We start from the raw sequence: 56,815 nt of genomic DNA, 5'->3' as shown, positions 1-56,815 counted from the left end.
TGTACGGCCGGCTCACCCGGCCCGACGGGGAGCGCTTCGCGCCGCCCGAGGGTCGGCGTCAGGGCTACGACCGGGACGACGTCGACGACCTGTGCGACCGCTTGATCGCGTACTTCGACCGTGGGGTCCCCCTCACCGCCCAGGAGGTGCGTGCGGCGACGTTCGCGCGCGCCAAGGGGCGGGCGGCGTACGCCGAGGCGCCCGTCGACGCGTTCTTCGCGCGCGCTGTCGACGTGCTGCTCGGCGCCGAGTGAGCGGTGGCGCGGCCTGACCCACCAGGGCCGGCGTCGGCTGCGCCCTGCGACCGCGAGATGATGTGGGCATGAGCCAGCGCACCGTCCTCCTGCTCGGGTCCACCGGGTCGATCGGGACCCAGGCCGTCGACGTCATCACCCGCAACCCGGAGCGCTTCCGGGTCACGGGTCTGAGCGCGGGGGGCTCGGACCCGGCCGCGCTCGCCCGCCAGGCCGTCGCGCTCGGCGTCGAGGCCGTCGCCGTGGCCGACGCGGACGCGGCCGGCCCGCTGCTCGCCGAGCTGACGCGCGCGAGCGCGGAGGCCGGGCTGGGTCAGATGGGCATCGAGGTGCTCACGGGCCCCGATGCCGCGACCCGGCTCGCGGAGCGGGGCGCCGACGTGGTGCTCAACGGCATCACGGGCTCGGTCGGGCTCGGCCCCACGCTCGCGGCGCTGCGCTCGGGCAGCACCCTCGCGCTCGCCAACAAGGAGTCGCTGGTCGTGGGCGGTCCGCTCGTCGCGGCCGCCAAGCAGCGCCCCGGGCAGGTCGTGCCGGTCGACTCCGAGCACTCCGCGATCGCCCAGGCGCTGCGCGGCGGGACGCGCGCCGAGGTGCGCCGGATCATCCTGACGGCCTCGGGTGGGCCGTTCCGCGGCCGCGGGCGCGACGAGCTCAAGGCGGTGACTCCCGAGCAGGCGCTCGCGCACCCCACGTGGTCGATGGGTCCCGTCGTGACCGTCAACTCCGCGACGCTCATGAACAAGGGCCTCGAGCTCATCGAGGCGCACCTGCTGTTCGGCGTCCCGGTCGAGGACATCACCGTGGTGGTGCACCCGCAGTCGGTCGTGCACTCGATGGTCGAGTTCGCGGACGGTTCGACGCTGGCGCAGGCCTCCCCGCCGGACATGCGCCTGCCCATCGCCCTGGGCCTGGCGTGGCCCGAACGGGTGGCCGGTGCCGTGCCGCCGTGCGACTGGTCGAGCGCCACGTCGTGGACGTTCGAGCCGCTCGACGAGGAGGCCTTCGGCGCGGTGCGGCTCGCCCGCGAGGCGGTCGCGGCCTCGGCGACGCACCCTGCGGTCCTCAACGCGGCCAACGAGGAGTGCGTCGCGGAGTTCCTCGCCGGGCGGCTCGGCTTCCTGGACATCGTCGACACCGTCGCCCGGGTGCTCGACGAGCACGTGGGGACCTCGGGCGACGACCTGATGCTGGACGACGTGCTCGGCGCCGAGGAGTGGGCCCGGGCCCGCACCCACGAGCTGCTGCGCGCACGCTGACCTGGGGGTGCCCACGCGGCACCCCGGCGGCCCGCGCGCCGTTCAGCCGGTTCCCAGCCGCACGGGGGATGATCTGGCGGTGCTGCGCGGGTAGCGTCGTGCCCCGGACCTGCGAACGGAGTGATGATGGCGTATCTGGTCGGCGTGCTCGTCCTGGTGCTGGGTGTGCTCGTCTCGATCGCGCTGCACGAGGTCGGGCACATGGTGCCCGCCAAGCGCTTCGGGGTCCGGGTCAGCCAGTACATGGTCGGGTTCGGCCCCACGCTGTGGTCGCGCACGCGCGGCGAGACCGAGTACGGCGTCAAGGCGATCCCGCTGGGCGGCTACGTGCGCCTGGTCGGCATGTACCCGCCGGCGTCCGCGGTCGGCGACCCGCAGTCGGGCAGCCTGCTCGGTCGCATCGCGGCCGAGGCCCGCGCGGTGAGCGCCGAGGAGATCCTGCCCGGCCAGGACCACCGGGCGTTCTACCGGCTCTCGACGCCCAAGAAGCTCGTCGTGATGCTCGGCGGCCCGGTCATGAACCTCGCCATCGCGTTCGTGCTCCTCGCGGCCGTGGTCAGCGGCTTCGGGCTGCCCACGAGCAGCACCACGCTCGCGAGCGTGCACCAGTGCGTGGTCCCGGCCGACGACGACGCCACGCGGGGGTGCCGCCCGGGCGACGAGCAGGCGCCCGCCGCGGCGGCCGGCATCGAGCCGGGTGACACGGTCGTGCAGTACGACGGTGTCGACGTCACCTCGTGGGATCAGCTCTCGGGCCTCATCCGGGCCTCGGGCACGAGCGAGGTCGCAGTCGTGCTCGAGCGCGACGGCAAGGAGATCACCACGACGGTGACGCCCGTCGTGGCCGACCGCCAGGTGTACGACGACGAGGGCGTGGCCCTTACGAACGCCGACGGCACCCCGGTCACCGAGGCCGTCGGGTTCCTCGGCATCGGTCCGTCGACGATGCTCGAGCGTCAGCCGATCACCGAGGTGCCCGCGGTCGTGGGTGACGCGGTGTGGCAGACGGCGGCGATCGTGGTCGACCTCCCGGCGCGTGTCGCAGACGTGGCGAGCTCGACGTTCGGCTCGGGCGAGCGTGACGAGACGGGCATCATCGGGCTCGTGGGGGTGGGTCGCTTCGCGGGGGAGATCGCGTCGACCGACGCCGACGGCTACGGCATGGCCGAGCGCGTCGCGAGCATGCTCAGCCTGATCGCCTCGCTCAACATCGCCCTGTTCGTGTTCAACCTCATCCCGCTGCTGCCGCTCGACGGCGGCCACGTCGCCGGTGCGCTGTGGGAGGGCGCGAAGCGCCAGGTCGCCCGACTGCGTGGCCTCCCGCGGCCGAACCCCTTCGACACCGCCCGGCTGGTCCCGCTCGCCTACGGCGTCTTCGTGCTGCTCGCAGGCGTCGGGGTGCTGCTCGTCGTCGCCGACCTGGTCAAACCCATCACGCTGGGATGAGCCACGCCGGGACGGGTGGAGCGCTGACGAGAGAGCTGTGCACATCCGGTGCGCACACGGACACCCGTCCGGTACGTGCCGTCAGGAGAGGAATAATGGGCACGTGAGCATCCCGATCAGTCTTGGCATGCCGGCGGCACCTGCCCCGGTGCTGGCCCCCCGCCGTGCGACCCGCAAGATCAAGGTCGGCAAGGTCGAGGTCGGTGGCGACGCCCCCGTGAGCGTGCAGTCGATGTGCACGACCCCGACGACCGACATCAACGCCACGCTCCAGCAGATCGCCGCGCTGACCGCCGCAGGCTGCGACATCGTGCGTGTCGCGGTGCCCAGCCAGGACGACGCCGAGGCGCTGCCGGCCATCGCGCGCAAGTCGCAGATCCCGGTGATCGCCGACATCCACTTCCAGCCCAAGTACGTGTTCGCGGCGATCGACGCCGGCTGCGCGGCCGTCCGGGTCAACCCGGGCAACATCCGCAAGTTCGACGACCAGATCAAGGAGATCGCGCGCGCGGCGACCGACGCGGGCGTCTCGATCCGGATCGGCGTCAACGCGGGCTCGCTCGACCCCCGCCTGCTCGCGAAGTACGGCAAGGCCACGCCCGAGGCGCTCGTCGAGTCGGCCGTGTGGGAGGCGTCGCTGTTCGAGGAGCACGGCTTCCACGACTTCAAGATCTCGGTCAAGCACAACGACCCGGTCGTCATGGTGCGCGCCTACGAGCTGCTGTCCGAGCGCGGGGACTGGCCGCTGCACCTCGGCGTGACCGAGGCGGGCCCGGCGTTCCAGGGCACGATCAAGTCCGCGACGGCGTTCGGCGCGCTGCTCAGCAAGGGCATCGGCGACACGATCCGCGTCTCGCTCTCGGCCCCTCCCGTCGAGGAGGTCAAGGTCGGCATCCAGATCCTGCAGTCGCTGAACCTGCGGCCACGGAAGCTCGAGATCGTCTCGTGCCCCTCGTGCGGACGCGCCCAGGTGGACGTGTACACGCTCGCGGAGAAGGTCACAGCGGGGCTCGAGGGCCTCGAGGTGCCGCTGCGCGTCGCCGTCATGGGCTGCGTCGTCAACGGCCCCGGTGAGGCGCGCGAGGCCGACCTCGGCGTCGCCTCGGGCAACGGCAAGGGTCAGATCTTCGTGCGGGGCGAGGTCATCAAGACCGTCCCCGAGGCGATGATCGTCGAGACCCTGATCGAGGAGGCCATGCGCCTGGCCGAGCAGATGGACCCGGTCGACGGCTCGGGCGCCCCGGTCGTGACGGTCGGCTGACCCGGCCTGCGACCCGGGAGCGGCCCGCGGGGGCTCAGTGCCCCAGGAACCGCCCGAGCACCTCGGCCGTCCGGCTCGGGCGCCCGGTGCGCTGCTCGGTGCGGTCGGCGAACGAGGCGATTCGCCGGCCGGCCGTGATGCCGGCCCAGCGCAGCGGCTCGGGCTCCCACGCCGGCGACCTGTGCCCGACCCACGGCAGGTGCACGAGCGGGCTGTCGGTGCCCGTCACGAGGTCCGCGAGCGTGCGGCCGGCGAGGTTGGTCGTGGCGACGCCGTCGCCGACGTAGCCGCCGGCCCAGCCCACGCCCGTGCGCGGGTCGAGGCCGACCGACGGGTGCCAGTCTCGCGGCACCGCGAGCGGGCCGCCCCACGCGTGCGTGAACCGCGTGCCGTCGAGCGCCGGGAACAGGGCGAGGAGCGCGCGCTGCAGGTGCGCGGTCACGGCGGGCGAGCGGTCGAGCTCGGGCCGGACCGCTGATCCGAGGTGGTACGGCGCGCCGCGTCCGCCGAACGCGAGGCGGCCGTCGGTGGTGCGCTGCCCGTAGACGATGAGGTGACGCGCGTCGGTGAACGTCTGCCCCGCGGCGAGCCCGATCCGGTCCCACACCTCGGCCGGCAGCGGCTCGGTCGCGACCATGAGCGAGTACACGGGGGCGACGTCGCGGCGGCTCCCGGGCAGCTGCGGGGTCCAGGCCTCGGTGGCGCGCAGCACCCAGCGGGCGCGCACCGTGCCGTGGTCGGTCACGACGGCGCGCGGCGAGACCCGCAGCGCACGGGTGCCCTCGTGGATGCGGGCACCGCGGGCCTCGACCACCGTGGCCAGCCCGCGCACGAGCCGTGCGGGCTGGACGCGGGCGCAGTCGGGCGTCCAGGCGCCCCCGAGCACACCCGCCGCGCGCACGTGCTCGGACGTGCCACGAGCATCGAGCAGGTACGTCTCGTCGCCCCACACCGCGTCGGCGGCGGCCTCGGCCGTCAGCCGCTCGAGCTGCGCGGGGTTGCGGGCGAGCGTCACGGTCCCGCCGTAGGCGAAGCCGCACGCGATCTCCTCGACCGCCGCGACCGCGCCGACCTCGACGACGGTGTCCCGCATCGCCGCCCGCATCGCGAGAGCCGCTCCGGTCCCGTGGCGGCGGGCGAGGGCGGCCCCCGTCACCGGGAACAGCGCCGAGCACCAGCCCCCGTTGCGGCCGCTCGCGCCGAAGCCGACGACCTCCTGCTCGACGACAACGACCCGTAGGCCGGGATCGGCCTCGAGCAGGTAGTACGCGGCCCACAGCCCCGTCAGCCCTCCGCCGACGATCGCGACGTCGGCCTCGGTGTCGCCGTCGGGCGGGGTGCGTGCGGGGTGCGGTGCGAGCACTGCCGGGTCGTCGTGGGCGACCTGGTCCCACCACAGCGACAGTGCCCGCACGTCGGTCACAGCCGCGACCACGCCTCGCTGAGCACGCCCCGCAGGATCTGCTCGATCTCGTCGAACTCGGCCGGGCCGCACGTCAGCGGCGGGGCGAGCTGGATCACGGGGTCGCCGCGGTCGTCGGCCCGGCAGTACAGGCCGGCCTCGTACAGCGCGCCCGACAGGAAGCCGCGCAGCAGGCGCTCGCTCTCGGCGTCGTCGAACGTCTCGCGCGTGGCCTTGTCCTTGACGAGCTCGATCCCGTAGAAGTACCCCTCGCCGCGCACGTCGCCGACGATCGGCAGGTCGAGCAGCTTCTCGAGCGTGCTGCGGAACACCGGAGCCTGGGTGTGCACGTGCTCCGTGATGTGCTCGCGCTCGAAGATGTCGAGGTTCGCCATGGCGACCGCGGCGGAGACGGGATGACCGCCGAACGTGTAGCCGTGGGCGAACGACGTGGTGCCCTTCGCGAACGGCTCGTAGAGTCGCGACGAGGCGACCACGGCGCCGATGGGGGAGTAGCCGGACGTCAGCCCCTTGGCGCACGTGATCATGTCGGGCACGTAGCCCATCTCGGTGCACGCGAAGATGTCGCCGATGCGCCCGAACGCGCAGATGACCTCGTCCGAGACGAGCAGCACGTCGTACTGGTCGCAGATCTCGCGCACCCGCTCGAAGTACCCGGGCGGGGGCGGGAAGCAGCCGCCGGCGTTCTGCACGGGCTCGAGGAAGACGGCAGCGACGGTCTCGGGCCCCTCGAACTCGATGGCCTCGGCGATCCGGTCGGCGGCCCAGCGGCCGAACGCCTTGGGGTCGTCACGCAGCCCCTCGGGCGCCCGGTAGCTGTTGGTGTTGGGCACCTTGTGGGCGCCGGGCACGAGCGGCTCGAACGGCGCCTTCAGGCTCGGCAGCCCGGTGATCGACAGGGCGCCGTGCGTCGTGCCGTGGTACGCGACGGCCCGCGAGATCACCTTGTGCTTGCCGGGATGCCCCATGAGCTTCCAGTACTGCTTCGCGAGCTTCCACGCGGTCTCGACGGCCTCGCCGCCGCCCGTGGTGAAGAAGACGCGGTCGAGGTCGCCCGGCGCGTGCGACGCGAGCCGCTCGGCCAGGTCGATCGCCTGGGGGTGCGCGTAGGACCACAGCGGGAAGAACGCGAGCTCTTCGGCCTGGCGGCGTGCCGCCTCGGCGAGCTCGGTCCGGCCGTGCCCCACCTGGACCACGAACAGGCCCGAGAGCCCGTCGATGAGGCGGTGGCCCTCGTCGTCCCAGATGTGGTGGCCCGAGCCGCGCACGATGGTCGGCACGCCGTCGTCCCACGAGCTCTGCCGGGTGAAGTGGCCCCACAGGTGGGCGCGGGCGGCGTCGTCGCGTGCGGTGCCGCGGGGTGTGGTCGCCTGGCTCATCTGGTCCCCCAGTTGTAGTGCTGCTTGCGCAGCCGCAGGTAGACGAAGGTCTCGGTCGCGCGGACGTCGGGTATCGCGCGGATCTTGCGGTTGAGCACCTCGAGGAGGTGGTCGTCGTCCTCGCACACGACCTCGGCGAGCACGTCGAAGCCGCCGGCGGTGATGACGACGTAGTCGACCTCCGGGAGGCCCGCGACCACGTCGGCCACCGCCTCGAGATCGCCGTCGACCTTGATGCCGATCATGGCCTGACGGGCGAAGCCGACCTGGAGCGGGTCGGTCACGGCGACGATCTGCACCATGCCCGAGTCCACGAGACGCTGGACGCGCTGCCGCACGGCCGCCTCCGAGAGGCCGACGGCCTTGCCGATCGTGGCGTACGGACGCCTGCCGTCCTCCTGGAGCTGCTCGATGATCGCCTTGGACAGCTCGTCGAGCGGGGGCCGGGTCGTGGGGGGGTTACGGGTGTTCACAGCGTCGATGATCCCCCGATGGAGGGGGCGATTGCAAGTGAATCCGTCGTCTGTGGGTCCGCCAACTGTCGATTTCGGTGTGCGACTCGTTCCTGTGCAGGGAAATCGTCAGTAGGACTCCCTCAGGTGCGGGTATCGGCGTAGCGTGCCGAGCACTGCACCAGCAGAGCCCTGAAGGAGACCATCGTGACCACGTCCTCCGCCCCTGCCACGACCGCCGCGGGGACCATCGCCCCGGTCGAGCTGCTCAACGTCGTCGACGGCGAGCAGCGTCCCGCCCGCGACGGACGCACGACGCCTGTCGTCGACCCCTCGACCGGGGCCACGTACGCCCTCGCGCCCCTCAGCGACGCCGACGACGTCGACGACGCCTGCGCCGCGGCTGCGGCCGCCTTCACGACCTGGGGGCGGACGACCCCTGCCGAGCGCCAGCTCGCGCTGCTGCGGCTCGCTGACGCGATCGAGGCGCGGGCCGAGGAGTTCGTCGCGGTCGAGTCCCGCGACACGGGCAAGCCGCTGCACCTGACCGCGACCGACGAGGTCCCGCCGTGCGTCGACCAGCTGCGCTTCTTCGCGGGAGCAGCCCGCCTGCTCGACGGGATCAGCGCGGGGGAGTACATGGCCGGGCACACGTCGTGGGTGCGGCGCGAGCCGATCGGCGTCGTCGGTCAGGTCACGCCCTGGAACTACCCGCTCATGATGGCGATCTGGAAGGTCGCTCCCGCGCTCGCGGCCGGGAACACCGTCGTGCTCAAGCCCTCGGACACGACGCCCGCCTCGAGCCTGCTGCTGGCCCGGGTCGCTGCCGACGTGCTCGGGCCCGGGGTGCTCAACGTGGTGTGCGGCGACCGCAGCACGGGTCGCGCGCTGGTTGCGCACCCGCGCCCCGACATGGTCGCGATCACCGGCTCGGTGCGGGCCGGGTCGCAGGTCGCGCAGACCGCGGCCGCGGACCTCAAGCGCGTTCACCTCGAGCTCGGCGGCAAGGCGCCGGTGATCGTCTTCGCGGACGCCGACGTCGAGGCCGCAGCCGCCGGGATCGCCGGGGCGGGCTACTACAACGCAGGGCAGGACTGCACAGCGGCCACGCGGGTGCTCGTGCACGCGTCGGTGCACCAGGACTTCGTCGCGGCGCTCGCGGAGCGGGCGGGTGCGCAGCGCACGGGGATGCCCGACGACCCGGGGGTCGACTTCGGTCCGGTCAACAGCGCCGACCAGCTCGCCCGCGTGACCGGGTTCCTCGACCGGCTGCCCGCGCACGCGCGCGTGCTGGCGGGCGGCAACCGCGTCGGCGACCGGGGCTACTTCCTCGAGGCGACGGTCGTGGACGGGCTGCGCCAGGACGACGAGGTCGTCCAGGAGGAGATCTTCGGTCCCGTGGTCACGGTGCAGACGTTCGCCGACGAGGCCGAGGCGCTCGCGCTCGCGAACGGGGTGCGCTACGGGCTCGCGAGCTCGGTGTGGACCCGCGACCACGGCACCGCGATGCGCATGTCCCGTGCGCTCGACTTCGGGGTGGTGTGGATCAACACGCACATCCCGTTCGTCGCCGAGATGCCGCACGGCGGCTTCAAGCAGTCGGGCTACGGCAAGGACCTGTCGGTCTACGGCTTCGAGGACTACACCCGGATCAAGCACGTGATGTCGGCGATCGACGCCTGACGAGGTCCGCAGGTGCATCGAGGAGCACATCGGACACGGCGGGCACAAGGCCTGGAAGTGACGATCTGGCCTCGCAATGTTCCGAACAGGAAACTTTTTCGTTGCAGGGGTGGGATTGTGCGACGAATTCCTTGTGCGCGGGACCGCGCTTTGCGACGATCCACCCGGTGCCTCACGCGCCGCCCGCCCGTGCACCACCGACCGGTCCCCGGACCGGTCGGGCCGAGAGGAGCCCGATGACCACCCACCGTCGTCCACCGATCACCGATCCCCGCGTCCGCGCGCTCGTGAGAGCCGCCGCCTCGACGCGCGGACGAGGCCTGGACCGTCGTGCGTTCCTCGGCGCGCTGGGCGCCGTGGGCGCAGGCGCCGCGCTCGCGGCGTGCGGCACGGGTGGGTCGCCCGGCACCGGGGCCTCCGGCGGGGTCGTCACCGACAGGTCGGGCGCCGACAAGCTCGTGCGGTGGGCGAACTGGACGCTCTACATCGACCAGGACGACAGCGGCTCCTCGCCGACGCTCGAGGAGTTCCAGACACGCACGGGGATCACGGTCGAGTACTCGGAGGACATCGAGGACAACGACGCGTTCTACGGCAAGGTCTCGGGCCAGCTCGCCAACGGCCAGGACATCGGCTACGACCTGGTGACCCTCACCGACTGGATGGCCGCCCGGCTGATCCGGCTCGGCTACACCCAGGAGCTCGACCGAGCCGCGATACCCAATGCGGCCAACATCCTGCCGAACCTCGCCGACGTCGACTTCGACCCCGGCCGCGCGCACTCGCTCACCTGGCAGTCGGGGTTCGCGGGCATGGCCTGGGACCGCAACAAGCTCCCGAACGGCCTGCACACGGTCTCCGACCTGTGGGCCCCGGAGCTCGCCGGGCGCGTCGAGGTGCTCTCCGAGATGCGGGACACGATCGGCCTGGTCATGTTCGACCAGGGTGTGGACCCCGGCGGCGACTGGGGCGACGACGAGTTCGCGGCGGCGCTCGCTGTGCTCGACGAGAAGATCTCCTCGGGCCACATCCGCCAGGTGCGCGGCAACTCGTACACCCAGGACCTCGTCTCGGGCGACGCGGTCGCGGTCATCGGCTGGTCGGGGGACATCACAGCCCTCAACTACGAGAACGACGACCGGTTCCAGTTCGCGATACCGGAGGCCGGCGGCATGCTGTTCAGCGACAACCTGATGGTGCCCGTCGGGTCGCCGCACAGGTCCGACGCCGAGAAGCTCATCGACTACTACTACGACCCGGAGGTCGCCGCCCAGGTGGCCGCGTGGGTCAACTACATCACCCCGGTGCAGGGCGCGCAGGAGGCGATGACCACGATCGACCCCGAGCTCGCCGAGAACCAGCTGATCTTCCCGGACGCCGACACGCTCGGCCAGGTCAGCCAGTTCCGCAGCCTCACACCGGACGAGGAGGAGCGCTACAACGGCGACTTCCTCGACGTGATCGGTGCCTGAGCCCGCGATGACCACCACGGTGCCCACCGAGCCTGCCACCCCGGCCCGCCGCGGCGGGGCGGCCCTCGAGATCGAGCGTGTGACCAAGCAGTTCGGCGACTTCGTCGCGGTCGACGACCTCACGCTCACCGTCCCGTCGGGCGCGTTCTTCGCGCTGCTCGGCCCCTCGGGGTGCGGCAAGACGACGACGCTGCGCATGGTCGCGGGGCTCGAGCAGCCGACGGCGGGAACCGTCTCGATCGGCGGCCGCGACGTCACCGGCACGCGCGCCCACCAGCGGCCCGTCAACACCGTCTTCCAGAGCTACGCGCTGTTCCCGCACCTGACTGTCGCCGAGAACGTGGGCTTCGGCCTGCGGCGGACCCGCACCCCCGACGTCGCCCGGCGGGTCGCCGAGGGGCTCGAGCTCGTCGAGCTCGGTCACCTGGCCCAGAGCCGGCCCGCGATGCTCTCGGGCGGTCAGCAGCAGCGCGTCGCACTCGCGCGCGCCCTGGTGAACCGGCCCGCGCTGCTCCTGCTCGACGAGCCGCTCGGCGCGCTCGACCTCAAGCTGCGCCGCCAGATGCAGCTCGAGCTCAAGCGGATCCAGACCGAGGTGGGCCTGACGTTCGTGCACGTCACGCACGACCAGGAGGAGGCCATGACCATGGCGGACACCGTGGCCGTGATGAACAAGGGGCGCATCGAGCAGATGGGTGCGCCGGCCGAGCTCTACGAGCATCCCCGCACCACGTTCGTCGCCAACTTCCTCGGGCGCTCGAACCTCGCCGCGGGGACCGTCGTCGAGCAGCTCGACGGAGGCGCCGTGCTGGGGGTCGACGTCGCGGGCACGCGGGTGCTCGTGCCCGCCGCGCGCGCTGTGCGCACCGAGGGCGAGGTGCTCGTCGGGATCCGCCCGGAGAAGATCCGGCTGCACATCGACGGTCAGGAGCCGGCCGCGACCGACAACGTCGTGGGGCCCGGCACCGTCACCGACGTCTCGTTCACGGGGGTCAGCACGCAGTACGAGGTGCTCGTCCCGGGGCTCGGCACGTTCGGGGTGTTCGCGCAGAACCTCACGGGCGGCGCAACGGTGGGGCTGGGCACGCAGGTGCGCCTGTCCTGGTCCCCGGCCTTCACGTTCGGGCTCGACGGCCGCGAGGACCGCGCCGAGGGGCTCGCCGACCTGGACGACGAGCCGTGAGCATCGCTGCCGTCCTGGGCGAGAGCGGGACGCCCACCCCGCACGCCGCGCCGCGCCGCACCCGGTCGCGCGGATACATGCCGCTCCTGCTGCCCGGGCTCGGCTACCTCGTGCTGTTCTTCGTGGTGCCCGTCGGGGCGCTGCTCGCGACGTCGCTCTACGTGCCGGTGCCCGGGGGCGACCTGGGGCAGTACCAGCCCGCGCTGCACTGGCAGAACTACGCCGAGGCGCTGGCCAAGTTCTGGCCGCAGATCGTGCGCTCGTTCTCGTTCGCGCTCCTCGCCACGCTCGCGGCCCTCCTGATCGGCTACCCGGTCGCGTACGCGATCGGCGTGCGGGCCCGTGGGCGCCGGGGGCTGCAGGGGCTCATGCTCGTGCTGGTCGTCGCGCCGTTCTTCACCAGCTTCATCCTGCGCACGATCGCCTGGAAGCAGATCCTCGCCGACGACGCGTTCGTCGTGAGCGCGCTGCACTGGCTGCACCTGCTGCCACCCGACGGACGCCTGACCGCGACGCCGTTCGCTGTCGTCTGCGGCCTGACGTACAACTTCCTGCCGTTCATGATCCTGCCGATCTACGCGAGCCTCGAACGCCTCGACATGCGGCTGCTCGAGGCGGGCTCGGACCTCTACGCCTCGGCGTTCACCACGTTCCGCACCGTCACGCTCCCGCTGTCGATGCCGGGGGTGGTGGGTGGCACGCTGCTCACGTTCATCCCGGCCTCGGGCGACTTCGTCAACTCGTCGCTGCTGGGCAACAACACGAACACCTCGATGATCGGGCAGGTGATCGACGCCCGGTTCTTCAAGGTGCTCGACTACCCCACGGCCGCGGCGCTCTCGGTCGTGCTGATGGTCGTGATCCTCGTGCTGGTGGGCGTGTACGTGCGCCGCGCCGGGACGGACGAGCTCCTGTGAGCGCGACCGTCGAGGCCCGCGCCGACGTCGACCGTCCACCGCGGCGCCGCACCGGGCCCGCACCGCGACGACGGGTCTGGCGCCTGGGCGACGCGCTCGTGCCGCTCGTCGCCGTCCTCGCGTTCCTGTACCTGCTGGTGCCCGTCGCCTACACCGTCGCGTTCTCGTTCAACGACGCGGGCAAGACCAACCTGGTCTGGCGCGGCTTCACGCTCGACGCGTGGCGCAACCCCTGCGGTGCTCCCCAGGTGTGCGAGGCGTTCGTGAGCTCGCTCGAGGTCGGCGTCGTCTCGACGCTCGTCGCGACCGTGCTCGGCACGCTCCTGGCGATCGCGCTCGTCCGGTTCCGGTTCCGCGGGCGACCGCTGGTCAACCTGCTCATCTTCCTGCCGATGTCGACGCCCGAGGTCGTGCTCGGCGCCGCGCTGCTCGCCCAGCTCCTGTCGCTGCGCGTCCCGCTCGGGTTCACCACCGTGGTGATCGCGCACGTGATGTTCTGCATCAGCTTCGTCGTGGTGACGGTCAAGGCGCGCGTCGCGAGCCTCGACCCTGCGCTCGAGGAGGCGGCGGCCGACCTGTACGCCACGCCCTGGCACGCGTTCTGGCGCGTGACGTTCCCGCTCCTGGTCCCCGGGATCGCGGCTGCTGCGCTGCTGGCCTTCAGCCTGAGCTTCGACGACTTCATCGTCACGAACTTCACCTCGGGCTCGTTCACCACGTTCCCGAAGTTCGTGTACGTCTCGGCGACACGGGGCATCCCGCCGCAGGCCAACGTCATCAGCTCGTTCATGTTCGTGCTGGCGATCGTGGTGGTCGTGGTGGTCCAGGTGGTCGGGCACGTCCGGAGCGGCAGGCGGCGGCGTGCCTGAACCCCGGCAGGAGCTGTGTGGACACGGCATGACCAACGACAGAGAGGTGGGACCGTGCGGATCCTGGTGATCGGCAGCGGCGGGGTGGGTGACGCGGTCGCCCGGATCGCGGCACGCCGAGAGTTCTTCGAGGCGATGGTGGTCGCCGACGTCGACCCCGAGCGCGCGCAGCGCACCGTCGAGGCCGCGCGCAAGCACGACGTCGGCACCGACCGGTTCGTCGCGGCCACCGTCGACGCCTCGGACCCCGCATCGGTCGAGGCGCTCGCGCGCGAGCACCGGGCGACCCACGTGCTCAACGCCGTCGACCCGCGCTTCGTCATGCCTGTCTTCACCGGCACCCTCGCGGCCGGCGCCGACTACCTCGACATGGCCATGTCCCTCTCGCACGCGCACCCCGAGGCACCCCACGAGCTGCCCGGGGTCAAGCTCGGCGACGAGCAGTTCGCGCTCGCCGACACCTGGGAGCAGGCCGGGCGGCTCGCGCTGGTCGGGATCGGTGTCGAGCCCGGGCTCTCGGACGTGTTCGCGCGGTACGCGGCCGACCACCTGTTCTCGCGGATCGACGAGCTCGGCGTGCGGGACGGCGCGAACCTCGTGGTGCGCGGCGCCGACGGCGAGCCGGTCTTCGCCCCGTCGTTCTCGATCTGGACCACGATCGAGGAGTGCCTCAACCCGCCCGTGCTGTGGTCCGCCGAACGGGCTGCCGCGGGCGGCGGGGTCGAGGACGGCTGGTACACCGTGCCCCCGTTCCACGAGCCCGAGGTCTTCGACTTCCCCGAGCCCGTGGGCCCGGTCGAGTGCGTGCACGTCGAGCACGAGGAGGTCCTCCTCATGCCGCGGTGGGTCGACGCGCAGCGGGTCACGTTCAAGTACGGACTCGGCGAGGAGTTCATCGGGGTGCTGCGCACGCTGCACCGGCTGGGCCTCGACTCGACCGAGCCCGTGCAGGTGCGAGGTGCGTCGGTGAGCCCGCGTGACGTGGTCGCGGCCGTGCTGCCCGATCCCGCGACCATCGGGCCGCACATGACGGGTGCGACGTGCGCGGGGCTGCTCGTGACCGGCACGGGCACCGACGGTGCGCCGCGCGAGGTCTACCTGCACCACATCGTCGACAACGCGTGGTCGATGGCCGAGTACGGCGCGCAGTGCGTCGTCTGGCAGACCGCCGTGAACCCGGTGGTCGCCCTCGAGCTGCTCGCGGCGGGCACGTGGGCCGGTGCGGGCGTGCAGGGACCGGAGGCCTTCGACGCGGTGCCGTTCCTCGAGCTGCTCGCGGCGCCCGCACCGCTCGGCTACGGCTCCCCGTGGGCCCTGCAGGAGCGGGTGCCCGCCGGCGCCGCCGACTGAGCCGGTGCGGCGTGCGGGCCCCCCTCCCGCACGCCGCACCTTCGCCCGACCGGCGGTACCCGGTCACGTGCCGCATCGTGTTCGGTCGTGGTGGTCGTGCGTGACCGTCCTTGCCAGGAACCACCCGGCGCTCCCCGCGCCGCCCGCGCGTCTGCCACCGACCCGGTCATGGGACCCGGTGGACCGAGAGGAACCTCATGACCCCGCACCGCCGCCCGCCGATCAGCGACCCCCGGGTGCTCGCGCTCGTCCGCGCTGCCCGCACGGCCCGCGGCGCGGGCATGTCGCGGCGCGCGTTCCTCGGAGCCGTCGGCGCGGCCGGCGCGGGAGCGCTCCTGTCGGCCTGCGGGGACGGGGACGAGGGCGCGCAGCCCGTCGGGTCGGGCTCGTCGTCGGCCGAGGAGCTCGTGCGCTGGGCCAACTGGACGCTGTACGTCGACCGGGACGACACCGGTGCCTCCCCGTCGATCAGCGCGTTCGAGCAGCAGACCGGCATCCGGGTCGAGTACTCGGAGGTCATCGAGGACAACGAGTCGTTCTACGCCGGGGTGTCGGCTCAGTTCGAGGCCGGTCGTGACATCGGGTACGACCTCGTGACGGTGACCGACTTCATGGCGGCGCGGCTGATCCGCCTCGGGTACGCCCAGGAGCTGGACAAGTCGCGCATCCCGAACGCCGAGAACCTGCTCCCGAGCCTCGTCCTGCCCGACTTCGACATGGGCCGGGCACGGTCGCTCACGTGGCAGTCGGGCTTCGCGGGCATCGCGTGGGACAAGAACCAGCTGCCGGGAGGCCTGCGGACGGTGTCGGACCTGTGGAACCCCGACCTCGCCGGCCGGGTGGAGGTGCTCGCGGAGATGCGCGACACGATGGGTCTGCTCCTGTTCGAGCAGGGCATCGACCCCGCGTCGGGGTGGAGCGACGCCGACTTCTACGACGCGCTCGAGATCCTGCGCGGCAAGCTCGAGTCCGGGCACATCCGCAAGATCAGCGGCAACTCCTACACCGACAACCTCGTCTCGGGCGACGCCGCCGCTGTGTTCGCGTGGTCGGGCGACATCACCGCGCTCAACTACGAGCACGACGACCGGTTCGCGTTCGCGATCCCCGAGGCCGGCGGCATGCTCTTCAGCGACAACCTGCTGGTGCCCGTGGGCTCACCGCACCGGGCCGAGGCGGAGTCGCTCATGGACTTCTACTACGACCCGGAGATCGCGGCTCAGGTCGCCGCGTGGGTGAACTACATCACCCCGGTCGAGGGTGCCCGCGAGGCCATGCTGGCGATCGACCCCAGCCTCGCCGAGAACCCGTCGATCTTCCCGGACGCCGAGATGCTCGCGAACGTGACAGTGTTCCGGACCCTCGACGCGGCCGAGGACGAGCGCTACACCAACGAGTTCCTCGCGGTGCAGGAGGCCTGACGCGCGGGGTCAGCGGGGGAGCGCGCGCAGCGCGTCCTCGAGCACCCCGAGCGCGTCGTCCAGCAGGGCGTGGTCGATCACGAGCGGGGGCAGCAGCCGCAGCACGTTGCCCCACGTCCCGCACGTGAGCACGAGCACCCCGGACGACAGGCATGCCGCGGCGACCTGGGCGGCCGCGGCCCGGTCGGGCTCGAGCGTGCCCGGTCGGGTCAGCTCGACCGCGAGCATCGCGCCGCGCCCGCGCACCTCGGCGACCGCCGGGACCTCGGCGGCCAGGGCGCGCAGCCGGGGGACCACCGTCGCCTCGATCGCCCGCGCCGCCGCGGGCAGGTCGTCGCGCCGGTAGATCTCGAACGAGGCGAGCGCCGCGGCGCACGCGACGGGGTTGCCGCCGAAGGTGCCGCCGAGCCCGCCCGGGTGCACGGCGTCCATGAGCTCGGCCCGGCCGGTGACCGCACCGAGCGGCAGGCCGCCCGCGATGCCCTTGGCGAGCGTGAGCAGATCGGGGACGACGCCCTCGTGCTCGCTGGCGAACATGTCGCCGGTCCGGGCGAAGCCGGTCTGCACCTCGTCGGCCACGAGCACGATGCCGTGCGCCCGGGCCCACCGCGCGAGCCCGGGGAGGAAGCCGGGCGCGGGGACCACGAACCCGCCCTCGCCCTGGACCGGTTCGACCACGAGCGCGGCCACCTGGTCGGCACCCACGGTGCGCTCGGCGACGTCGATCGCGCGCGCCGCGGCCTCCTCGCCGGTCATGCCGGCCGGGTCGCGCAGCGGGTAGGAGGTCGGGAGGCGGTAGACCTCGCCCGCGAACGGCCCGAACCCCGTCTTGTACGGCATCGCGCGCGCAGTCATGGCCATCGTGAGGTTCGTGCGCCCGTGGTAGGCGTGGTCGAGCACGAGGACGGCGTCGCGCCCGGTCGCGCGTCGGGCGATCTTCACCGCGTTCTCGACGGCCTCGGCCCCCGAGCTCACGAGCATCGAGCGCTTGGCGTGGCTCCCCGGTGTGAGCCTGCCGAGCTCCTCGCAGACCGCGACGTACTCCTCGTAGGGGCTCACCATGAAGCAGGTGTGGGTGAAGTCGGCGCTCTGGCGGGCGACCGCCGCGACGACCTCGGGTGCGCTCGCCCCGACCGAGGTCACGGCGATGCCCGAGCCGAGGTCGATGAGTCGGTTGCCGTCCACGTCCTCGATGACGCCCCCGGACGCCCGTGCGACATAGACGGGTGACGACGAGGACACGCCGCCCGCGACCGCGGACGTGCGGCGGGCGGCGAGCGCGAGCGACTGCGGGCCGGGGACGGCGGTACGCAGCTCACGGCTCTGCTCGAGCGGGGGCACGGTCGCGGAAAACGTTGTCATGGATGGACCGTAATAGGCATCTCGTCAGTACGGAAGCAGTTCACAGACGATTTTCGTCGCGACTCGCGGGGGGTCCGAGCGCGCCGTCTGTCCGTGCCGCGCGCTCGAGGTGGCGAGGTGGGCGCGTGGTGCGCGCGGCCTGGGGCGTCCCGGTGGGGCAGAATCCCCCCATGGGACGCTGGCGCGGGGCCACCGTGGACGGCGGCCGTGCCGGTGGTCGGGTGCTCGACGACGCCGACGTGGCCGCCGCGCTCGCCGTGTGCGCGGTCGATCCGGTGGCCTCGATCCTCGCGACGACGCGCCTCGAGGCGGCCGCCCAGCTCGGCATCGGGGCGGCGGGTGGCCAGCTCTGGGGCTACGAGCCCGAGGGCCGTCTCGAGGCCGTCTGCTGGGCCGGGGCCAACCTGGTGCCCGTCGTGCCGAACCGCGACCCGGCTGCGCTGGACGCGTTCGCGGCGCTCGGCAGGGCTCAGGGACGGCGCGCGTCGTCGGTCGTGGGCGAGGCGGGTGCTGTGCTCGGGCTCTGGGACCGGCTGTCGGCGTACTGGCCGCGGGCGCGTGAGGTGCGCGCCGACCAGCCGTCGTTCGTGATCGACCGGGACCCGGACGTCGAGCCCGATCCGCAGGTGCGGCGCACGGTCGCCGAGGACTACGACGTCATCCTCCCGGCGTGCGTGCGGATGTTCGTCGAGGAGGTCGGCTACTCGCCCGTCTCGGGGGCCGGAGGGCCGTACGAGAGCCGGGTGCGCATGCTCATCGCGGAGGGGCGCTCGTTCGCCCGGTTCGAGCAGGCGCACGGGGTCGGGCCGCGCAGCGCCGGCGTCGTCTTCAAGGCCGAGCTCGGCGCGGTGGCCGGTGGGGTCGCCCAGGTGCAGGGCGTGTGGGTCACCCCCGCGCACCGCGGCGAGGGACTCTCCAAGGCCGGGATGGCTGCCGTGGTGGTGGCCGCCCGCCGCGACGTGGCCCCCGTGGTGTCGCTGTACGCGAACCACTACAACGACCGGGCGCTCGCTGCCTACCGCGCGGTCGGGTTCGAGCAGGTCGGCACGTACGCGACCGTGCTGTTCTGACGCTCAGCGCAGCAGGCGTGACATGCGCCGGTCGGCGAGCAGGTGACCGCCCGTCTGGCACGTCGGGCAGTATTGGAGCGACGAGTCCGCGAAGGCGACCTCCCGCACCGTGTCCCCGCACGGCACGCCGTCCCAGCCCGGGCACGGCTCGCCCGTGCGCCCGTGCACGCGCATGCCGCGGCGCTTGGTGTCCTTGAGCTCGGCCGCGGGCCGGCCCGACGCCGTCGCGACCGCCTCGCCCAGCACGTCCACGACCGCGCGGTGCAGCCCGGCGGTGCGCTCCGCGTCGAACGACCGCGTCGGGGCGAACGGGCTCAGCCGTGCGGCGTGCAGGATCTCGTCCGAGTAGGCGTTGCCGATGCCCGCGATCGTGCCCTGGTCGCGCAGCAGCCCCTTGACCTGCTGGTTGCGCGCCGCGAGGAGCTCCGCGAGCCGCTCGGTCGTGAACTCGGGCGCGAGGGGCTCGACGCCGAGCGTCGCGACCGCCGGCACGTGCGTCGGGTCCGTGACCACGTGCACAGCGAGCCGTTTGCGGGTGCCCGCCTCGGTCAGGTCGAAGCCCGACCCGTCGTCGAGGCGCACGCGCAGCGCGATCGGTGAGCGCCCCGGGCGGATCGTGGTGCTCGGCACCCGCTCGTACCACCGCAGCCAGCCCGCGCGTGCGAGGTGCACCAGCAGGTGCAGGGGGTGCGCGGGTGCCGGGTCGCCGGACGCGTCGGCGTCGCGCGGGCTGTCGTCAGTCGTCGTGACGTCGAGCCACTTGCCGCGGCGGCGCACGCCCGTCACCACGCGCCCGACCAGCGCGTCCGGAGCGGGGGAGTAGGTCTTGAGCGCGTTGACCGCACCCACCTCGACCGCGCCGACGGTGCGCCCGACCGTCCGCTCGCGCAGGAACCGCGCGAGCGCCTCGACCTCGGGGAGCTCCGGCACGGGCCCATCGTCGCGCACGGGACCCCCGTCTCGCACGGTGTGCGGGACGGGTCCGCAGCCCGGGACCCGGCACCAGCAGTCCCGTGGGCGGCACTAGGCTCGGGCGCATGCTGCTTCGCCTGTCCCACCTGTTCGTCCGCACCCTGCGCGAGGACCCCGCCGACGCCGAGGTCGCGAGCCACCGGCTGCTCGTGCGCGCCGGCTACATCCGCCGCGCCGCCCCCGGGATCTACACCTGGCTGCCGCTGGGCCTGCGCGTCCTCGCGAAGGTCGAGCAGGTCGTGCGCGAGGAGATGGACGCCGCCGGCGCCCAGGAGGTGCACTTCCCGGCGCTGCTGCCCAAGGAGCCCTACGAGGCCACGGGTCGCTGGTCCGAGTACGGCCCCAACATCTTCCGGCTCAAGGACCGCAAGGGCGGCGACTACCTGCTGGCCCCCACGCACGAGGAGATGTTCACGCTCCTCGTCAAGGACCTGTACTCCTCGTACAAGGACCTGCCGCTCGCGCTCTACCAGATCCAGACCAAGTACCGCGACGAGGCGCGTCCGCGCGCCGGGCTCATCCGTGGGCGCGAGTTCATCATGAAGGACGCGTACTCGTTCGACCTCGACGACGAGGGCCTCGAGGCCTCGTACCAGCGTCAGCGCGACGCCTACCGGCGCATCTTCGACCGCCTGGGCCTCGAGCACGTCATCGTCGCGGCGACCTCCGGGGCCATGGGCGGCTCGCGCAGCGAGGAGTTCCTGCACCCGACCGCGATCGGCGAGGACACGTTCGTGCGCTCGCCCGGCGGCTACGCGGCCAACGTCGAGGCCGTCACGACCGTGGTGCCCGACGCGCTGCCGTACGACGGCGCCCCGGCCGCGCACGTCGAGGACACGCCCGACACCCCGACGATCGACTCGCTCGTCGCGATCGCCAACGAGCGGTTCCCGCGCCCCGAGGGCCCGTGGACGGCCGCCGACACGCTCAAGAACGTGGTGCTCGCGCTCGTGCAGCCCACCGGCGAGCGCGAGCTCGTGGTGGTCGGCCTGCCCGGTGACCGTGAGGTCGACCTCAAGCGGCTCGAGGCCTCGGTGGCCCCCGCCGAGGTCGAGCCCGCGGTCGACGCGGACTTCGCGGCGCACCCCGAGCTCGTGAAGGGCTACATCGGCCCGCAGGCGCTCGGCCCGAACGTCGGCACCGACGAGGACGGACGCTCGCTGGGCGTGCGCTACCTCCTCGACCCGCGCGTGGTGCCCGGCACCCGGTGGATCACCGGTGCGAACGAGCCCGGCCGGCACGTCTTCGACCTGGTCGCGGGGCGTGACTTCACGGCCGACGGCACCGCCGAGGCCGCCGAGGTGCGTGCGGGTGACCCGGCCCCCGACGGCTCGGGCCCGCTCGAGCTCGCGCGGGGGATCGAGATCGGCCACATCTTCGCCCTCGGTCGCAAGTACGCCCAGGCCCTCGGGCTCACCGTGCTCGACCAGAACGGCAAGGCGCAGGTCGTCACGATGGGCTCGTACGGCATCGGCGTGACGCGGGTGCTCGCGGCTCTGGCCGAGGCGAACCACGACGAGCGCGGCCTGGCATGGCCCGCGGGGGTCGCTCCCGCGCACGTGCACGTCGTGGCGACCGGCAAGGACGCGGCAGTGTTCGCCGCGGCCGAGGAGCTCGCCACGACGCTCTCCGCGCGTGGCGTCGAGGTGCTCTACGACGACCGCCCCAAGGTCTCGCCCGGCGTGAAGTTCGCCGACGCCGAGCTGTTCGGCGTGCCGCTCGTCGTGGTCGTGGGCCGAGGGCTGGCCGAGGGCGTGGTCGAGGTGCGTCCCCGCGTGGCCCGAGCGGACGGCACGGGGGCCGAGCAGGTGCCCGTCGAGCAGGCCGCGGACCGCGTGGTCGAGCTGGTCGACGCCCTGCTGGGCCGCTGACGACCCGCTGACCGCCTCCCGGTCGGACCGGGCTCCACGGGGTCGTCGGTCGCAGCGTCAGGCTGCGTCGGCGGCCCCGTCGGCCTGCTCGGGCAGCCCGGGGAACGCGACGGGCTCGGCACCCCACACGAGCGACTCGTCGGCGGCGGCCTGCAGCCCGCGGACGGCGGCGGCGCGGGTCCCCGCGGCACCCGCCGCGACGAGGCTCGCGTAGCTCGTCGCGAGCCCGGTCTGGACGGTGCGGGCGAGCCCGACCGCGACCGCCGGGTCGTCCAGACCGGACGGGAGCGCGTAGGCGGCCCGGCGCGGGTCTGCGGAGGTCCCGTCGAGACCCACGGCCACGGCCCACCCCTGCGCGCTGGCGCGGTGCCCCGCTGCGGCGTCGAGGGCCGCAGCCCGCTGCGCGTCGGCGAGCTTCGCGGCGATCACCTCGAACGCGTAGCCCGCCTCGTCCTCGGCGACCACGAGGGCCGCGAGGGCCGACGGGTCCACGGCGCCGATCTCCGGCGCTGCGGTCGCGGTGGCCGGCTCGGTGGGGTCCTCGACCCCGAGCGCCCCGGCGAGCACGCCCGCGAGGGTGGCGCGCGAGGTCGCGACCGACGCCAGCAGCCGCGCCATCTCGCCCGTCTCGACGGTGTCGGCGTCACCGCGCGCGGTGAGCGCCGTGACCGAGAGCAGGGTCAGCACGTCGGACGGGCTCGCCGTCACCGCCGTCGTCGCCTGCGTGGGGGTCGCGGTGGGCTCGAGCCCCGAGTCGTAGGTGCCGCCCAGCTGGTCGGCGTGGCGGGCCGAGAACGTCATGACCTGCCCGAGCGTGCGCGTGAGCGTGGCGTCCGCCGCGACGTCGGGGTCGGCCGCCGCGGCCTGCGCCGCCGCGGCGAGCGCCACCGCGTCCTCGACAGCGCGCCGTCGCACGATCTCGATCGCGTCGGGAGCGGGCTCCTCGGGCGCCGGGGTCTCGAGGCGCAGGTCGCACCCTGTGAGGAGCAGCACACCTGCGAGCACCCCCACGACGAGGCGCAGCACGGTTCCGCGCGCGCGGAACGAGCGGTGGGGGCGGGGCACGGGGCGCGTGGCGGTCATCGCGGGTGATCCTGCCACGTCGGCCGGCCGGAGCCGCGCGGTCCGGCGCGTGCACGCGGACTCGTTAGGCTGGTCCCCTCACAACATCACAGGGTCGACACCATGCAGGGTGACCCGCTGGAGCCGACAGGAGGCGATCATGCCCGCGCCAGCAACAGCCCACCGGGTCCGGGACGTCGTAGCGCCGCTCGTGGAGGCCGCAGGTCTCGTCCTCGAGGACGTCGAGGTGACCCGTGCGGGTGCACGCTCGGTCGTGCGCGTCGTGGTCGACCTCGACGAGGACGCCACCGGGGGCCTCGACCTCGAGCAGGTCGCCGAGATCTCGCAGAGCATCTCGGACGCGATCGACGGCGTGGACGTCCCCGGCACCGAGTACACGCTCGAGATCTCGAGCCCCGGCATCGGCCGCCCGCTGACCGAGCGTCGGCACTTCACGCGGTCGCGCGGACGGATCGTCACGCTGCGGCTCACGGACGGCTCGACGCTGCGCGGCAGGATCGACGACGTGGACCGGACCGTGCCCGACGCTGTGCTGGTGGTGACCCCGCAGATCCCGGGGGAGAAGGGCCGTCCGCCCGTGATCGGGGACCCGGTGCGGGTCCCGCTCGCGTCGGTGCGCGACGGCAGGGTCGAGGTAGAGATGGGACGGCTCGCCGAGGTGTCCGACGACGAGGACGACGACGCGCAGGACGCGACGTCGGCAGGACAGGAGAGCTGACGTGGACATCGACATGCAGGCGTTGCGGATGCTGGAGCGCGAACGCGACATCAGCCTGGACGTGCTGTGCTCGGCGATCGAGCAGGCGCTGCTCTCGGCGTACCACCGCACGCCGGGCGCCCAGGCGACCGCACGCGTCGAGCTGGACCGCCGCACGGGGCACGTGACCGTGTGGGCGCGCGAGCTCGTGGACCAGCCGGTGCCGGAGCCGGTCGACGGCGAGGAGCCGGCGCCCGCGCCGCCCGCCGTGCCGGGACCCGAGTTCGACGACACCCCGGCCGGGTTCGGCCGGATCGCCACCGCGACCGCGCGCCAGGTGATCGTGCAGCGCCTGCGCGACGCCGAGGACGACCAGGTGCTGGGTGTCTTCCGCGGCAAGGAGGGCGAGGTGCTCGGCGGCGTCATCCAGCAGGGCCGCGACCCTCGGGTGGTGCTGGTCGACGTCGGCGGCACCGAGGCCGTGCTGCCCGCGCACGAGCAGGTGCCCACCGAGCAGTACGTGCACGGCGAGCGGCTGCGCGCGCTCGTGCTCGAGGTCGCCCGTGGCGCCCGTGGCCCGCAGATCACGCTCTCGCGCACGCACCCCAACCTGGTGCGGCAGCTGTTCGCGCTCGAGGTCCCCGAGGTGGCCGACGGGTCGGTCGAGATCACCGCGATCGCCCGTGAGGCCGGGCACCGCACCAAGATGGCGGTGTACTCGCGGGTTCCCGGTCTCAACGCGAAGGGCGCCTGCATCGGCCCGATGGGCGCGCGCGTGCGTGCCGTCATGGCCGAGCTGCACGGCGAGAAGATCGACATCGTCGACCACTCGGACGACCCGGCCGAGATGGTCGCGCACGCGCTGTCGCCCGCCCGGGTCCTCTCGGTCACGGTGGTCGACCCGGTCGCCCGCGCGGCCCGCGTCGTGGTGCCCGACTACCAGCTGTCTCTCGCGATCGGCAAGGAGGGCCAGAACGCCCGCCTCGCGGCGAAGCTCACGGGCTGGCGCATCGACATCCGGTCCGACGCGGCCGAGGCCGCTGCCGACGACGTGAGCGGGCACGGACAGGATGCCGCCTCCGGTCACACCCGGTGACCCGGCGCGGTAGACTCTCCGAGGCTGGGCCGGACGCCCGGTTCTCCTCTGCGAGCAGACAGACCTTCGACACCCTGGGTGCTGAAGGTCCGGTACGCACGTGCGTGGGGTGCCGGTCGGCCGACCTGAGGTCGGTCCTGCTGAGGACGGTCGTCCGGACGGACGGCACGGGAGATCCCGTGCTGGTCGTCGACGAAGGCCGGAACCTGCCGGGCCGGGGGGCGTGGCTGCACCCCGATCTCCGTTGTCTCGAGCTTGCCGAACGCCGTCGGGCGTTCCCGCGGGCCCTGCGTACCGCAGGGCCGCTGGACGTCACGGCGGTCCAGGCTCACCTCGAGGCCGCAGAGCATCACCAGCGTCCGGGTCCGAACCCGGAAGCGTAGAACCGTCGACATGGGAAGCGGGTTTGAGAAGCCGATGGCTGCCCGATGAGCACGCACCGATGAGTACCCAGCGATGAGTACCCAGCACTAACGACGGTCCGACCCTGTCTTGGGCGGACCGAGACAGGAGAGATGTGGCTAAGGTCCGCGTCTACGAGCTCGCCAAAGAGCTCGGAGTGGAAAGCAAGACGATCATGAACAAGCTGGGCGAGCTCGGGGAGTTCGTCCGCTCGGCGTCCTCGACGATCGAGCCGCCGGTCGTGCGCAAGCTGCGCGACATGTACCCCGTGGGTGGTTCCGCCAACGGCGGTGCGGCTGCTGCGAAGGCAGCAGCCCCCAAGCCCGCTCCGGCGGCCCCAGCGGCTCCCGCCGCTCCCGTGCAGGCGACGCCGGCTCCCGCCGCTGCGTCCGCTCCGGCCGCCCCGTCGGCGCCCGCGCCGACGGCACCTGCCGCTGAGGCTCCCGCCGCGCCGGCTCCGGCCCCCGCGGCCCGTCCGGATGCTGCCGCTCCGGCGGCTCCGGCTGCTCCGGCCCGTCAGCAGGCTGCTCCCGGTGCACGTCCCGGCCCGCGTCCGGCGCCTGCGCCGGCCGCCGCCGCGCCGTCGCGCTCGGGTGGTCCGCGTCCGGGCAACAACCCGTTCGCGCCGTCGCAGGGCATGCCCCGCGGCGGCCAGGGTGGCCAGGGCGGTTCGCGCCCCGGTGGCCCGCGTCCGGGCAACAACCCCTTCGCCCCCTCGCAGGGCATGCCCCGTCCGGGCGAGCGTCGCACCGACGCCGCGGCTCCGGCTGCCGGCGCTCCCGCGGCGTCGAGCGAGCGCTCGGGCGGTCCCCGTCCGGGTGGTCCGCGTCCGAACCCGGGCATGATGCCCGGTCGCAGCGCGAGCGGCGTCGGTCGTCCCGGCGAGCGTCCGAGCCCGGGCGGTCGTCCCGGTGGCGGTGGCGGTCGTCCCGGCGGCGGTGGCGGCGGCGGTTTCGCCGGTCGTCCCGGTGGCGCCGGTGGCGGTGCTCCCGCGGGTGGCGGCGGCGGTTTCGCCGGTCGTCCCGGTGGTGGCGGCGGTCGTCCCGGTGGTGCCGGTCGTGGCAGCACGCAGGGTGCGTTCGGCCGGGCCGGAGGGCGCCCCGTGCGTGGACGCAAGTCCAAGCGCGCGAAGCGTCAGGAGTTCGAGCAGATGCAGGCCCCCTCGCTGGGTGGCGTGCAGGTCCCGCGCGGCAACGGCAAGACCGTCGTCCGCCTGCGTCACGGCTCCTCGCTCAACGACTTCGCGGACAAGATCGACGCCAACCCCGCCAGCCTGGTCACTGTGCTGTTCCACCTCGGTGAGATGGCGACCGCGACGCAGTCGCTCGACGAGGACACGTTCGGCACCCTCGCCCAGGAGCTCGGCTACCGGATCGAGATGGTCTCGGCCGAGGAGGAGGACCGCGAGCTGCTCGGGGCCTTCGACATCGACCTGGACGCGGAGCTCGCCGAAGAGGGCGACGACGACCTGGAGGCACGTCCGCCGGTCGTCACGGTCATGGGTCACGTCGACCACGGCAAGACCAAGCTCCTCGACGCGATCCGCAAGACGGACGTCGTCGCGGGCGAGGCCGGCGGCATCACCCAGCACATCGGCGCCTACCAGGTGCGGACCGTGCACGAGGGCGTCGACCGTCCGATCACGTTCATCGACACCCCGGGCCACGAGGCGTTCACCGCCATGCGTGCCCGTGGTGCGCAGGTCACCGACATCGCGATCCTCGTGGTGGCGGCCGACGACGGCGTGATGCCTCAGACCATCGAGGCGCTCAACCACGCCCAGGCGGCCGGTGTGCCGATCGTCGTGGCCGTGAACAAGGTGGACAAGGAGGGGGCCAACCCCTCGAAGATCCGCCAGCAGCTCACGGAGTACAACCTCGTGGCCGAGGAGTACGGCGGCGACACGATGTTCGTCGACGTCTCCGCCAAGGAGCGCATGGGCATCGACCAGCTGCTCGAGGCCGTGCTGCTCACGGCCGACGCCTCGCTCGACCTGCGGGCCAACCCCGACAAGGACGCGCGTGGTGTCGCGATCGAGGCCAACCTCGACAAGGGCCGCGGTGCCGTCGCGACGGTGCTGGTCCAGTCGGGGACGCTGCACGTCGGCGACGCGATCGTCGCCGGCACGGCGCACGGTCGTGTGCGGGCGATGTTCGACGAGCACGGCAACCCGCTGACCGAGGCGGGCCCGGCCCGTCCGGTCATGGTTCTCGGCCTCGCGTCGGTGCCGAGCGCCGGCGACACGTTCCTCGTGGCTCCGGACGAGCGCACCGCTCGTCAGATCGCCGAGAAGCGCGAGGCCGCAGAGCGGGCCGCGCTGCTCGCGAAGCGTCGCAAGCGCATCAGCCTCGAGGACTTCACGCAGGCGCTCCAGCAGGGCAAGGTCGAGACCCTCAACCTGGTCCTCAAGGGCGACGTCTCGGGTGCCGTCGAGGCCCTCGAGGACGCACTGCTCAAGATCGACGTGGGCGAAGAGGTCGACCTGCGTGTCATCCACCGCGGTGTCGGTGCGATCACGCAGAACGACGTCAACCTCGCGACGGTCGACAACGCGATCATCATCGGGTTCAACGTCAAGTACGCCGAGCGCGTCGAGGAGCTCGCCGACCGCGAGGGGGTGGACGTCCGGTTCTACTCGGTCATCTACCAGGCGATCGACGACGTCGAGGCAGCACTCAAGGGCATGCTCAAGCCCGAGTACGAGGAGGCGCAGCTCGGTACCGCCGAGGTGCGCGAGGTGTTCCGCTCCTCCAAGTTCGGCAACATCGCCGGTTCGCTGGTGCGCTCCGGAGAGATCCGGCGTAACACCAAGGCGCGTGTGCTGCGCAACGGCAAGGTCGTGGGCGACAACCTCACGATCGAGTCGCTCAAGCGGTTCAAGGACGACGCGACCGAGGTCCGCGAGGGTTACGAGTGCGGTATCGGGCTCGGCTCCTTCAACGACGTCGAGATCGGTGACGTCATCGAGACGTGGGAGCTGCGCGAGAAGCCTCGCAAGTAGCTGACGGACGCCAGGTGGCCCGTGCCCTCGGGTGCGGGCCACCTGGCGTCTGCGGACAACCTGCCCTCCGCGGAGGGCGCTCGACGAAGAAGGGCTGGGCATCATGGCTGATCAGGGTCGTGCGAGGAAGCTCGCCGAACGGATCCAGCAGATCGTCGCGCAGATGGTCGACACGCGGATCAAGGACCCCCGCCTGGGCTTCGTGACCATCACGGACGTCCGGGTCACGGGTGACCTGCAGAACGCGAGCGTGTTCTACACGGTCTACGGCGACGACGAGGCGCGGGCCGGTTCGGCCGCGGCGCTCGAGAGCGCCAAGGGGCTCATCCGCTCCGAGGTCGGCAAGCAGACGGGCGTGCGGCTCACGCCCACGCTCGAGTTCCACCTCGACGCGGTGCCCGAGACGGCCGCGCACCTCGACGCCGCGCTGCACGAGGCGGCACGTCGGGACGCCGAGGTCGCGGCGCTGGCCGCGGCCGCGCAGTACGCCGGTGACGCCGACCCCTACCGCAAGCCGGTCGAGGACGACGAGGAGAACGCGCGGGACGGGGATTGTCTTCCGCACTGAGCCCCCCCCCTGCGCTGACGTGCGCGGGGGCGGGCCTCGGTACGTGCGGCTCGGCGTGGTCCGCCTCAGGCGGCGGCCACCGGGAGCCGGCGGCCGCTCCAGCCCGGCATCGCGAGCGAGGCGATCGCTCCTGCGCCGACGATCGCCGCGCCGACGAGGAGCGCGACCTGCAGCCCGGCGTCGAAGCCCGTGGGGCTGATCGCGCCGCCCGCTCCCTGGAAGACCGCGACGATCACGGCGACGCCCAGGGCGACGCCGATCTCCCGGACCGTCGCGTTCGTCGAGCTGGCGGTGCCGTGGTCGTGCTCGGGCATCTCCGCGAGCACAGCGGTCGAGATCGGCGCGAACGTCAGGCCCATGCCGGTCCCGGCCAGGACGAGTCCAGGGATGAGCGTGGAGTAGCTCACGCTCGGGTCTGAGGCGAAGGCGAGCCACACGAGGCCGGCGACCTGGAGCACCAGCCCCGAGGTGAGCAGGACCCGCACGCCGACGCGGCTCGCGAGAAGGCCGGCGATCGGCGCGACGATCATCGGGGCGCCGGTCCACGGCAGCGTCCGCAGACCCGCCTCGAGCGGCGAGTACCCGAGCACCACCTGCATGTACTGCGCGAGGAGGAAGACGGCGCCGAACACCCCGATCGCGAACGCGAGCGAGACGATGTTCGCGACCGAGAAGCTGCGGATGCGGAACAGGCGCAGCGGCACGAGGGGGTGTGCGACGCGTGACTCGTGCGCGACGAACGCGGCGAGCAGCAGGCCCGACAGGACCAACGGTCCGACCACGCCGAACGAGCCCCACCCGTCGTCGTTGCCGTGCACGACGCCCCACACGAGCGCGAAGACGGCCGCTCCCACGAGGGCGAGCCCGCGGACGTCGAGGAGCTCGCGTCGACCGTAGGACTCCGGCAGGGCGCGCAGGACCAGCGGGATCGAGACGACCGCGATCGGGACGTTGATCCAGAAGATGGCCTGCCAGGAGATGCCGTCGACGACCGCGCCACCGATGACAGGGCCGAGCGCGACCCCGAGCCCTGAGATGCCGCCCCAGATGCCGATGGCCATGGCGCGCCGGGCAGGTGGCACGGCGGAGGCGAGCAGCGTGAGCGACAGAGGCATGATCGCGGCCGCGCCGACCCCTTGCACGGTGCGGGCGGCGATGAGCGCCCCGGCGGTCGTCGCGAGCGCCGAGGCGATCGAGGCGAGCGCGAACACGACGATGCCGGCGAGGAAGATCCGGCGGCGTCCCCACCTGTCGCCGAGCGTGGCCGCAGCGATCATCCCCGTGGCGAACGTCAGCGTGAAGGAATTGACCATCCACTGGAGCTGGTCGAGGGACGCGCCCAGCTCGACCCGGAGCACCGGCAGCGCCATCGTCATCACGAGGTTGTCGAGCGAGGCCATGAACATCGGGATCGAGGCGGCGGCGACGGCGAGGACGAGCCCCGTCGTCGACCCCCGGGGGCGGCGGGCAGGGCGGGGCGGTGCGGCGGTCGAGCTCGGGGACGTGACGGTCATCGAGGGCCTCCATGGCGATCGGTAAGCATTGACTGATTACTAACCCGACGATAGATATCGGCTGATAACCTGTCAACATGGCACCGTCCGCACCACGCATGACCGGCGAGGCCCGACGTGAGCAGATCCTCGACGCGGCCCTGGCGGTCTTCGCCGAGGGCGGCTACGACGGGACCACGACCGACCAGGTCGCACGCGCGGCCGGGGTCTCCCAGCCGTACGTCGTCCGGCTGTTCGGGTCCAAGCAGGAGCTCTTCCGCGAGCTGTACGCCACCTCGTGCGAGAGCATCCTCGACACGTTCACGGCCGTGCCGGCGGGACCGGACGCCGACCAGCGGATGGCGGGGGCCTACGTCGAGCTGCTGTCCGACCGCAACCTTCAGCGTCTGGTGATGCACGGCTTCACCAGCACCGACCCCGAGGTGTCGCGCCTCGCCCGGCACACGCTGGCCCAGGTGTTCCGGCTCTACCGGGAGCGGACCGGCGCGGACGAGGACGCGGCCCGCGACTTCCTCGCGCAGGGCATGCTCATCAACATCCTGCTCTCGACCGACGCGCCCGCGCACAGCGGTGAGGATCCCGTGATGGACCTGCTCGTGCGGTGCGCCGTGACCGACGAGCTGGCCTACGTCCTGGGCACCCAGGACGCCCCCGCACCGACCTCCGCCGCAGACAGGACCACCCTCGCGTGACCCGCACCGATCCCGCCACCCGCCCGCCCCGTCGTCCCACCGCCTCCGACGGGCTGCTCGTCGTCGACAAGCCTGCTGGCTGGACCAGCCACGACGTCGTCGCCCGGGTGCGCCACCTGGCCGGGACGCGCAAGGTCGGGCATGCCGGGACCCTCGACCCGATGGCCACCGGCGTCCTGGTGCTCGGTGTCGGACGTGCCACCCGGCTGCTCACCTACGTCGTGGGTGCTGACAAGGAGTACGTCGCGACGATCCGGCTGGGCGAGAGCACCACGACCGACGACGCCGAGGGCGAGAGCCTGGCCCGCGCAGACGCGTCAGGCGTGTCGCGCACGGAGATCGAGGTCGGCATCACGGCCCTCACCGGCGAGATCCTGCAGGTCCCCAGCTCGGTGAGCGCGATCAAGATCGACGGCGAACGGGCCTACGCTCGCGTCCGGGCGGGGGAGACGGTCGAGCTCGCGGCCCGCCCGGTCACGGTGAGCAGGTTCACGCTCGACGCGGTCCGGCCCGTCCCCGCAGGCACCGACGGGCCTGCGGCTCTCGACCTCGACGTGACGGTGGTCTGCTCGTCGGGCACCTACATCCGGGCGCTGGCGCGGGACCTGGGCGCGCGGCTCGGCGTCGGCGGGCACCTCACCGCGCTGCGCCGCACCCGCGTGGGCGGGTACCCGATCGCGATCGCACGCACGCTCGACGAGCTCGCCGAGTGGCCGGCGGACACCCCGCTGGACGTCCTCCCGCTCGCCGACGCCGCCCGGGCCACGTTCCCGGTCCGCGACCTGACCCCGGCCGAGGCGACCGCGCTGTCGTTCGGCAAGCGCATCGACGCGGACACCGTGCGGTCCGAGCCAGGACCCGTCGCCGCCCTCGCGCCGGACGGCGAGCTCGTCGCCCTGCTCGAGACCCGCGGCGCGCACGCGTGCCCGACGCTCGTGTTCGCGCCCGCGTGAGGTGACCCGTCACACGACCGGGACGCCCGGCTCCTCCGGGCCCCCCGGGTCGAGCAGGTAGCGCAGCACGGCGGTGAGCGACAGGCCGTCGCCCAGGGCCCCCTCGAGCACCATCCGGCGCACCTGGTCCAGCGGGACCCACTCGACGCGCTCGGCCTCGCTCGGGTCCGACGGCGGCCCCTCGTGCGTGGCGCCGTCGGCGACGAACACGTGGAACGTCTGGTCGCTCGACCCGTTCGACGGGTGGTACGTGAGCAGGTGGCGCAGGGGACCGGGCCGCCAGCCCGTCTCCTCGAGCACCTCGCGCGCCGCGGCCTGCGCCGGTGTCTCGCCCGGGTCGATCCGGCCCGCCGGGACCTCCCAGCCCCACGTGTCGGTGATGAAGCGGTGCCGCCACAGCAGCAGCAGCCCGCGCCGCGGGTCGTGCACGAGCGTGCCCGAGGCCCCCGTGGGCATCCGCACGACGTGGTGCTCGATCCGGCCCTGCCCGGGCACGTCCACGTCCACGAGCGCGAGGCGCACCCACGGGCTGTCGTAGAGGGTCCGCTCGCCGAACGTCTGCCACCGCATGGGCTGACCCTACGGCGCGCGCCGCTCCGCGTGCAGGGTCCGGCGCCGGGCGTGGCAGGCTTTGTCCCGGCGTCCATGACGTCACGCCCGAGAACCCCTGAGGAGAGCACGTGCACCGCTGGACCGACCTTGCCGACGTCCCGGACGGCTTCGGGCCGTCGGTGGTCACGCTCGGCAACTTCGACGGGGTGCACCGGGGGCACGTGGGCGTCCTGACGCGCATGGTGGCCGACGCCCGCGCCGTGGGCGCACAGGCCGTCGCCGTGACGTTCTCGCCGCACCCGCAGCAGGTGCACCGGCCCGCCGAGGCCCCGCCGCTGCTGACCGGCGACGCCGACCGGCTCGAGCTGCTCGCCGAGACCGGGCTCGACGCCGTGCTGATGCTCGAGTACACCCTCGACTTCGCCCGCCAGTCGCCCGAGCAGTTCGTCGAGCGGTACCTGGTCCGTGCGCTCGGCGCCCGCACCGTCGTGGTCGGGCGGGACGTGCGCTTCGGGTGGGGCAACGAGGGGGACCTGTCCACGATGGTCGCGCTCGGCGAGCGGTACGGCTTCGGCGTCGAGGTCATCGAGGACGTCACGCCCGGTGACGCCGCGGGGGAGCCGCCTGCGGGCACCGCACCCGCGCACCTCGCCGACCCGTTGCGTCGACGCTGGTCCTCGACCTGGGTGCGCGAGCTGCTCGAGGTGGGCGACGTGCGCCAGGCGGCACGTGTGCTCGGACGGCCGCACCGGGTGCGGGGCGTCGTGGTGCACGGCGACGCGCGCGGACGCGAGCTGGGGTTCCCCACGGCCAACCTCTCGCCCGACGCCGCGGGCATGGTCCCCGCCGACGGCGTGTACGCGGGCTGGCTGCGCCGGACCGCGCTGCCCGCGGGCGCGGCCGACCGGGTGCTGCCCGCAGCGATCTCGATCGGCACCAACCCCACGTTCGAGGGGCTGAACCGCCGCGTCGAGGCCTACGTGCTCGACCGCACCGACCTCGACCTGTACGGCGAGGAGGTCGTGCTCGAGATCGTCGAGCGGCTGCGCCCGACGCTGCGCTTCGACGGGGTCGACGCGCTCGTGGCGCAGATGCACGACGACGTGGCGCGCGTGCGCGAGGTCCTGGTCGGCGTCACCGACGCACCCTGACCTCGGTCGGGTGCCGCTCAGGGCGTCCCGCCTGGTAGCATCACAGGGCCGTCAGAACGGCCGCGGACCGAGAGCGCCCGGGTGGACATGCCCCGGAGCACCGCGCAACGAGTACATCTGGAGAACCGTGCCCCTCGACAGTGCCATCAAGCAGTCCATCATGACCGAGTACGCCACCCACGAGGGTGACACCGGCTCCCCCGAGGTCCAGATCGCGATGCTGACGCAGCGCATCAAGGACCTCACCGAGCACCTCAAGACGCACAAGCACGACCACCACAGCCGGCGTGGCCTGCTGCTGCTGGTCGGCCAGCGTCGTCGCCTTCTCGGCTACCTGCAGAAGGTCGACATCAACCGCTACCGCAGCCTGATCGAGCGGCTCGGCCTGCGCCGCTGACGCTCGTGACCAGCCCGGACCCAGGAGGGTCCGGGCTGGTCCCGCGTCGGGCCCGGTAGCACGCCCGACGCCGCACGTGACACCCACTGCGCCGCCCGGCTCGTCCGGTCCTCGGTAGTGGCCTCCGGAAGCAGGTGTCTCCGGGAGCCTCGATCGAAGACCGCCGTGATCCCGGCAGGCGCTCGTTCGAGACGAAGGAGGGCACCCGTGGAGGGTCCCGAGATCCAGTTCGCCGAGGCAGTGATCGACAACGGTCGCTTCGGCACCCGCACCATCCGCTTCGAGACCGGCCGCATCGCGCGCCAGGCGGCCGGCGCAGCCGTCGCCTACCTCGACGGCGAGACCACGCTGCTGTCGGCCACCACGGCCGGCAAGCACCCGAAGGAGCAGTTCGACTTCTTCCCGCTGACGATCGACGTCGAGGAGCGGCAGTACGCCGCGGGCAAGATCCCCGGCTCGTTCTTCCGCCGTGAGGGTCGTCCCTCGACCGAGGCGATCCTCGCCTGCCGCCTGGTGGACCGCCCGCTGCGCCCCCTGTTCATCAAGGGTCTGCGCAACGAGGTCCAGGTCGTCATCACCGTCCTGTCGATCCACCCGGACGACGCGTACGACGTGCTCGCGATCAACGCGGCGTCGATGTCGACGCAGATCTCGGGGCTGCCGTTCTCGGGTCCCGTCGGTGCCGTGCGCATCGCGCTCGTCGACGGCCAGTGGATCGCGTTCCCGCGCTACTCCGAGCGCTCGCGCGCCACGTTCGACATGGTCGTCGCCGGCCGTGTCGTCGGTGACGACGTCGCGATCGCGATGATCGAGGCCGAGGCGCCCGAGAACTCCTGGAACATCATCAAGAACGAGGGCGGCACCGCCCCGACCGAAGAGGTCGTCGCCGAGGGCCTCGAGGCCTCGAAGCCGTTCATCAAGGTGCTCGTCGAGGCGCAGACCGCCCTCGCCGCGAAGGCCGCCAAGGAGACCCAGGTCTTCCCGGTCTTCCCCGAGTACCTCCCGGACGCCTACGAGGCCGTCGCCGCGATCGCCGAGGCCCCGCTGGGCGCGGCGCTGACCATCGCGGACAAGCACGACCGCGAGGAGCGCCTCGACGAGGTCAAGGCCGACGCGATCGAGCGCCTGTCGGGCGACTTCGCCGGTCGCGAGAAGGAGCTGTCCGCGGCGATCCGCGCGATCACCAAGAAGCTCATCCGCCAGCGCATCCTCACGGACGGCTTCCGCATCGACGGCCGCGGCCTGCGCGACATCCGCACGCTCTCGGCCGAGGTCGAGGTCCTGCCCCGCGTGCACGGCTCCGCGATCTTCGAGCGCGGCGAGACGCAGATCCTCGGCGTCACGACGCTCAACATGCTCCGCATGGAGCAGCAGCTCGACACGCTCTCCCCGGAGACGCGCAAGCGCTACATGCACAACTACAACTTCCCGCCCTACTCGACGGGTGAGACGGGTCGCGTCGGTTCGCCGAAGCGTCGCGAGATCGGCCACGGCGCCCTCGCTGAGCGCGCGATCATGCCCGTCCTGCCGAGCCGCGAGGAGTTCCCCTACGCGATCCGCCAGGTCTCCGAGGCGCTGAGCTCCAACGGCTCGACGTCCATGGGCTCGGTCTGCGCCTCGACCCTCTCGCTGCTCAACGCCGGTGTGCCGCTGCGCGCCCCCGTTGCGGGCATCGCGATGGGCCTCGTCTCCGACACGGTCGACGGCGAGACCCGCTACGCGGCGCTGACCGACATCCTGGGTGCCGAGGACGCGTTCGGCGACATGGACTTCAAGGTCGCCGGCACGCGCGAGTTCGTCACCGCGATCCAGCTCGACACCAAGCTCGACGGCATCCCCGCCTCGGTGCTCGGTGGCGCGCTGACGCAGGCGAAGGAGGCTCGCCTGGCGATCCTCGACGTCATCAACGAGGCGATCGACGTCCCCGACGAGATGTCGCCGTTCGCACCGCGCGTCATCTCGGTGCAGGTCCCGGTCGACAAGATCGGCGAGGTCATCGGGCCGAAGGGCAAGATGATCAACCAGATCCAGGCCGAGACCGGTGCCGACATCTCGATCGAGGACGACGGCACGGTCTACATCGGCGCCACCGACGGTCCGTCGGCGGAGGCCGCGCGTGCGGCGATCAACGCGATCGCCAACCCGCACATGCCCGAGATCGGCGAGCGCTTCGTGGGCACCGTGGTCAAGACCACGACCTTCGGCGCGTTCATCTCGCTCTCGCCGGGCAAGGACGGTCTGCTGCACATCTCGCAGATCCGCAAGCTCGTCGGCGGCAAGCGTGTCGAGAACGTCGAGGACGTCCTCGGGGTGGGTCAGAAGGTCCAGGTCGAGATCGGCGAGATCGACCCGCGCGGCAAGCTGTCGCTGCACGCGGTGATCGACGAGTCCGCCGAGGGCTCCGAGGCAGCGGCCGACTCCAGCGCGGCCGACGCCTGACGTGCCTCTGGACCTCCCGCTCGTCGGCCCGGGTGAACCGGGCAGCGAGCTGACCGCCGGGCAGGACGGCGGCGCACTCGTGCGTCGCTCGGTCCTGCCCGGCGGGGTCCGCGTGCTCACCGAGCACATGCCGGGCCTGCGCTCGGCGACGGTGGGCGCCTGGGTCGGGGTGGGATCGCGCGACGAGCGCGACGGCCACCACGGCTCGACGCACTTCCTCGAGCACCTGCTCTTCAAGGGCACCGCGCGCCGCAGCGCGATGGACATCGCCGAGGCGTTCGACGAGGTGGGCGGCGAGGCCAACGCCTCGACCGGCAAGGAGCACACCTGCTACTACGCCCGGGTCCTGGACTCGGACCTGCCGATGGCCGTCGACGTCATCGCCGACATGGTCACCTCGGCGCGCCTGGACACGGGCGAGCTCGAGACCGAGCGCGGGGTCATCCTCGAAGAGCTCGCGATGAACGACGACGACCCGAGCGACGTCGTCCACGAGCTGTTCTCGACAGCCGTGCTCGGCACGCACCCTCTCGGGCGTCCGATCGGCGGCACCCCCGACACGATCCGTGCCGTCCCGCGTGACGCCGTGTGGGAGCACTACCGCGAGCACTACCGTCCGTCGACGCTCGTCGTGACGGCAGCCGGGGGAGTCGACCACGACGACCTGTGCGCGCAGGTCGAGAAGGCCTTGATCGACGGTGGCTGGGACCTGACCGCGCAGCGGCCCGGGGCTCGTCGCGACGTCGGCGGCACACCCGACGGGGTGCCGCACGAGGGTGTCGAGACCACCGTCCACCGCGCGACCGAGCAGGCCAACGTCATCATCGGCGGCACCGGCCTGACAGCGACGGACCCGCGGCGTTTCACGCTGTCGGTGCTCAACGCCGTGCTCGGCGGCGGCATGTCCTCGCGGCTCTTCCAGGAGATCCGCGAGAAGCGTGGGCTGGCCTACTCGACCTACTCGTTCGCCTCGGGTCACGCCGACACCGGCATCTTCGGGTTGTACGCGGGCTGCACGCCCGCCAAGGTCGACCAGGTCGTCGAGCTGCTCATCTCCGAGTGGGAGCGCCTGGCCGACGGCGGCATCTCGCAGGCGGAGCTGGAGCGGTCGATCGGGCAGCTGTCAGGCAGCCTCGTGCTCGGCATGGAGGACACCGGGTCGCGCATGAGCCGGCTCGGCAAGTCTGAGCTGGTGCACGGCGAGCTGCTGTCGCTCGACGACACGCTCGACCGTATCCGGGCCGTCACCGCGACCGACGTGCAGGAGCTCGCGGCCGAGCTCGCGGCGCGTCCGCGCTCGATGGTGCGCATCGGCCCCTTCGGCGGCTGAGCCCCTGGGGGCCGAGCCCGCCAGACGAACGAACGACCGCAGGGCCGTCCTCCTTTGGGGGGCGGCCCTGCGGTCGTTCGTACCGATCGGTGACACCGCCGAGCGCACCGACGATGATGGGGGGATGAGCCCCAGCGTGCTCGAGTACCGACGGTTCGCGCCGCCCGCCGCCGCAGCCTGGTTCGTCGAGCACCTGTGGGTCGTGCGCACCCCGGGCGACGCGCCCCGGGTGCTCGAGGTCTTCCTCCCGAACGGTCGCCCCTCCGTCCTCGTGCGCCTGGGCGCCCTCGGCACCCGGATCGATCCGGTCACGGGCGCCCGGACGGCCGACGACAGCGGGGTCGTCGGGATCGCCGTCGACCCGCACGTGGTCGAGCTGGCCCCGGGGTCGGCGTTCGTCGGCGCCCAGCTCGCCCCCTACGGCCTGGCCGCGCTGAGCCCCGACCGGCTGCTGGTCGACGAGTCGGCCCCGCTTACGCACGTGCTCCCGCCGGCGGTCGCGGCGCGGCTCGCGGGACGGCTCGCGGGGCTCGACGACGCGCAGGCCGTCGCGGTGCTGGGTGGCGAGCTCGCCGCGGGCGTGCGCCGCCGCACGCCGCCCGAGCGGCTCGACCTGCTCGAGACGCTCATGGCGGTCATCGACTCCCAGCGGGGCCTGGTGCGCGCGATCGACCTGGCCCGGGCCGGGGGCGTGTCGATCGCGGCGCTGCACCGGTGCTGCGTCGAGGAGATGGGGGTGCAGCCGGTCACGTTCCTGCGGGCCACCCGGTTCTTCTACTTCGTCGGTGAGCTCGCCGGCGCACCCCCGTGGCCCGCGGCGACCGTGCTGTCCGCGATGCGCACCTACGTCGCGACCGAGCCCGCGCCCCGTGAGCTCGAGCGGTTCACGGGGCTCAGTCCCGCGCAGCACCGGCTCGCGCTGCACGGCATCGAGGAGCTGCTCGCGTCGGCGACCCGCTGACCGGTCTTGCGCCGGGCGCCCGCTACGCTCGGGGAGTGAGCGAGCGGATCAAGGTGGCAGTCCTCGGCGCGGCCGGACGGATGGGGTCGACCGTCGTGGAGGCCGTCGAGGCAGCCCCGGACCTCGAGCTCGTGGCGGCGCTCGACGCGCACCACGACGTCGCGGAGCTGGTGGGCAGCGGGGCCCAGGTCGCTGTCGACTTCACCGTCCCGTCGGCCACCGAGGCGAACGTGCTGGCCCTGGTCGACGCGGGGATCCACGCCGTGGTCGGCACCACCGGGTGGAGCGAGGAGTCGCTCGGGCGGGTGCGCGACCGCCTCACCGACCAACCGGGCGTCGGCGTGCTCATCGCCCCCAACTTCGCGCTCGGCGCGGTGCTGGCCATGACCTTCGCGGCCCGGGCCGCCCGCTACTTCGAGTCGGTCGAGGTCGTCGAGCTGCACCACCCCGAGAAGGTCGATGCGCCGTCGGGCACCGCACGGCACACAGCCGAGGCGATCGCCCGGTCGCGGGCCGCCGCGGGGCTCGGCGTGAGCCCGGATGCCACGACCACCGCCCTCGACGGTGCGCGGGGAGCGGACGTCGAGGGTGTGCGGGTGCACGCGGTGCGGCTGCGCGGACTGGTGGCCCACGAGGAGATCCTGCTGGGCAACCCGGGGGAGATGCTCACGATCCGCCACGACTCGTTCGACCGCGTGAGCTTCATGCCGGGTGTGCTGCTCGGGGTGCGTGAGGTCGGCCGGCGTCCCGGACTGACCGTCGGCCTCGAGCACGTGCTGGACCTGGGGTGAGCGGCGTGGCCCGTCCCGCCGGTGCTCGGACCCGGCGCAGGTCCCTCGTCGCGGCGGTGGCCCTGACGGCTCTGCTCGCGCTGTACCTGTGGGTCGTCACCGCCCGCGCGCTGGCGCTGCTGCGCACCGGCGAGCCCGTCGCGATCGGTCTGGGTGCCGCGATCCTCGTGCTGCCGGTCCTGGCGGTGTGGGCGATCGGCCGCGAGTGGCGCCTCGCCCTCGAGGTGCAGGCGATGGCCGACGAGCTCGCCGAGGCGGGCCGCCTGCCCCTCGACGACCTGCCGCGCTCGCCGGGCGGCCGCATCGACCGTGCGGCCGCGACCGACGCGTTCGCCGCGGCGCGCGCCGAGGCCGAGCAGTCGCCCGACGACTGGGGCACCTGGTACCGGCTGGCGTTCGCCTACGACGCCGCGGGCGACCGACGGCGCGCCCGCGAGGCGCTGCGCATCGCGGCGCGCCTGCACCGCGCCTGACTGCACCGAAAGCGGCCCATGGGCAGACCTGCTGCTCTAGCCTGGCGGCACATGAGCCGCCCGAGCAGCCGCCGTCGTGCCATCGTGCTCGCGGCGGCCCTGGTCGGCGGCTCAGCCGACATCCTGGACTTCCTGCTGCCGCTGTGGGCCGGGGCCGAGCTGGGCGCGACACCGGCGCAGATCGGCACGCTGGTGTCGCTCGAGCTGGTGTGCTCCTTCGCGGCGCGACCGCTCGCCGGTCAGCTGACCGACAGCCGGGAGCGCACCCGGGTCGCCGCAACCGGGGCGCTGCTCTACGGGCTCGGCTGCCTGGGGTACGCGGTCGCGCCCGGGCTCGCCGTCGCGCTGCTCGCGGCGGCGGCGACCGGTGTCGGCGGCGCGCTGCTCTGGGTCGCGGTGCGGGCTATGACCGCCGAGCACCATGCCCAGGACGACGCGGCGTTCGCCCGGCTGTTCTCGGCGGTGGCGCTCGCGAGCTGGCTGTACTGGTTCCCGGCCATCGTGCTGCTGCCGGCGGTCGGCTACCGCGGGGTGTTCGTGGGGCTGGGGACGACGTGCCTGTTCGGGGCGGCGGCGCTGCTCACGGCGGTGGGGGTGCCGCGGAGGTCAGTGGCCGACGGGCCGAGCGGATCTGCCCGGGACGACGTGCGACGGCTGGCCCCGCTGCTCGGGGTGGTCGCGCTGACGAACGTCGCGGAGTCCGGCGTCGGCCTGCTCCTGCTGCTGCACCTGCAGGGCGCTTTCGACCTCGAGGTCTACCAGATCGCCCTGGTCTTCCTGCCTGGCGGCATCGCCCTGACCGTCCTGCCGCGGCCGCTGCACCGGCTGACCGTCCGGTGGGGCCGGCGCACGGTGTACGCGGCGGCGACGGCAGCGTCGGCGGTGTTCGCGGCGAGCCTGGCGGCCGCGCCCGGCCCGGGAGTGATCGCCGGGCTGTGGGTGCTGACGAGTGCGGCGTGGGCGGCGCTGATCCCGATCCACGACGCGGCGGTCGCGGAGCTGAGCATGGCCGAGCGCACCGGGCGGGGGATGAGCCTGCTGGGCAACGCCGGGCTGGCGGGCGGTGCTGTCGGCTCCGCGGCGGCGGGTGCGCTGTACGGGGCCACGTCGTTGGCGGTGGTCTGCGCTGTGCTCGCGGGGCTGCTCGTGCTCGGGGCCGCGGCGGGACCGTGGGCGCTGCGCCGGATCGGGCTGCAGGACCGGCCGATGGTGATCGCCGCGCCCGCCAGGGCCACGGAGGCGTGAGCGTGCGCTGTCGCCCGGCGCCCTAGTTCTTCGTGCAGCCGTGCGGCGAGAAGGGCCACACCCTAGATCGTGGCGCTCCACCGGTGCTCGGCGACGGTGCGGGGCTTGCCGTCGGGACCGGTGCCGGTCGCGAGCTCGCGTACGACGTCTTCGGAGCCGAAGCCGGCCGACGACAGGAACTGGGCCCGTCCGGTGTCGCCGTCGAGGACCCAGGTGCGCGCGTACGTGGCGCCGTCCTCGCGCAGCAGGTCCACCGCGGCCGCGAGCAGCCGCGAGCCGTGCCCTGAGCGCTGCACCACGGGGGCGACCTCGAGCGAGAGGATCTCGCCGCCGGGGGCGTCGAGCGGGGCGTCCTCGGGGGCGGGCAGCGGCGCGACGGCCGCGAAGCCGACGACGTCGGGGCCGTCGCACGCGACCAGCACGCGGTAGCCCGGGCCGGGCGGAGCCGTGATGGCCCGCGCCCAGCGCTCGGCGATGGCCGAACCGTCGAGGCCCGCGAGCACCTCGGCGCCGATCTCGGGCGTGTGCACCGAGCGCCAGGCCGCGAGCTGCACGTCGGTGATCGCGAGCTCGTCGCCCGGCACGGCGGGACGGACCGAGACGTCTGCGTGCTCGCTGAACATGGCCATCAGACGACCGCCGAGATCCGCGTGCTCACGGGCCAGACCGGGCTGGTCGTGGTTGAGGCACGAGAGGAAGGAACGAGCAGGTCGCCGAGGTTGGCGTGGGGCGAGCGCGAGGCCACGAGGTCTCCGGGTGGTGGTGCCGACAGGGCTCAGCGAGGGTACCAACCGCATGTCCGTGCGGCCGCGGTCACGTGACCGAGTCCCAGTGTCGGTCTCCCGACGGGTCAGGGCATGCCGAACGCACGGAGCACGGCGGCGGTCACCGCCGCGACCGCGACCACGACGACGAACGGGGCGCGCAGGACGAGTGCGAGCGCGGCGGCGGCGAGCGCAGGGATCCGGGCGTCGAGCACCAGGGCGGTGCCGGACGTGAACGTCTGCACGGCGACGAGCGCCGCCAGCAGCGACACGGTCACGAGCTGGGCGGTGCGGGCCACCCGCTCCTCCGCGAGCCACCGGGTGGGGACGAGGTGGCCCGCGAGCTTGATCGCGAAGCTCACCGCCCCGGCGGCCAGCACCGCGAGCCACACGAGGGCGTGGCGGCTCATCGTGCGCTCCGCGGCGTGCGGGTCCAGCCGACGGCGATGGCGACGAGGGCCGCCGCGAGCACCGGGAGCCCCGGGGGGACGAGCGGTGTGAGGGCGAGCGCGACGACGACGGCCGCGCCGGCGACCGCCTGCGCGGTGCGGGACGCGAGCCGCGGCCACAGCAGGGCCAGGAACGCGGCGCCCGCGGCGGCGTCGAGCCCGTAGCGACGCGGGTCGCCGAGCGCGTCGCCGAGCAGCCCGCCCGCCAGGGTGGACACGTTCCACAGCACGAAGACGCCCACACCCGTCCACCAGAACGCCGTGCGCCCGACGGCGAGCGTGGGCTGCGCGGTGGTGACCGCTGTCGACTCGTCGATCGTCAGCTGGGCGGCGAGCGCCCGCCGGGCACCGCGCACCCCGAGGTACGGGGTGACCAGCGGGCCGTACAGGCCGTTGCGGGCACCGAGCAGCCCGGCGGTGGCGACGGCGGCCACGGGGGCACCGCCCGCCCCGATCACACCGATGAAGGCGAACTGCGAGCCGCCCGAGAACACGAGCAGGCTCAGCGCGAGGGTCTGGGGCAGGTCGAGGCCCGCGGTGACGGCCAGGGCCCCGAAGGAGATGCCGTACAGGCCCGTCGCGAGCGACACCGACACCGCCTGCTGGATCGCCGCCCGTCGCTGGTCGTCCGACATGCCGTCACTGTGGCACAGCGGCCGACGTGACCGGGGCCACCGTCCGACGGCGGGTCCGTGCACCGTCGTGGCCGGTCAGAGGGCGATGTAGCGCTGCTCCAGGTACTCCTCGATGCCGGCCTCGCCGCCCTCACGGCCGAGCCCCGACCACTTGACCCCGCCGAACGGCGCGCTCGCGTCGGAGACCAGGCCCCGGTTGATCCCGAGCATCCCCGTCTCGACCTGCTCGGCGAGCCGCATCACACGGCCCACGTCCCGCGTGTACGCGTAGGCCACGAGCCCGAACTCGCTCGCGTTGGCGAGCTCGAGCGCCTCGCGCTCGTCGCCGAACGTGGTGAGGGGGGCGACGGGACCGAACGTCTCCTCGCGGATCGCGAGGGCGTCGGGGGCCACGTCGGCGAGGACCGTCGGCGCGAAGAAGTGACCGGCGCGCTGCGGGCGCTCGCCGCCCACGAGCACCCGGGCGCCGCGGTCGACCGCGTCGGCGACGACCCGCTCGACGTTGTCGACCGCCGCCGCCTCGATGAGCGGGCCCACCGTCGTGCCCGCGTCGGCCCCGTGACCGACGACGAGCCCGCGGAAGCGCGCGGCCAGCGCGTTGCCGAACTCGTCCGCGACCGACTCGTGGACCAGGAACCGGTTGGCCGCGACGCAGGTCTGGCCCGCGTTGCGCATCTTGGCGGCCAGCGCCCCCTCGACCGCCGCGGGGATGTCGGCGTCCTCGAAGACCAGGAAGGGTGCGTTGCCGCCGAGCTCCATCGACGTGCGCAGGATGTTCTCGGCCGAGGACCGCAGCAGCACGCGGCCCACCTCGGTGGACCCCGTGAACGAGAGCTTGCGCAGCCGAGGGTCGGCGATGACGGGCGCGGTGAGCGTGCTCGAGGACGACGTGGGCACCACGTTGATGACCCCGGTCGGCAGGCCGTGCGCCTCGAGCTCGGCACGCACGATCTCCGCGAAGTAGGCGGTGGTCAGCGGCGTGAGCTGCGCGGGCTTGATGACCACGGGGCACCCGGCGGCGAGCGCGGGCGCCACCTTGCGCGTGATCATCGCGATCGGGAAGTTCCACGGGGTGATGAGCAGCGCCGGGCCGACCGGGCGGCTCAGGACGAGCTGGTGGTGGGTGCCCGCGGGGGCCGTCCGCGCCAGGCCGGGCAGGCGGACCGCCTGCTCGGAGTACCAGCGCAGGTACTCAGCGGCGTACGCGACCTCGGCGCGCGCCTCGGCGAGCGGCTTGCCGCCCTCGGCGGTGACGAGCGCGGCGACGTCCTCGCTGCGTGCCGTCAGTGCGTCGAACACCGAGCGCAGCAGCTCGGCGCGGGCCCGGGGAGCGACGGCCGCCCACTCGTCGGCGACGTCGGCCGCGGCGGTCAGGGCGGCGAGCCCGTCGGCCGGGCCCGCGTCCTCGACGTCGAAGAGGACCTCGGTCGTGGCCGGGTCCTCGACCGCGAACGTCCGTCCGGTCGAGGCCCGCTGCCAGCTCCCACCGATGAGCAGGCCGGTCGGGACGTGCGCGGCGACGGTGGGGGGGAGGTGCGGTGTCGGCATCCGTCCAGTGTGGCGTGCGCGTCGTCGCCGTGCACAGGGTTCGGCGCGGGTGCCGGGCCGGTGACCGACCGCTCGTGGGTCGGGGCGGGTCGGGGCTCAGATCCGCGCTGGCTACCATGGCGCCATGACGCCACCGGTCGCGCACGATGCCACTGACCCCACGCGCGGCGCGGTACCCGCGGTGCCCACCCCGTACGAGGACCTGCTGCGACTCGTGCTCGAGACCGGCACGCCCAAGGGTGACCGCACCGGGACGGGCACCCGGAGCGTGTTCGGCCACCAGATGCGGTTCGACCTGTCGGCGGGCTTCCCGCTCGTGACGACCAAGCGCGTGCACCTGAAGTCGATCGCCTACGAGCTGCTGTGGTTCCTGCGCGGCGACTCGAACGTCGGGTGGCTGCGCGAGCACGGCGTGAAGATCTGGGACGAGTGGGCCGACGAGGACGGCGAGCTGGGCCCGGTGTACGGGGTGCAGTGGCGTTCGTGGCCCACGCCCGACGGCGGGCACGTCGACCAGATCGCGCGCGTCGTCGAGGACCTGCGGCGCGACCCCGACTCACGACGGCACATCGTCTCGGCGTGGAACGTCGCCGACATCCCGTCGATGGCGCTGGCCCCGTGCCACGCGTTCTTCCAGTTCTACGTGGCCGACGGGCGCCTGTCGTGCCAGCTGTACCAGCGCAGCGCGGACCTGTTCCTGGGCGTGCCGTTCAACATCGCGTCGTACGCGCTGCTCACGCACATGGTCGCGCAGCAGGCCGGGCTCGAGGTCGGGGACTTCGTCTGGACGGGCGGCGACTGCCACATCTACGACAACCACGTCGAGCAGGTGCGCGAGCAGCTCACGCGCGAGCCGTACCCGTACCCGACGCTGCACCTGCGCAAGGCGGCGTCGATCTTCGACTACGCCTACGAGGACATCGAGGTGGTCGGCTACCGCCACCACCCCACCATCAAGGCCCCGATCGCGGTCTGAGCCGATGAGCAGCCTCGCCCTCGTGTGGGCCCAGTCGCCCGATCGCGTCATCGGCCGGAACGGCGCCCTGCCGTGGCGGGTGCCCGAGGACATGGCGCACTTCCGTGCGCTCACCTCGGGGCACCCCGTGCTCATGGGGCGCGCGACCTGGGAGTCGCTGCCGGCCCGGTTCCGCCCGCTGCCCGGCCGCGACAACCTCGTCCTGAGCCGCACCCCCGGGTACGCGGCGGACGGCGCGCGGGTGCTGGCCTCGCTCGACGACGCGCTCGTGCTCGTGGACGGCCGGGATGCCTGGGTGATCGGCGGGGGAGCGCTCTACGCGAGCGCGCTCGAGCACGCCGACCGGCTCGAGGTCACCGAGGTCGACGTGCACGTCGAGGGCGACGCGTTCGCCCCCGAGATCGACCCCGCCGTGTGGACCCGCACGGCCACCGACCCGGCCGAGGGCTGGCACACGTCGGACGCCGACGGGGTGCGCTTCCGGTTCGTGACGTACGCGCGGGCAGCCGGGTAGACGGTGCCCGGGGAGCGGGCGTGTGCACGTCGCGGCGTCTCGGGACGGTAGTTTGGGGGCATGCCTCCCGTCAGCACCCCCGCGCGCCCGTTCGGCGCGGTGCTCACCGCGATGGTCACGCCGATGACGGCCGGCGGCGAGGTGGACCTCGACGCGGCCGTGCGGCTCGCGACCCACCTGGTCGACCACGAGCGCCACGACGGGCTCGTGCTCAACGGCACCACGGGCGAGTCGCCCGTGACCCACGCGCCCGAGAAGGCCGACCTGGTCGCCGCGGTCGTCGACGCCGTCGGCGACCGTGCCACGATCCTCGCCGGCGCAGGCTCGAACGACACCCTGCACGCGGTGCGGATGGCCGAGCAGGCCGCCGACGCGGGTGCCCACGGGCTGCTCGTGGTGACCCCGTACTACTCACGCCCCTCGCAGGAGGGTGTCGTCCGGCACGTCACCGCCGTCGCCGACGCGACCGACCTGCCGGTCATGCTCTACGACGTGCCCGGGCGCACCGGCGTGCGCTTCGCCCAGCCGACGCTCGACCGGCTCGCCGAGCACGAGCGGATCGTCGCGATCAAGGACGCGACGGGCGACCTGTACGCGGCCGTGACAGCGATCGAGCGCACCGGGCTCGCCTGGTACAGCGGTGACGACACGGCGTACCTCGCCCTGCTGGCGCACGGCGCCGCGGGCATCGTGAGCGTCGTCGGGCATGTCGCGGGCCGCCGGCTCGCCGAGGTCACCGACGCGTTCGACGCGGGCGACACCGCCCGCGCACTCCAGATCTTCCGGTCGATCGCCCCGGCGATCGACGCGCTCAACGGCGCAGGATTCCAGGCCGTGGCTGCCAAGGCCGCGGTCGAGGCACTCGGCCTCACACCGAACCGACACATGCGGCTGCCGAACGTGGCCGCCTCCGACGATGACGTGGCAGCGGTGCGCGACGGACTGCGCGCTGCAGGGCTGCTGGACGTCGTCAGGAGCTAGACCAGGAGGGCTTATGAGCCACCCCCACCCCGAGCTGAACCTTCCCCCCGAGCTGCCGAAGGGCGCGCTGCGCATCGTCGCGCTCGGCGGGCTCGGCGAGATCGGCCGCAACATGGCCGTCCTCGAGTACGACGGTCGCCTGCTCGTCATCGACTGCGGCGTCCTGTTCCCCGAGGACCACCAGCCCGGCGTCGACCTGATCCTTCCCGACTTCGAGTACATCCGGGACCGCGTCGCCGACATCGAGGCGATCGTGCTCACGCACGGCCACGAGGACCACATCGGCGGCGTGCCGTACCTGCTGCGCCTGCGCCGCGACATCCCGCTGGTCGGGTCGAAGCTCACGCTCGCGTTCGTCGAGGCCAAGCTCAAGGAGCACCGCATCGCTCCCGTGACCCGTGTGGTCAAGGAGGGCGACGTCGAGAAGTTCGGCCCGTTCGAGTGCGAGTTCGTCGCGGTCAACCACTCGATCCCGGACGCGCTCGCCGTCGCGGTGCGCACCGGTGCCGGCACCGTGCTGCACACGGGCGACTTCAAGATGGACCAGCTGCCGCTCGACGGCCGCATCACCGACCTGCGGGCGTTCGCCCGGCTCGGCGAGCGCGGCGTCGACCTGTTCATGGTCGACTCGACCAACGCCGAGGTGCAGGGCTTCGTCACCCCCGAGCGTGAGATCGGACCCGTGCTCGACGGCGTGTTCGCCACGTCGGGCAAGCGCATCATCGTCGCGTCGTTCGCCTCGCACGTGCACCGCGTGCAGCAGGTGCTCGACGCCGCCGCGGCGCACGGGCGCCGGGTGGCCCTCGTCGGGCGCTCGATGGTCCGCAACATGACCATCGCGGCCGAGCTCGGCTACCTCACCGTGCCCGAGGGCGTGCTGGTCGACCAGAAGAAGATCGACTCGCTGCCCGACGACGAGGTCGTGCTCATGTGCACGGGTTCGCAGGGTGAGCCCATGGCGGCGCTGTCGCGGATCGCGAACAACGACCACAAGATCTCGGTCGGCCCCGGCGACACCGTGATCCTCGCGTCGTCGCTCATCCCCGGCAACGAGAACGCGGTGTACCGCGTCATCAACGGCCTGACCCGGCTCGGCGCGCGCGTCGTGCACAGCGGCAACGCCAAGGTGCACGTCTCGGGCCACGCGAGCGCCGGCGAGCTCCTGTACTGCTACAACATCCTCAAGCCGAAGAACGTCATGCCCGTGCACGGCGAGGTCCGCCACCTCGTGGCGAACGCGGCGCTCGCGGTCAAGGCCGGCGTCCCGGCTGACCGCGTGGTGCTCGCCGAGGACGGCGTGGTCATCGACCTCGTCGACGGCAAGGCCAGCGTCGTCGGCGCCGTGCCGTGCGGCTACGTGTACGTCGACGGGTCGAGCGTCGGGGAGATCACCGACGCCGAGCTCAAGGACCGTCGCATCCTCGGCGAGGAGGGGTTCATCTCGATCTTCGCCGTGGTGAGCTCGGCGGACGGCAAGGTCCTCGCCGGCCCGCAGGTCCACGCGCGTGGTTTCGCCGAGGACGACGCCGTGTTCGAGGACATCCTCCCCGAGGTGGTCGCCGCGCTCGAGGAGACGGCTCGGCGCGGTGGCGCCGACACGCACCAGATGCAGCAGGTCGTGCGCCGCGTCGTGGGCCGCTGGGTCTCGAACCGGCTGCGTCGCCGCCCGATGATCATCCCGGTGATCGTCGAGGCCTGAGTCCCGTCGACCGCGCGCACCCGCGCGCGGCCGACCCTGTCCGCCGCCGCCCGGCCCGCTGCTGATCCGTCCGCAGCGGGCCGGGCGGCGCTCGTCCCGGCACCTCCGACACGCGCACCGGGGCCGGGCCGCCGGTGGGTGCGCGCGATACCGTGAGGACCATGGCGACCCGCACGTCCGCATCAGGCGGAAGACCCCGCACCACGACGGGCGCGTCCGGTCGCAGCAGCAGCGCCGCGCGCGGGGGCTCGACACGCCCGTCGGGGCGGCAGGCCCCGCCGCCGCCCCGCCCCGCCCTGCCGCTGCGCATGATCCGTGGCGTGTGGATGGGCTGCGCGCACGTGATCGGGGGCACCGCGCGACGGATCGGTCGCGGTGCCCGTGACCTGGACCCCGCGCACCGCCGCGACGGCATCGCGTTCACGCTGCTCGGCCTCGCGATCGTCGTCGCCGCACGCGAGTGGTGGGACATGTCCGGGACCGCCGGGGACGTGGTCCACGACGTCGTCGCGGGGACGTTCGGACGCGTCGGCGTGGCCGTGCCGGTCGTGCTGCTCGCGATCGCCGTGCGGCTCATGCGCCACCCCGAGCGCGGTCAGGCGAACTCACGCATCGGCATCGGCCTGGGCGCGATCACGCTCGCTGTGTGCGCCCTCGTGCACCTCTCGGCGGACCTGCCCGCACCGAGCGGCGGGTACGCCGCGCTGCGCGAGGCGGGCGGCATCGTGGGCTACCTCGTGGGGACGCCCCTCGTGAGCCTGCTGACGGCCTACGTCGCGGCGCCGCTGCTCGGGCTGCTCGCGTTCTTCGGGGTGCTCGTCGTGACCGCGACCCCGGTGCACCAGATCGTCCCGCGCCTGCGGGCCACCTACGACCGGCTCACCGGGAACCACCGGCCCGTCGTCGAGGAGGACGACGAGGACGCGCCGCTCGTCATCAACGCCGGGCACACAGCGCTCCCCGACCCGGAGCCCGAGCTGCCCAAGACGCGGCGCCTGCTCGGCCGGGGGCGCAAGGCACGGGCCGAGGCCGCCGCCCTGGCCGAGTCCGAGCGGCTCGAGGGGTACGTGGGCGACGAGGCGTTCGAGCGGGCAGCGATCGTCGCGGCCCGCGGCGAGGACCCCGCCGACGTCGACGTGCCCGAGGACGACGCCCGCGACGACGAGGAGACGACCGTCATCGCCGCGGCGTCCGCCGACGCCACCCCCACGGTCGCCGCCCCGCGGGCCCGCCCGCTCGCCGCACCGCCCACCGCGGGTGTCCCGCGCGGAGAGCAGCCCATGCTCGAGGGCGACGTGCTGTACATGCTGCCGGGCGACGACGTCCTGGCGAAGGGCCCGCCGCACAAGGTCCGCTCGGCCGCGAACGACCGGGTCGTCGAGGCGCTGACCACCGTGCTGGACCAGTTCGAGATCGACGCGCAGGTCACCGGCTTCACCCGCGGGCCGACGGTGACCCGCTACGAGGTCGAGCTGGGCCCGGCCGTCAAGGTCGAGCGCGTCACGGCGCTGTCCAAGAACATCGCCTACGCGGTCGCGAGCGCCGACGTGCGCATCCTGTCGCCCATCCCGGGCAAGTCCGCCATCGGCATCGAGATCCCGAACACCGACCGCGAGACCGTCTCGCTCGGCGACGTGCTGCGCTCGAGCGCGGCCCGCCGGTCCGAGCACCCCATGGTCATCGGCGTCGGCAAGGACGTCGAGGGCGGCTACGTCACGGCCAACCTCGCCAAGATGCCCCACCTGCTCGTCGCCGGCGCGACCGGCGCGGGCAAGTCGAGCTTCGTGAACTCGATGATCGTCTCGGTGCTGATGCGCGCCACGCCGCACGAGGTGCGCATGGTGCTCGTCGACCCCAAGCGAGTCGAGCTCACGGTCTACGAGGGCATCCCGCACCTCATCACGCCCATCATCACGAACCCGAAGAAGGCCGCCGAGGCCCTCGAGTGGGTCGTGCGGGAGATGGAGGCGCGCTACGACGACCTCGCGATGTTCGGCTACAAGCACATCGACGACTTCAACGCGGCGGTCCGCGCGGGCAAGGTCAAGCCGCTGCCGGGCTCGGAGCGCAAGATCGCGACCTACCCGTACCTGCTGGTCATCGTCGACGAGCTCGCCGACCTGATGATGGTGGCCCCGCGCGACGTCGAGGCCTCGATCCAGCGCATCACGCAGCTCGCCCGGGCCGCCGGCATCCACCTGGTGCTCGCGACCCAGCGGCCCAGCGTCGACGTCGTCACGGGTCTGATCAAGGCGAACGTGCCGTCGCGGCTCGCGTTCGCGACCTCGTCGCTGACCGACTCGCGCGTCGTGCTCGACCAGCCCGGCGCCGAGAAGCTCATCGGGCAGGGTGACGCGCTGTTCCTGCCGATGGGTGCGGCCAAGCCCATGCGTACGCAGGGGGCCTGGGTCACCGAGAGCGAGATCCACGCCGTCGTCGAGCACGTCAAGAAGCAGCTCAAGCCGACGTACCGGCAGGACGTGGTGGTCACGGCCGCCAAGAAGCAGGTGGACGAGGACATCGGCGACGACCTGGACCTGCTGCTGCAGGCCGCCGAGCTGGTCGTCACGACGCAGTTCGGCTCGACGTCGATGCTGCAGCGCAAGCTGCGGGTCGGCTTCGCCAAGGCCGGGCGCCTCATGGACCTGCTCGAGTCGCGCGAGATCGTCGGGCCCTCCGAGGGGTCCAAGGCGCGTGAGGTCCTGGTGAAGCCCGACGACCTGGCCGGCACCCTCGCGATGCTGCGCGGCGACGCGGTCCCCGACGACCTGCCGACCGACGACGGGGCCCTGCCGGGCGACCCGCCCGTCGCGACCGACTACTTCGACGACGCCGACGAGGAGGACGACGCCGGATACCGGCGTCGGTGAGCGTCGCCGGTCTCGGTTCGAGGAGAACCCCGAGCACGGTGGACGCGGCGTAGCGGCTGCTGGCTCCTGCGCGCTCAGCCCAGGGGGCGTGCCACCACGACCGGCTCGGCGCCGGTCGCGGTCACCGGGCTCGTGCGCTCGGGTGCCGCGGCGCCCGCAGCGGCCCGCACCCGCCCGGCCCGGGCCGTGACCTCGTCCGCGGTGAGCGTCGCTGTGCCCTCGGGGACGTCGACGAGCGCGTGCACGAGGTGGCCCGAGCGGCGGTCGACCGTCACCGGGGTCCACTCGACCCCCGTGACCCGGGCCGGCCCCGCCGCGCGCCCCTCGGCTGCGAACGCGCCGGTGCTCGTGACGTGGGCCGTCAGCAGCAGCCCGGAGTCCGTCCCGAGCGCGCAGCACGCGCTGTCCTGGTTGGACAGCAGGTTGCCCAGGCCGTACGCGACCCACATCCCGGTGCCGTCGGGGCCGCCCGCGAGCAGCTCGACGGGCTGGGGCACGTGCGCGTGGTGGCCGATGACCAGGTCGACGACCCCCGAGTCGGCCAGGGTCTGGGCGATCGTGACCTGCTGCGCGGTGGGCGCCGTGACGTACTCGACGCAGCAGTGCACGCTCACGAGCACGAGGTCGGCACCGGCGTCACGGGCCGCCCTGGCCCGGGCGATGATCTGGTCGGTGTCGATGAGGTCGACCGACCACGGCTTGTCGGTGTCGACCGGCATGCCGTTCGTGCCGTACGTCGCCGCGATGTGCGCGACCGTCAGCTCCTGGCCCGCGCGCTCGAGGCGGTACAGCTGGGGCTGGCTCTGCTCGACCGCGTTCCGGGCGGTGCCGACGTGCCCCAGCCCAGCGGCGTCGAGCGCGTCGAGCGTCGCGGTGACCCCCGCGAAACCGCGGTCGACCGAGTGGTTGGACGCGGTCGAGCAGCCGTCCCACCCCGTCGCGCGCAGGCCCTCGGCGATCGCCGCCGGGGTGCCGAACATCGGGTAGCCCGACGGGGCCGTGCCGGCCGGTGCGACCGGGACCTCGAGGTGGCACAGCGCGAGGTCGGCGCCCTGGACCCACGGCGCCAGGGGCGCGAGCAGCGGGGCGAAGTCGTAGCCCCCGTCGCCGGTCCGCGCCGAGGAGATCACCGGCAGGTGCGGCAGGACGTCGCCCGCGGCCACGATCGTGAAGGTCGCGTCCGGATCGGGCACCGGTGTCGGCGTGGGGGTCGGTGCCGGGGTGACCTGCACCACGGGCTGCTCCCCGACGGGGGCGGCGACGTCGGACGTCCGCGGTCCGTTGAGCAGGAGAGCGGTCGAGACGGCGAGCACGCCGACGGCGACGAGCAGCACGGCGAGCCAGGGGCGGGGCGCCCGGGGCGTGCGGGCGTGGCGTGTCACCTCCGCACCGTAGCGGCGGGGAGGTCGCCGTGGCCGCACCTGGTGACCGTGTTCCCAGCGGAGACCTCTAGGCTGTCCGGGTGGTCGATGCCGTCCCCTCCCGTCTCAATCTCGCGAACGCCCTGACCGTGCTGCGGATCGTCATGGTGCCGTTCCTCGCGTGGGCCCTCCTCGCCGACGGCGGCCACACCGTCCGCTGGCGGCTCGTGGCTGCCGCGATCTTCTTCGTCGCGGCCGTGACCGACCGGATCGACGGCGACATCGCGCGCCGCTCAGGGCTGGTCACCGACCTCGGCAAGCTGCTCGACCCGATCGCCGACAAGCTGCTCGTCGGCACCACGCTCGTGCTGCTCTCGGTGCTGGGCGACCTGCCGTGGTGGGTCACCGTGGTGATCCTGGTGCGCGAGCTCGGCATCACCGTCATGCGGCTGTTCCTGCTGCGCTACCTCGTGCTGCCCGCGTCGCGCGGCGGCAAGATCAAGACCGTGCTGCAGTCCGTGGCGCTCGGCCTGTACCTGCTGCCGCTCGACCACCTGCCCTCGTTCGTGGCCGTCGTCGCCGCTGTCGTGATGGGCGCGGCGATCATCGTGACGCTCGTGACGGGCGTCGACTACGTCCGGACCGCGCTGCAGATCCGCCGTGAGGCCGAGCGCGCTCGCACGCTCGTGCCGTGAGCCCGTCGGCAGGAAGCCCTCCGGGCCCCCCCGAGGCTGAGGGCGCCGCCCTGCTGCTCGACCTGCTCGATCGGCGGGGCTGGACGGTGGCCGTGGCCGAGTCCCTCACGGGCGGACTCGTCGCCGCGACGCTCGTCGAGGTCCCGGGTGCCTCCCGCGTGGTGCGCGGCGGCGTCGTCGCCTATGCGACGGACCTCAAGGAGACGCTGCTCGGGGTCGACCCGGCACTGCTCGCGGAGCGCGGTGCGGTGGACCCGGACGTCGCCGTCGCGATGGCGGAGGGCGTGCGCGCGCGGCTCGGGGCCGACGTCGGGCTCGCCACGACGGGTGTCGCAGGACCCGACCCGCAGGACGGCCACGTGCCCGGGACCGTGCACGTCGCTGTCGTCGCCCCCGGTGCGGTCGTGGTCCGTTCGCTCGTGCTCCCGGGGGACCGCGCCGCCGTCCGGGACGCGTCCTGCGCCGCGGTGCTGGCCGTCGCGCTCGAGGCTGTGCAGCACGGATGACAGTTCGCGGGCCGTGGCCCGGCTCCGGGAACACCTCGGCGCCCGCGGACGTTGGGCAGGACGTGATGATGAGTACACGACCGCCCGCGCGCAGCGTCTCAGCTGCCCGCAACCCGACGGCGCGCCAGGGCACCGCAAGGTACGGTGGAACTCTCCCGATGAGGGGACGTACGGGTACGTCGACCACTCGGGAAGCCTCCGGGGCCGCCGCACCGGTCATGAACCAGGACGAGCAGCTCAGAGCGAGAGGGGGGCGACAGATGGTCGTACTACGCCGCGAGATCGGCGATGTTCTTCGAGATGCACGGCAGCGACAGGGGCGCACCCTGCGCGAGGTCTCGTCGGCCGCACGTGTCTCGCTCGGTTACCTCAGCGAGGTCGAGCGTGGGCAGAAGGAGGCCTCCTCGGAGCTGCTCGGCAGCATCTGCGAGGCGCTCGACGTCCCGATGTCGCTCGTGCTCCGTGAGGTGAGCGACCGCATCGCCGTGGCCGAGGGTCTGCTGATCCCCGACACGGTCCCCGCGGACTTCGCCGACACCGTCGGTGGTCCCGCGGACGGCAGCTGGGCCCGCGCTCGCGCGGAGCTCGCACCCATCGGCTGACACCAGCCACCGATCGACCGCGATCCCCGGCCCGTCTCACGGGCCGGGGATCGTCGTGCCCGGGGCCTGGCAGCGAGGGCAGTAGAAGACCGGCCGGGTCGTCGGAGGTCGGCGGGCCTCGCCCACCCGGATCGGTGTGCCGCACCGCAGGCAGGGCTGGCGAGCGCGCCCGTGAACCCGCCGGGTCGTGCGCTCTCGGTCGCCGGTGCTGCCGGGCAGCTCCGCGGCCACCGAGCGCTGCATGAGGGTGCGGGCCACGCCCAGGAGCCGGCCCGCGTCCACCTGGTCGGCCGGGGTCCAGGGCCACGTCCCGAGCGCGAACAGGCTCTCGGCCAGGTAGATCGTGCCGATGCCGGCCGCGACCCGCTGGTCGAGCAGCACCTCGCACGCGGGGGTCGCACCGGTCAGGCCCCACCTCCGCAGCGCCTCGGGCAGCCCCGCGGTGGGGAAGTCGTCGGCCAGCACGTCGGGACCCAGGTGCCCCACGAGCGTGCCCTCGTCCCGCGTCGCGACGACGTCGACCATCCCCAGCTCGTGCCCGACGGCCGTCCACACGGCGTTGCCCAGCAGAACCCGCACGTCGCTGCGCCGACCCGCGGCCTGCACCGAGCCGGTGCGCTCGACCGACCAGCGTCCGTCCATCCGCAGGTGGGTGTGCAGGGTGCGGCCGTCGTCGAGCCGCGTGAGCAGATGCTTGCCGTAGGGCGCCGTGACCAGCACGGTCCGGCCCACCAGGTCGACGCCGGCGACCGACGGCCAGCGCAGCTCGGCGCGTGTGAGCACCCGCCCCGCGAGGGCCTGGTCGAGCCGTGCGGCGGTCCGCCGCAGGACATCACCCTCGGGCATGCACCACGCTCACGCCTGCCCCCGCAGCCGCAGGCCCCGCGGGGTCGGGGCGAAGCCCGCGTCCACGAGAGCCCGGCCGGCCGGGCTCTCGAGCGTGGCCCCGGTCAGCACCTCCGCGCCGTCGACGCGCCCCAGCGTCAGCCGGCCCAGCCGCCCGCCCCGTACGGCCTCGGCGAGCCGGACGGCCGCCAGGCGCAGCTGCTCCGGGTCGCGGGTGAAGGTCAGCACGGTCCGGCCGCCGCGTTCGACGTACAGCACGAGGGCCCCGTCCACCAGCACGACGACAGCGCCGGCCTTGCGTCCCGGCCGGTGCCGGCCACCCGTGGTGGCGGTGTCCTGCGCGTCGGTGGGCGGGGGCGGCCAGGCGAGCGCGGCGCCGTAGGGGTTGGCGGGGTCGGTCGCGGCGAGCACGACCACGAACGGCGCGTCGCCGTCGGGGTGCCGCGGGCCGTGGCCCCGGGGGTCACCGTCGGCGGTGCGTTCTGCGTCGCGCTCAGCGGCCCGCTCACCGGCCCGCTCGACCGCACGCGCGTCGACCCGCAGGCGGTCGACCGCGCCGGGCAGCGCGAACTGCGAACCACCCAGGTGCTCGACGAAGTACCCGCGACGGACCTGACCGGCCTGCTCGAGGGCCGCAAGCACCCGGTAGACGGCGCCGAACCGGGCCGTGACCCCCTCGGCGGGGGCGACGGCGCGGGTCAGCACCCCGTGCCGGTCCAGGAGCTGTGCGGCGAGCGCGTGCGCACGCAGCGTCGGGTCGGGCTCCCGGGCGGGCAGCAGCGACCACCGGCCGCCGGTGTCGGCCCCCGGCCCCGCGAGCCCGGTGCCCGCGACCGACCCGGGCAGGCCGCCGCGCAGACCGAGCCGGGGGCTGCGGCCGAGCGTGCGGGCCCGGGCCGGCGACTGGCGCGTCCGGTGCACGGCCGAGCTGGCCCCCAGGCGGGCCCGCAGCGGGGCGAAGCGGTCGTTCGTCACGTGCCCGGCCCAGACGAGGTCCCAGAGTGCGGCCACGACCTCGGTGTGCGTGGGCGGATCGGGCCGCTCGCCCGCGGCCTCGACGAGCTCGGCCACCCGGACCAGCAGACCCCCGAGGAAGTACGCCCCGCCCCCCGCGAGCGCCGCGAGCACAGCGCCGTGCACCGCGGAGTCGAACGGTCCGTCGGGCTCGATCGGGGTCGGCTCGGCGAGGGTCAGGTCCGCGACGGCTGCGGGGTGCAGGCTCACGAGCCCGTCGTTCGTGCCCAGCTCGCCGTGCCCGGCCCACAGGACCTCACCGGCAGCGGTGAGCTCGTCGAGCATGGCGGGGGAGTAGTCGCCGACCCGCGCGGGCAGCACGTGCGTCTCGAGGGCCGACGCGGGGACGGCGAACCCCGCGAGCTG

51 protein-coding genes (2 of these 51 only partly in view) are annotated in these 56,815 nt (G+C 73.4%); 36 read left to right on the top strand and 15 right to left on the bottom strand.

Annotated features, from left to right (window positions below; all coding sequences use genetic code 11):
* The 4 genes from ACGIF2_RS04855 to ispG form a co-directional block, all read left to right on the top strand.
* Nucleotides 1-254: the 3' end of a DivIVA domain-containing protein gene (locus ACGIF2_RS04855; RefSeq protein WP_396044065.1), read on the top strand. Its footprint begins 301 nt before the window's first position; only the last 254 of its 555 coding nucleotides appear in the window; its start codon lies off the left edge, out of view; it ends in the stop codon at nt 252-254.
* Between the two features lie 68 nt (nt 255-322).
* Nucleotides 323-1,513 (top strand): 1-deoxy-D-xylulose-5-phosphate reductoisomerase, encoded by a 1,191-nt coding sequence (gene dxr, locus ACGIF2_RS04850; protein WP_396044063.1) that lies wholly within the window; start codon nt 323-325, stop codon nt 1,511-1,513.
* 126 nt (nt 1,514-1,639) lie between these two features.
* Complete coding sequence (locus ACGIF2_RS04845) at nt 1,640-2,959, top strand: M50 family metallopeptidase (protein WP_396044061.1); 1,320 nt, start codon at nt 1,640-1,642, stop codon at nt 2,957-2,959.
* A gap of 127 nt (nt 2,960-3,086) precedes the next feature.
* Complete coding sequence (gene ispG, locus ACGIF2_RS04840; RefSeq protein ID WP_396044230.1) at nt 3,087-4,220, top strand: flavodoxin-dependent (E)-4-hydroxy-3-methylbut-2-enyl-diphosphate synthase; 1,134 nt, start codon at nt 3,087-3,089, stop codon at nt 4,218-4,220.
* 34 nt (nt 4,221-4,254) lie between these two features.
* Here ispG and ACGIF2_RS04835 read toward each other — a convergent pair whose 3' ends face one another.
* From ACGIF2_RS04835 to ACGIF2_RS04825, 3 genes are read right to left on the bottom strand one after another with little or no spacing between them, the layout of a single operon-like run.
* Nucleotides 4,255-5,643 (bottom strand): NAD(P)/FAD-dependent oxidoreductase, encoded by a 1,389-nt coding sequence (locus tag ACGIF2_RS04835; RefSeq protein WP_396044059.1) that lies wholly within the window; start codon nt 5,641-5,643, stop codon nt 4,255-4,257.
* Nucleotides 5,640-7,022 carry an aspartate aminotransferase family protein gene (locus ACGIF2_RS04830; protein WP_396044057.1) on the bottom strand — a complete coding sequence of 461 codons (1,383 nt, stop codon included), beginning with the start codon at nt 7,020-7,022 and terminating at the stop codon, nt 5,640-5,642. Before ACGIF2_RS04830 ends, ACGIF2_RS04835 begins: the two co-directional genes overlap by 4 nt.
* Nucleotides 7,019-7,495 carry an Lrp/AsnC family transcriptional regulator gene (locus tag ACGIF2_RS04825; protein ID WP_396044055.1) on the bottom strand — a complete coding sequence of 159 codons (477 nt, stop codon included), beginning with the start codon at nt 7,493-7,495 and terminating at the stop codon, nt 7,019-7,021. Before ACGIF2_RS04825 ends, ACGIF2_RS04830 begins: the two co-directional genes overlap by 4 nt.
* A gap of 186 nt (nt 7,496-7,681) precedes the next feature.
* On the opposite strand from ACGIF2_RS04825, the gene ACGIF2_RS04820 reads away from it, so the two are divergent.
* The 7 genes from ACGIF2_RS04820 to ACGIF2_RS04790 all read left to right on the top strand — a co-directional run bounded on the left by ACGIF2_RS04820 (nt 7,682) and on the right by ACGIF2_RS04790 (nt 16,369).
* Complete coding sequence (locus tag ACGIF2_RS04820; RefSeq protein WP_396044053.1) at nt 7,682-9,157, top strand: aminobutyraldehyde dehydrogenase; 1,476 nt, start codon at nt 7,682-7,684, stop codon at nt 9,155-9,157.
* A gap of 236 nt (nt 9,158-9,393) precedes the next feature.
* Entirely contained in the window at nt 9,394-10,629 is a 1,236-nt protein-coding gene (locus tag ACGIF2_RS04815; RefSeq protein ID WP_396044051.1) for a spermidine/putrescine ABC transporter substrate-binding protein, read from the top strand.
* A gap of 7 nt (nt 10,630-10,636) precedes the next feature.
* Entirely contained in the window at nt 10,637-11,812 is a 1,176-nt protein-coding gene (locus ACGIF2_RS04810) for an ABC transporter ATP-binding protein (protein ID WP_396044228.1), read from the top strand.
* Nucleotides 11,809-12,729: an ABC transporter permease gene (locus tag ACGIF2_RS04805; RefSeq protein WP_396044049.1), complete on the top strand. Its 921-nt coding sequence runs from the start codon at nt 11,809-11,811 to the stop codon at nt 12,727-12,729. The genes ACGIF2_RS04810 and ACGIF2_RS04805 overlap by 4 nt, the downstream gene beginning before the upstream one ends.
* Nucleotides 12,730-12,812: 83 nt before the next feature.
* Nucleotides 12,813-13,598: an ABC transporter permease gene (locus ACGIF2_RS04800; RefSeq protein ID WP_396044225.1), complete on the top strand. Its 786-nt coding sequence runs from the start codon at nt 12,813-12,815 to the stop codon at nt 13,596-13,598.
* Between the two features lie 54 nt (nt 13,599-13,652).
* Complete coding sequence (locus ACGIF2_RS04795; protein WP_396044047.1) at nt 13,653-14,948, top strand: saccharopine dehydrogenase C-terminal domain-containing protein; 1,296 nt, start codon at nt 13,653-13,655, stop codon at nt 14,946-14,948.
* 197 nt (nt 14,949-15,145) lie between these two features.
* Nucleotides 15,146-16,369: a spermidine/putrescine ABC transporter substrate-binding protein gene (locus ACGIF2_RS04790; RefSeq protein WP_396044045.1), complete on the top strand. Its 1,224-nt coding sequence runs from the start codon at nt 15,146-15,148 to the stop codon at nt 16,367-16,369.
* A gap of 9 nt (nt 16,370-16,378) precedes the next feature.
* Here ACGIF2_RS04790 and gabT read toward each other — a convergent pair whose 3' ends face one another.
* A complete protein-coding gene (gene gabT, locus ACGIF2_RS04785; protein ID WP_396044043.1) occupies nt 16,379-17,731 on the bottom strand; it encodes a 4-aminobutyrate--2-oxoglutarate transaminase in 1,353 nt (450 codons plus the stop codon).
* Nucleotides 17,732-17,901: 170 nt separating this feature from the next.
* Between gabT and ACGIF2_RS04780 the strand changes: the two genes are divergently transcribed.
* Nucleotides 17,902-18,801: a GNAT family N-acetyltransferase gene (locus ACGIF2_RS04780; RefSeq protein ID WP_396044041.1), complete on the top strand. Its 900-nt coding sequence runs from the start codon at nt 17,902-17,904 to the stop codon at nt 18,799-18,801.
* Nucleotides 18,802-18,804: 3 nt separating this feature from the next.
* Here ACGIF2_RS04780 and ACGIF2_RS04775 read toward each other — a convergent pair whose 3' ends face one another.
* A complete protein-coding gene (locus ACGIF2_RS04775) occupies nt 18,805-19,731 on the bottom strand; it encodes an Fpg/Nei family DNA glycosylase (protein ID WP_396044039.1) in 927 nt (308 codons plus the stop codon).
* 107 nt (nt 19,732-19,838) lie between these two features.
* On the opposite strand from ACGIF2_RS04775, the gene ACGIF2_RS04770 reads away from it, so the two are divergent.
* Entirely contained in the window at nt 19,839-21,644 is a 1,806-nt protein-coding gene (locus ACGIF2_RS04770) for a proline--tRNA ligase (RefSeq protein WP_396044037.1), read from the top strand.
* A 57-nt stretch (nt 21,645-21,701) separates the two neighbouring features.
* Here the strand turns inward: ACGIF2_RS04770 and ACGIF2_RS04765 are convergent, their stop codons facing one another.
* Nucleotides 21,702-22,727, bottom strand: a complete 1,026-nt coding sequence (locus tag ACGIF2_RS04765) for a DUF4439 domain-containing protein (protein WP_396044035.1) — start codon at nt 22,725-22,727, stop codon at nt 21,702-21,704.
* A gap of 139 nt (nt 22,728-22,866) precedes the next feature.
* On the opposite strand from ACGIF2_RS04765, the gene rimP reads away from it, so the two are divergent.
* The 5 genes from rimP to rbfA all read left to right on the top strand — a co-directional run bounded on the left by rimP (nt 22,867) and on the right by rbfA (nt 28,491).
* The gene (gene rimP, locus ACGIF2_RS04760) at nt 22,867-23,445 is read left to right on the top strand and encodes a ribosome maturation factor RimP (protein WP_396044032.1); all 579 of its coding nucleotides are present in this window, start codon (nt 22,867-22,869) and stop codon (nt 23,443-23,445) included.
* 1 nt (nt 23,446) lies between these two features.
* The gene (nusA, locus tag ACGIF2_RS04755; protein ID WP_396044030.1) at nt 23,447-24,520 is read left to right on the top strand and encodes a transcription termination factor NusA; all 1,074 of its coding nucleotides are present in this window, start codon (nt 23,447-23,449) and stop codon (nt 24,518-24,520) included.
* On the top strand, nt 24,517-24,903 hold the full coding sequence (locus ACGIF2_RS04750; RefSeq protein WP_396044027.1) for a YlxR family protein: 387 nt from the start codon (nt 24,517-24,519) through the stop codon (nt 24,901-24,903). Before nusA ends, ACGIF2_RS04750 begins: the two co-directional genes overlap by 4 nt.
* Nucleotides 24,904-25,037: 134 nt before the next feature.
* On the top strand, nt 25,038-27,923 hold the full coding sequence (infB, locus tag ACGIF2_RS04745) for a translation initiation factor IF-2 (protein ID WP_396044025.1): 2,886 nt from the start codon (nt 25,038-25,040) through the stop codon (nt 27,921-27,923).
* A 103-nt stretch (nt 27,924-28,026) separates the two neighbouring features.
* Nucleotides 28,027-28,491 (top strand): 30S ribosome-binding factor RbfA, encoded by a 465-nt coding sequence (gene rbfA, locus ACGIF2_RS04740; RefSeq protein WP_396044023.1) that lies wholly within the window; start codon nt 28,027-28,029, stop codon nt 28,489-28,491.
* Between the two features lie 65 nt (nt 28,492-28,556).
* Here the strand turns inward: rbfA and ACGIF2_RS04735 are convergent, their stop codons facing one another.
* Nucleotides 28,557-30,005 carry a DHA2 family efflux MFS transporter permease subunit gene (locus ACGIF2_RS04735; RefSeq protein ID WP_396044021.1) on the bottom strand — a complete coding sequence of 483 codons (1,449 nt, stop codon included), beginning with the start codon at nt 30,003-30,005 and terminating at the stop codon, nt 28,557-28,559.
* Nucleotides 30,006-30,082: 77 nt separating this feature from the next.
* Between ACGIF2_RS04735 and ACGIF2_RS04730 the strand changes: the two genes are divergently transcribed.
* On the top strand, nt 30,083-30,697 hold the full coding sequence (locus ACGIF2_RS04730; protein WP_396044018.1) for a TetR/AcrR family transcriptional regulator: 615 nt from the start codon (nt 30,083-30,085) through the stop codon (nt 30,695-30,697).
* Nucleotides 30,694-31,650, top strand: coding sequence for a tRNA pseudouridine(55) synthase TruB (gene truB / locus ACGIF2_RS04725; protein ID WP_396044016.1), 957 nt, complete (start codon nt 30,694-30,696; stop codon nt 31,648-31,650). The genes ACGIF2_RS04730 and truB overlap by 4 nt, the downstream gene beginning before the upstream one ends.
* Nucleotides 31,651-31,659: 9 nt before the next feature.
* On the opposite strand, the gene ACGIF2_RS04720 is transcribed toward truB, so the two are convergent.
* Nucleotides 31,660-32,220, bottom strand: coding sequence for an NUDIX hydrolase (locus ACGIF2_RS04720; protein ID WP_396044014.1), 561 nt, complete (start codon nt 32,218-32,220; stop codon nt 31,660-31,662).
* A gap of 110 nt (nt 32,221-32,330) precedes the next feature.
* Here ACGIF2_RS04720 and ACGIF2_RS04715 point away from each other — a divergent pair, with 110 nt between their 5' ends.
* The 8 genes from ACGIF2_RS04715 (at nt 32,331) to ACGIF2_RS04680 (ending at nt 40,989) form a co-directional block, all read left to right on the top strand.
* The gene (locus ACGIF2_RS04715) at nt 32,331-33,353 is read left to right on the top strand and encodes a bifunctional riboflavin kinase/FAD synthetase (RefSeq protein WP_396044012.1); all 1,023 of its coding nucleotides are present in this window, start codon (nt 32,331-32,333) and stop codon (nt 33,351-33,353) included.
* 127 nt (nt 33,354-33,480) lie between these two features.
* Nucleotides 33,481-33,750 carry a 30S ribosomal protein S15 gene (gene rpsO / locus ACGIF2_RS04710; RefSeq protein ID WP_396044010.1) on the top strand — a complete coding sequence of 90 codons (270 nt, stop codon included), beginning with the start codon at nt 33,481-33,483 and terminating at the stop codon, nt 33,748-33,750.
* Nucleotides 33,751-33,957: 207 nt separating this feature from the next.
* Nucleotides 33,958-36,189: a polyribonucleotide nucleotidyltransferase gene (locus tag ACGIF2_RS04705; protein ID WP_396044008.1), complete on the top strand. Its 2,232-nt coding sequence runs from the start codon at nt 33,958-33,960 to the stop codon at nt 36,187-36,189.
* A gap of 1 nt (nt 36,190) precedes the next feature.
* Nucleotides 36,191-37,519 (top strand): M16 family metallopeptidase, encoded by a 1,329-nt coding sequence (locus ACGIF2_RS04700; RefSeq protein WP_396044006.1) that lies wholly within the window; start codon nt 36,191-36,193, stop codon nt 37,517-37,519.
* 124 nt (nt 37,520-37,643) lie between these two features.
* On the top strand, nt 37,644-38,480 hold the full coding sequence (locus ACGIF2_RS04695) for a hypothetical protein (protein WP_396044004.1): 837 nt from the start codon (nt 37,644-37,646) through the stop codon (nt 38,478-38,480).
* 35 nt (nt 38,481-38,515) lie between these two features.
* On the top strand, nt 38,516-39,271 hold the full coding sequence (dapB, locus tag ACGIF2_RS04690; RefSeq protein WP_396044002.1) for a 4-hydroxy-tetrahydrodipicolinate reductase: 756 nt from the start codon (nt 38,516-38,518) through the stop codon (nt 39,269-39,271).
* A 5-nt stretch (nt 39,272-39,276) separates the two neighbouring features.
* Nucleotides 39,277-39,744, top strand: coding sequence for a hypothetical protein (locus ACGIF2_RS04685; protein ID WP_396044000.1), 468 nt, complete (start codon nt 39,277-39,279; stop codon nt 39,742-39,744).
* 51 nt (nt 39,745-39,795) lie between these two features.
* On the top strand, nt 39,796-40,989 hold the full coding sequence (locus ACGIF2_RS04680; protein ID WP_396043998.1) for an MFS transporter: 1,194 nt from the start codon (nt 39,796-39,798) through the stop codon (nt 40,987-40,989).
* A gap of 62 nt (nt 40,990-41,051) precedes the next feature.
* On the opposite strand, the gene ACGIF2_RS04675 is transcribed toward ACGIF2_RS04680, so the two are convergent.
* The 4 genes from ACGIF2_RS04675 to ACGIF2_RS04660 form a co-directional block, all read right to left on the bottom strand.
* On the bottom strand, nt 41,052-41,618 hold the full coding sequence (locus ACGIF2_RS04675; RefSeq protein WP_396043996.1) for a GNAT family N-acetyltransferase: 567 nt from the start codon (nt 41,616-41,618) through the stop codon (nt 41,052-41,054).
* A 221-nt stretch (nt 41,619-41,839) separates the two neighbouring features.
* Nucleotides 41,840-42,163 carry an AzlD domain-containing protein gene (locus ACGIF2_RS04670; RefSeq protein ID WP_396043994.1) on the bottom strand — a complete coding sequence of 108 codons (324 nt, stop codon included), beginning with the start codon at nt 42,161-42,163 and terminating at the stop codon, nt 41,840-41,842.
* Nucleotides 42,160-42,837, bottom strand: a complete 678-nt coding sequence (locus ACGIF2_RS04665; RefSeq protein ID WP_396043992.1) for an AzlC family ABC transporter permease — start codon at nt 42,835-42,837, stop codon at nt 42,160-42,162. The genes ACGIF2_RS04670 and ACGIF2_RS04665 overlap by 4 nt, the downstream gene beginning before the upstream one ends.
* A gap of 75 nt (nt 42,838-42,912) precedes the next feature.
* Nucleotides 42,913-44,385, bottom strand: coding sequence for an NAD-dependent succinate-semialdehyde dehydrogenase (locus ACGIF2_RS04660; protein ID WP_396043990.1), 1,473 nt, complete (start codon nt 44,383-44,385; stop codon nt 42,913-42,915).
* Between the two features lie 124 nt (nt 44,386-44,509).
* Here ACGIF2_RS04660 and ACGIF2_RS04655 point away from each other — a divergent pair, with 124 nt between their 5' ends.
* From ACGIF2_RS04655 to ACGIF2_RS04635, 5 genes are all read left to right on the top strand, one after another.
* Nucleotides 44,510-45,361, top strand: a complete 852-nt coding sequence (locus ACGIF2_RS04655) for a thymidylate synthase (RefSeq protein WP_396043988.1) — start codon at nt 44,510-44,512, stop codon at nt 45,359-45,361.
* Nucleotides 45,362-45,365: 4 nt separating this feature from the next.
* The gene (locus ACGIF2_RS04650) at nt 45,366-45,875 is read left to right on the top strand and encodes a dihydrofolate reductase (protein ID WP_396043986.1); all 510 of its coding nucleotides are present in this window, start codon (nt 45,366-45,368) and stop codon (nt 45,873-45,875) included.
* A gap of 60 nt (nt 45,876-45,935) precedes the next feature.
* Nucleotides 45,936-46,856, top strand: a complete 921-nt coding sequence (dapA, locus tag ACGIF2_RS04645) for a 4-hydroxy-tetrahydrodipicolinate synthase (RefSeq protein WP_396043984.1) — start codon at nt 45,936-45,938, stop codon at nt 46,854-46,856.
* A 13-nt stretch (nt 46,857-46,869) separates the two neighbouring features.
* Nucleotides 46,870-48,555 carry a ribonuclease J gene (locus tag ACGIF2_RS04640; RefSeq protein WP_396043982.1) on the top strand — a complete coding sequence of 562 codons (1,686 nt, stop codon included), beginning with the start codon at nt 46,870-46,872 and terminating at the stop codon, nt 48,553-48,555.
* 161 nt (nt 48,556-48,716) lie between these two features.
* Nucleotides 48,717-51,425 (top strand): DNA translocase FtsK 4TM domain-containing protein, encoded by a 2,709-nt coding sequence (locus ACGIF2_RS04635; protein ID WP_396043980.1) that lies wholly within the window; start codon nt 48,717-48,719, stop codon nt 51,423-51,425.
* Between the two features lie 74 nt (nt 51,426-51,499).
* Here ACGIF2_RS04635 and ACGIF2_RS04630 read toward each other — a convergent pair whose 3' ends face one another.
* Nucleotides 51,500-52,807 (bottom strand): CapA family protein, encoded by a 1,308-nt coding sequence (locus ACGIF2_RS04630; RefSeq protein WP_396043978.1) that lies wholly within the window; start codon nt 52,805-52,807, stop codon nt 51,500-51,502.
* An 80-nt stretch (nt 52,808-52,887) separates the two neighbouring features.
* Here ACGIF2_RS04630 and pgsA point away from each other — a divergent pair, with 80 nt between their 5' ends.
* The 3 genes from pgsA (at nt 52,888) to ACGIF2_RS04615 (ending at nt 54,589) form a co-directional block, all read left to right on the top strand.
* Nucleotides 52,888-53,481: a CDP-diacylglycerol--glycerol-3-phosphate 3-phosphatidyltransferase gene (gene pgsA / locus ACGIF2_RS04625; protein WP_396043975.1), complete on the top strand. Its 594-nt coding sequence runs from the start codon at nt 52,888-52,890 to the stop codon at nt 53,479-53,481.
* Nucleotides 53,478-53,987 (top strand): CinA family protein, encoded by a 510-nt coding sequence (locus ACGIF2_RS04620; RefSeq protein WP_396043973.1) that lies wholly within the window; start codon nt 53,478-53,480, stop codon nt 53,985-53,987. Before pgsA ends, ACGIF2_RS04620 begins: the two co-directional genes overlap by 4 nt.
* 260 nt (nt 53,988-54,247) lie before the next feature.
* A complete protein-coding gene (locus ACGIF2_RS04615; protein ID WP_396043971.1) occupies nt 54,248-54,589 on the top strand; it encodes a helix-turn-helix domain-containing protein in 342 nt (113 codons plus the stop codon).
* Between the two features lie 36 nt (nt 54,590-54,625).
* Here ACGIF2_RS04615 and ACGIF2_RS04610 read toward each other — a convergent pair whose 3' ends face one another.
* Together ACGIF2_RS04610 and ACGIF2_RS04605 are read right to left on the bottom strand one after the other, a co-directional pair.
* Entirely contained in the window at nt 54,626-55,435 is an 810-nt protein-coding gene (locus ACGIF2_RS04610; RefSeq protein WP_396043969.1) for a DNA-formamidopyrimidine glycosylase family protein, read from the bottom strand.
* Between the two features lie 9 nt (nt 55,436-55,444).
* A protein-coding gene (locus tag ACGIF2_RS04605; protein ID WP_396043967.1) for an ATP-dependent helicase crosses the window boundary here: on the bottom strand, nt 55,445-56,815 show its end. Its footprint extends 3,660 nt past the window's final position; only the last 1,371 of its 5,031 coding nucleotides appear in the window; the start codon falls outside the window, past its right edge — the gene reads right to left on this strand; its stop codon occupies nt 55,445-55,447.

It is taken from the genome of Cellulomonas sp. P22 (assembly GCF_044392165.1).
Note: the sequence above shows the minus strand (reverse complement) of the source record. Positions and strands in the feature narration are given on the sequence as shown.

What these genes read in the sequence shown, in the direction of transcription:
- dxr (WP_396044063.1), top strand. Translation starts at nt 323, where the DNA reads ATGAGCCAGCGCACCGTCCTCCTGCTCGGGTCCACCGGGTCGATCGGG.
- ACGIF2_RS04845 (WP_396044061.1), top strand. Translation starts at nt 1,640, where the DNA reads ATGGCGTATCTGGTCGGCGTGCTCGTCCTGGTGCTGGGTGTGCTCGTC.
- ispG (WP_396044230.1), top strand. Translation starts at nt 3,087, where the DNA reads ATGCCGGCGGCACCTGCCCCGGTGCTGGCCCCCCGCCGTGCGACCCGC.
- ACGIF2_RS04830 (WP_396044057.1), bottom strand. Translation starts at nt 7,022, where the DNA reads ATGAGCCAGGCGACCACACCCCGCGGCACCGCACGCGACGACGCCGCC.
- ACGIF2_RS04815 (WP_396044051.1), top strand. Translation starts at nt 9,394, where the DNA reads ATGACCACCCACCGTCGTCCACCGATCACCGATCCCCGCGTCCGCGCG.
- ACGIF2_RS04810 (WP_396044228.1), top strand. Translation starts at nt 10,637, where the DNA reads ATGACCACCACGGTGCCCACCGAGCCTGCCACCCCGGCCCGCCGCGGC.
- ACGIF2_RS04790 (WP_396044045.1), top strand. Translation starts at nt 15,146, where the DNA reads ATGACCCCGCACCGCCGCCCGCCGATCAGCGACCCCCGGGTGCTCGCG.
- gabT (WP_396044043.1), bottom strand. Translation starts at nt 17,731, where the DNA reads ATGACAACGTTTTCCGCGACCGTGCCCCCGCTCGAGCAGAGCCGTGAG.
- ACGIF2_RS04780 (WP_396044041.1), top strand. Translation starts at nt 17,902, where the DNA reads ATGGGACGCTGGCGCGGGGCCACCGTGGACGGCGGCCGTGCCGGTGGT.
- ACGIF2_RS04770 (WP_396044037.1), top strand. Translation starts at nt 19,839, where the DNA reads ATGCTGCTTCGCCTGTCCCACCTGTTCGTCCGCACCCTGCGCGAGGAC.
- ACGIF2_RS04765 (WP_396044035.1), bottom strand. Translation starts at nt 22,727, where the DNA reads ATGACCGCCACGCGCCCCGTGCCCCGCCCCCACCGCTCGTTCCGCGCG.
- rimP (WP_396044032.1), top strand. Translation starts at nt 22,867, where the DNA reads ATGCCCGCGCCAGCAACAGCCCACCGGGTCCGGGACGTCGTAGCGCCG.
- rbfA (WP_396044023.1), top strand. Translation starts at nt 28,027, where the DNA reads ATGGCTGATCAGGGTCGTGCGAGGAAGCTCGCCGAACGGATCCAGCAG.
- ACGIF2_RS04735 (WP_396044021.1), bottom strand. Translation starts at nt 30,005, where the DNA reads ATGACCGTCACGTCCCCGAGCTCGACCGCCGCACCGCCCCGCCCTGCC.
- ACGIF2_RS04730 (WP_396044018.1), top strand. Translation starts at nt 30,083, where the DNA reads ATGGCACCGTCCGCACCACGCATGACCGGCGAGGCCCGACGTGAGCAG.
- ACGIF2_RS04720 (WP_396044014.1), bottom strand. Translation starts at nt 32,220, where the DNA reads ATGCGGTGGCAGACGTTCGGCGAGCGGACCCTCTACGACAGCCCGTGG.
- ACGIF2_RS04695 (WP_396044004.1), top strand. Translation starts at nt 37,644, where the DNA reads ATGAGCCCCAGCGTGCTCGAGTACCGACGGTTCGCGCCGCCCGCCGCC.
- ACGIF2_RS04680 (WP_396043998.1), top strand. Translation starts at nt 39,796, where the DNA reads ATGAGCCGCCCGAGCAGCCGCCGTCGTGCCATCGTGCTCGCGGCGGCC.
- ACGIF2_RS04675 (WP_396043996.1), bottom strand. Translation starts at nt 41,618, where the DNA reads ATGGCCATGTTCAGCGAGCACGCAGACGTCTCGGTCCGTCCCGCCGTG.
- ACGIF2_RS04670 (WP_396043994.1), bottom strand. Translation starts at nt 42,163, where the DNA reads ATGAGCCGCCACGCCCTCGTGTGGCTCGCGGTGCTGGCCGCCGGGGCG.
- ACGIF2_RS04665 (WP_396043992.1), bottom strand. Translation starts at nt 42,837, where the DNA reads ATGTCGGACGACCAGCGACGGGCGGCGATCCAGCAGGCGGTGTCGGTG.
- ACGIF2_RS04660 (WP_396043990.1), bottom strand. Translation starts at nt 44,385, where the DNA reads ATGCCGACACCGCACCTCCCCCCCACCGTCGCCGCGCACGTCCCGACC.
- ACGIF2_RS04655 (WP_396043988.1), top strand. Translation starts at nt 44,510, where the DNA reads ATGACGCCACCGGTCGCGCACGATGCCACTGACCCCACGCGCGGCGCG.
- ACGIF2_RS04650 (WP_396043986.1), top strand. Translation starts at nt 45,366, where the DNA reads ATGAGCAGCCTCGCCCTCGTGTGGGCCCAGTCGCCCGATCGCGTCATC.
- dapA (WP_396043984.1), top strand. Translation starts at nt 45,936, where the DNA reads ATGCCTCCCGTCAGCACCCCCGCGCGCCCGTTCGGCGCGGTGCTCACC.
- ACGIF2_RS04640 (WP_396043982.1), top strand. Translation starts at nt 46,870, where the DNA reads ATGAGCCACCCCCACCCCGAGCTGAACCTTCCCCCCGAGCTGCCGAAG.
- ACGIF2_RS04635 (WP_396043980.1), top strand. Translation starts at nt 48,717, where the DNA reads ATGGCGACCCGCACGTCCGCATCAGGCGGAAGACCCCGCACCACGACG.
- ACGIF2_RS04615 (WP_396043971.1), top strand. Translation starts at nt 54,248, where the DNA reads ATGGTCGTACTACGCCGCGAGATCGGCGATGTTCTTCGAGATGCACGG.
- ACGIF2_RS04610 (WP_396043969.1), bottom strand. Translation starts at nt 55,435, where the DNA reads ATGCCCGAGGGTGATGTCCTGCGGCGGACCGCCGCACGGCTCGACCAG.